Annotated in this window: 57 protein-coding genes and 1 tRNA gene (1 of these 58 running past the window's edge); 30 read left to right on the top strand and 28 right to left on the bottom strand. The window is 59.7% G+C overall.

The annotated features are described in order from the left end of the window. Positions 1 to 90 precede the first annotated feature (90 nt). Both FHT82_RS13265 and FHT82_RS13260 read right to left on the bottom strand, forming a co-directional pair. On the bottom strand, positions 91 to 1,581 hold the full coding sequence (locus tag FHT82_RS13265; protein WP_183730889.1) for a glycosyltransferase family 39 protein: 1,491 nt from the start codon (positions 1,579 to 1,581) through the stop codon (positions 91 to 93). Between the two features lies 1 nt (position 1,582). Further along, positions 1,583 to 2,593 carry a glycosyltransferase family 2 protein gene (locus FHT82_RS13260; RefSeq protein ID WP_183730886.1) on the bottom strand — a complete coding sequence of 337 codons (1,011 nt, stop codon included), beginning with the start codon at positions 2,591 to 2,593 and terminating at the stop codon, positions 1,583 to 1,585. An 80-nt stretch (positions 2,594 to 2,673) separates the two neighbouring features. Between FHT82_RS13260 and FHT82_RS13255 the strand changes: the two genes are divergently transcribed. Beyond that, a complete protein-coding gene (locus FHT82_RS13255; RefSeq protein ID WP_183730884.1) occupies positions 2,674 to 3,633 on the top strand; it encodes a lysylphosphatidylglycerol synthase domain-containing protein in 960 nt (319 codons plus the stop codon). A gap of 7 nt (positions 3,634 to 3,640) precedes the next feature. Here FHT82_RS13255 and FHT82_RS13250 read toward each other — a convergent pair whose 3' ends face one another. From FHT82_RS13250 to FHT82_RS13235, 4 genes are read right to left on the bottom strand one after another with little or no spacing between them, the layout of a single operon-like run. Further along, positions 3,641 to 4,876 carry an RNA polymerase sigma factor gene (locus tag FHT82_RS13250; protein WP_183730881.1) on the bottom strand — a complete coding sequence of 412 codons (1,236 nt, stop codon included), beginning with the start codon at positions 4,874 to 4,876 and terminating at the stop codon, positions 3,641 to 3,643. Positions 4,877 to 4,886: 10 nt separating this feature from the next. After that, the gene (locus FHT82_RS13245) at positions 4,887 to 5,246 is read right to left on the bottom strand and encodes a YciI family protein (protein ID WP_183730877.1); all 360 of its coding nucleotides are present in this window, start codon (positions 5,244 to 5,246) and stop codon (positions 4,887 to 4,889) included. Positions 5,247 to 5,248: 2 nt separating this feature from the next. After that, positions 5,249 to 5,608, bottom strand: coding sequence for a YciI family protein (locus FHT82_RS13240; protein ID WP_183730874.1), 360 nt, complete (start codon positions 5,606 to 5,608; stop codon positions 5,249 to 5,251). Between the two features lie 12 nt (positions 5,609 to 5,620). Then, positions 5,621 to 5,971, bottom strand: a complete 351-nt coding sequence (locus FHT82_RS13235; protein ID WP_183730871.1) for a YciI family protein — start codon at positions 5,969 to 5,971, stop codon at positions 5,621 to 5,623. Between the two features lie 258 nt (positions 5,972 to 6,229). Here FHT82_RS13235 and FHT82_RS13230 point away from each other — a divergent pair, with 258 nt between their 5' ends. Continuing rightward, a complete protein-coding gene (locus FHT82_RS13230) occupies positions 6,230 to 6,397 on the top strand; it encodes a hypothetical protein (protein ID WP_183730868.1) in 168 nt (55 codons plus the stop codon). 46 nt (positions 6,398 to 6,443) lie between these two features. Here FHT82_RS13230 and FHT82_RS13225 read toward each other — a convergent pair whose 3' ends face one another. From FHT82_RS13225 to FHT82_RS13215, 3 genes are all read right to left on the bottom strand, one after another. After that, entirely contained in the window at positions 6,444 to 7,946 is a 1,503-nt protein-coding gene (locus tag FHT82_RS13225; RefSeq protein WP_183730865.1) for an AMP nucleosidase, read from the bottom strand. An 85-nt stretch (positions 7,947 to 8,031) separates the two neighbouring features. Beyond that, the gene (locus tag FHT82_RS13220; protein ID WP_183730862.1) at positions 8,032 to 8,211 is read right to left on the bottom strand and encodes a hypothetical protein; all 180 of its coding nucleotides are present in this window, start codon (positions 8,209 to 8,211) and stop codon (positions 8,032 to 8,034) included. A 143-nt stretch (positions 8,212 to 8,354) separates the two neighbouring features. Further along, entirely contained in the window at positions 8,355 to 8,693 is a 339-nt protein-coding gene (locus FHT82_RS13215; RefSeq protein ID WP_183730859.1) for a DUF2147 domain-containing protein, read from the bottom strand. A gap of 428 nt (positions 8,694 to 9,121) precedes the next feature. On the opposite strand from FHT82_RS13215, the gene FHT82_RS13210 reads away from it, so the two are divergent. Next, on the top strand, positions 9,122 to 9,391 hold the full coding sequence (locus FHT82_RS13210; RefSeq protein WP_183730856.1) for a sel1 repeat family protein: 270 nt from the start codon (positions 9,122 to 9,124) through the stop codon (positions 9,389 to 9,391). A 143-nt stretch (positions 9,392 to 9,534) separates the two neighbouring features. On the opposite strand, the gene FHT82_RS13205 is transcribed toward FHT82_RS13210, so the two are convergent. Further along, positions 9,535 to 10,647, bottom strand: coding sequence for a pyridoxal phosphate-dependent aminotransferase (locus FHT82_RS13205; protein ID WP_183730853.1), 1,113 nt, complete (start codon positions 10,645 to 10,647; stop codon positions 9,535 to 9,537). Positions 10,648 to 10,741: 94 nt separating this feature from the next. Continuing rightward, positions 10,742 to 11,140, bottom strand: a complete 399-nt coding sequence (locus FHT82_RS13200; RefSeq protein ID WP_183730850.1) for a PilZ domain-containing protein — start codon at positions 11,138 to 11,140, stop codon at positions 10,742 to 10,744. Positions 11,141 to 11,535: 395 nt separating this feature from the next. Here FHT82_RS13200 and FHT82_RS13195 point away from each other — a divergent pair, with 395 nt between their 5' ends. Then, positions 11,536 to 11,982 (top strand): host attachment family protein, encoded by a 447-nt coding sequence (locus FHT82_RS13195; protein WP_183730847.1) that lies wholly within the window; start codon positions 11,536 to 11,538, stop codon positions 11,980 to 11,982. A 74-nt stretch (positions 11,983 to 12,056) separates the two neighbouring features. On the opposite strand, the gene FHT82_RS13190 is transcribed toward FHT82_RS13195, so the two are convergent. Further along, a complete protein-coding gene (locus FHT82_RS13190; protein ID WP_183731035.1) occupies positions 12,057 to 12,395 on the bottom strand; it encodes a hypothetical protein in 339 nt (112 codons plus the stop codon). A 355-nt stretch (positions 12,396 to 12,750) separates the two neighbouring features. Here FHT82_RS13190 and FHT82_RS13185 point away from each other — a divergent pair, with 355 nt between their 5' ends. After that, positions 12,751 to 13,191 carry a glyoxalase superfamily protein gene (locus tag FHT82_RS13185; RefSeq protein ID WP_183730844.1) on the top strand — a complete coding sequence of 147 codons (441 nt, stop codon included), beginning with the start codon at positions 12,751 to 12,753 and terminating at the stop codon, positions 13,189 to 13,191. Between the two features lie 37 nt (positions 13,192 to 13,228). After that, positions 13,229 to 14,596, top strand: coding sequence for an MATE family efflux transporter (locus FHT82_RS13180; RefSeq protein ID WP_183730841.1), 1,368 nt, complete (start codon positions 13,229 to 13,231; stop codon positions 14,594 to 14,596). Positions 14,597 to 14,634: 38 nt separating this feature from the next. On the opposite strand, the gene FHT82_RS13175 is transcribed toward FHT82_RS13180, so the two are convergent. From FHT82_RS13175 to FHT82_RS13140, 8 genes are all read right to left on the bottom strand, one after another. Further along, positions 14,635 to 14,799: a hypothetical protein gene (locus FHT82_RS13175; protein ID WP_183730839.1), complete on the bottom strand. Its 165-nt coding sequence runs from the start codon at positions 14,797 to 14,799 to the stop codon at positions 14,635 to 14,637. 88 nt (positions 14,800 to 14,887) lie between these two features. Beyond that, positions 14,888 to 15,721: a helix-turn-helix domain-containing protein gene (locus tag FHT82_RS13170; RefSeq protein WP_183730836.1), complete on the bottom strand. Its 834-nt coding sequence runs from the start codon at positions 15,719 to 15,721 to the stop codon at positions 14,888 to 14,890. A gap of 47 nt (positions 15,722 to 15,768) precedes the next feature. After that, positions 15,769 to 15,981: a DUF1127 domain-containing protein gene (locus tag FHT82_RS13165; protein WP_246698132.1), complete on the bottom strand. Its 213-nt coding sequence runs from the start codon at positions 15,979 to 15,981 to the stop codon at positions 15,769 to 15,771. A gap of 124 nt (positions 15,982 to 16,105) precedes the next feature. Next, on the bottom strand, positions 16,106 to 16,903 hold the full coding sequence (gene iolB, locus FHT82_RS13160) for a 5-deoxy-glucuronate isomerase (protein WP_183730830.1): 798 nt from the start codon (positions 16,901 to 16,903) through the stop codon (positions 16,106 to 16,108). A 170-nt stretch (positions 16,904 to 17,073) separates the two neighbouring features. Further along, on the bottom strand, positions 17,074 to 17,991 hold the full coding sequence (gene iolE, locus FHT82_RS13155; RefSeq protein ID WP_183730827.1) for a myo-inosose-2 dehydratase: 918 nt from the start codon (positions 17,989 to 17,991) through the stop codon (positions 17,074 to 17,076). Positions 17,992 to 18,054: 63 nt separating this feature from the next. Continuing rightward, positions 18,055 to 19,905 carry a 3D-(3,5/4)-trihydroxycyclohexane-1,2-dione acylhydrolase (decyclizing) gene (gene iolD / locus FHT82_RS13150; protein WP_183730824.1) on the bottom strand — a complete coding sequence of 617 codons (1,851 nt, stop codon included), beginning with the start codon at positions 19,903 to 19,905 and terminating at the stop codon, positions 18,055 to 18,057. 24 nt (positions 19,906 to 19,929) lie between these two features. Further along, positions 19,930 to 21,861, bottom strand: a complete 1,932-nt coding sequence (gene iolC / locus FHT82_RS13145; protein ID WP_183730821.1) for a 5-dehydro-2-deoxygluconokinase — start codon at positions 21,859 to 21,861, stop codon at positions 19,930 to 19,932. A gap of 93 nt (positions 21,862 to 21,954) precedes the next feature. Continuing rightward, positions 21,955 to 22,827: a MurR/RpiR family transcriptional regulator gene (locus FHT82_RS13140; RefSeq protein WP_183730818.1), complete on the bottom strand. Its 873-nt coding sequence runs from the start codon at positions 22,825 to 22,827 to the stop codon at positions 21,955 to 21,957. 208 nt (positions 22,828 to 23,035) lie between these two features. Here FHT82_RS13140 and FHT82_RS13135 point away from each other — a divergent pair, with 208 nt between their 5' ends. The 7 genes from FHT82_RS13135 (at position 23,036) to FHT82_RS13105 (ending at position 32,568) form a co-directional block, all read left to right on the top strand. After that, entirely contained in the window at positions 23,036 to 24,151 is a 1,116-nt protein-coding gene (locus tag FHT82_RS13135; RefSeq protein WP_183730815.1) for a Gfo/Idh/MocA family oxidoreductase, read from the top strand. Positions 24,152 to 24,236: 85 nt separating this feature from the next. Next, the gene (locus FHT82_RS13130) at positions 24,237 to 25,454 is read left to right on the top strand and encodes an FAD-dependent oxidoreductase (protein WP_183730812.1); all 1,218 of its coding nucleotides are present in this window, start codon (positions 24,237 to 24,239) and stop codon (positions 25,452 to 25,454) included. Positions 25,455 to 25,594: 140 nt separating this feature from the next. Beyond that, a tRNA-Ser gene (locus FHT82_RS13125) sits at positions 25,595 to 25,684 on the top strand. Positions 25,685 to 26,102: 418 nt separating this feature from the next. Further along, a complete protein-coding gene (locus FHT82_RS13120; RefSeq protein WP_183730809.1) occupies positions 26,103 to 28,853 on the top strand; it encodes a class I SAM-dependent DNA methyltransferase in 2,751 nt (916 codons plus the stop codon). Positions 28,854 to 28,870: 17 nt separating this feature from the next. Continuing rightward, complete coding sequence (locus FHT82_RS13115; protein ID WP_183730806.1) at positions 28,871 to 29,197, top strand: BrnT family toxin; 327 nt, start codon at positions 28,871 to 28,873, stop codon at positions 29,195 to 29,197. Beyond that, a complete protein-coding gene (locus FHT82_RS13110) occupies positions 29,169 to 31,373 on the top strand; it encodes a DEAD/DEAH box helicase (RefSeq protein WP_246698119.1) in 2,205 nt (734 codons plus the stop codon). Before FHT82_RS13115 ends, FHT82_RS13110 begins: the two co-directional genes overlap by 29 nt. Beyond that, complete coding sequence (locus FHT82_RS13105; protein WP_183730803.1) at positions 31,366 to 32,568, top strand: GIY-YIG nuclease family protein; 1,203 nt, start codon at positions 31,366 to 31,368, stop codon at positions 32,566 to 32,568. The genes FHT82_RS13110 and FHT82_RS13105 overlap by 8 nt, the downstream gene beginning before the upstream one ends. Positions 32,569 to 32,597: 29 nt before the next feature. On the opposite strand, the gene FHT82_RS30340 is transcribed toward FHT82_RS13105, so the two are convergent. Beyond that, the gene (locus FHT82_RS30340; RefSeq protein WP_246698118.1) at positions 32,598 to 32,915 is read right to left on the bottom strand and encodes a hypothetical protein; all 318 of its coding nucleotides are present in this window, start codon (positions 32,913 to 32,915) and stop codon (positions 32,598 to 32,600) included. 716 nt (positions 32,916 to 33,631) lie between these two features. On the opposite strand from FHT82_RS30340, the gene FHT82_RS13095 reads away from it, so the two are divergent. Next, entirely contained in the window at positions 33,632 to 34,711 is a 1,080-nt protein-coding gene (locus tag FHT82_RS13095; RefSeq protein ID WP_183730797.1) for a porin, read from the top strand. A gap of 118 nt (positions 34,712 to 34,829) precedes the next feature. Here FHT82_RS13095 and FHT82_RS13090 read toward each other — a convergent pair whose 3' ends face one another. Together FHT82_RS13090 and FHT82_RS13085 are read right to left on the bottom strand one after the other, a co-directional pair. After that, entirely contained in the window at positions 34,830 to 35,723 is an 894-nt protein-coding gene (locus FHT82_RS13090) for an alpha/beta hydrolase (protein WP_183730794.1), read from the bottom strand. Between the two features lie 62 nt (positions 35,724 to 35,785). After that, a complete protein-coding gene (locus tag FHT82_RS13085) occupies positions 35,786 to 37,864 on the bottom strand; it encodes a lytic transglycosylase domain-containing protein (protein WP_183730791.1) in 2,079 nt (692 codons plus the stop codon). A gap of 216 nt (positions 37,865 to 38,080) precedes the next feature. Between FHT82_RS13085 and dapA the strand changes: the two genes are divergently transcribed. Next, positions 38,081 to 38,965: a 4-hydroxy-tetrahydrodipicolinate synthase gene (gene dapA / locus FHT82_RS13080; RefSeq protein ID WP_183730788.1), complete on the top strand. Its 885-nt coding sequence runs from the start codon at positions 38,081 to 38,083 to the stop codon at positions 38,963 to 38,965. Between the two features lie 151 nt (positions 38,966 to 39,116). Continuing rightward, positions 39,117 to 39,596, top strand: coding sequence for an SsrA-binding protein SmpB (gene smpB, locus FHT82_RS13075; protein ID WP_183730785.1), 480 nt, complete (start codon positions 39,117 to 39,119; stop codon positions 39,594 to 39,596). A 35-nt stretch (positions 39,597 to 39,631) separates the two neighbouring features. Here the strand turns inward: smpB and FHT82_RS13070 are convergent, their stop codons facing one another. Next, on the bottom strand, positions 39,632 to 40,213 hold the full coding sequence (locus tag FHT82_RS13070; protein ID WP_007820126.1) for an NYN domain-containing protein: 582 nt from the start codon (positions 40,211 to 40,213) through the stop codon (positions 39,632 to 39,634). Between the two features lie 297 nt (positions 40,214 to 40,510). Between FHT82_RS13070 and rpoZ the strand changes: the two genes are divergently transcribed. From rpoZ to FHT82_RS13010, 12 genes are all read left to right on the top strand, one after another. Continuing rightward, positions 40,511 to 40,915, top strand: coding sequence for a DNA-directed RNA polymerase subunit omega (gene rpoZ, locus FHT82_RS13065; protein ID WP_183730782.1), 405 nt, complete (start codon positions 40,511 to 40,513; stop codon positions 40,913 to 40,915). 159 nt (positions 40,916 to 41,074) lie between these two features. After that, positions 41,075 to 43,309: a bifunctional (p)ppGpp synthetase/guanosine-3',5'-bis(diphosphate) 3'-pyrophosphohydrolase gene (locus tag FHT82_RS13060; protein ID WP_183730779.1), complete on the top strand. Its 2,235-nt coding sequence runs from the start codon at positions 41,075 to 41,077 to the stop codon at positions 43,307 to 43,309. A 195-nt stretch (positions 43,310 to 43,504) separates the two neighbouring features. Then, positions 43,505 to 43,654, top strand: coding sequence for a DUF3563 family protein (locus FHT82_RS13055; protein WP_018115599.1), 150 nt, complete (start codon positions 43,505 to 43,507; stop codon positions 43,652 to 43,654). Positions 43,655 to 43,799: 145 nt separating this feature from the next. After that, on the top strand, positions 43,800 to 44,390 hold the full coding sequence (locus tag FHT82_RS13050) for a DUF2062 domain-containing protein (RefSeq protein WP_183730776.1): 591 nt from the start codon (positions 43,800 to 43,802) through the stop codon (positions 44,388 to 44,390). A gap of 34 nt (positions 44,391 to 44,424) precedes the next feature. Next, positions 44,425 to 44,829, top strand: coding sequence for a holo-ACP synthase (acpS, locus tag FHT82_RS13045; protein ID WP_183730773.1), 405 nt, complete (start codon positions 44,425 to 44,427; stop codon positions 44,827 to 44,829). A gap of 114 nt (positions 44,830 to 44,943) precedes the next feature. Continuing rightward, on the top strand, positions 44,944 to 45,687 hold the full coding sequence (gene lepB / locus FHT82_RS13040) for a signal peptidase I (RefSeq protein ID WP_183730771.1): 744 nt from the start codon (positions 44,944 to 44,946) through the stop codon (positions 45,685 to 45,687). After that, positions 45,684 to 46,400 (top strand): ribonuclease III, encoded by a 717-nt coding sequence (gene rnc / locus FHT82_RS13035; RefSeq protein WP_183730768.1) that lies wholly within the window; start codon positions 45,684 to 45,686, stop codon positions 46,398 to 46,400. The genes lepB and rnc overlap by 4 nt, the downstream gene beginning before the upstream one ends. 8 nt (positions 46,401 to 46,408) lie before the next feature. Next, positions 46,409 to 47,347 carry a GTPase Era gene (era, locus tag FHT82_RS13030; RefSeq protein WP_183730765.1) on the top strand — a complete coding sequence of 313 codons (939 nt, stop codon included), beginning with the start codon at positions 46,409 to 46,411 and terminating at the stop codon, positions 47,345 to 47,347. A gap of 150 nt (positions 47,348 to 47,497) precedes the next feature. Then, positions 47,498 to 48,250 (top strand): Crp/Fnr family transcriptional regulator, encoded by a 753-nt coding sequence (locus FHT82_RS13025; RefSeq protein ID WP_183730762.1) that lies wholly within the window; start codon positions 47,498 to 47,500, stop codon positions 48,248 to 48,250. A gap of 105 nt (positions 48,251 to 48,355) precedes the next feature. Further along, positions 48,356 to 48,847 carry a response regulator gene (locus FHT82_RS13020; protein WP_246698130.1) on the top strand — a complete coding sequence of 164 codons (492 nt, stop codon included), beginning with the start codon at positions 48,356 to 48,358 and terminating at the stop codon, positions 48,845 to 48,847. Between the two features lie 99 nt (positions 48,848 to 48,946). Next, on the top strand, positions 48,947 to 49,717 hold the full coding sequence (gene recO / locus FHT82_RS13015; RefSeq protein ID WP_183730759.1) for a DNA repair protein RecO: 771 nt from the start codon (positions 48,947 to 48,949) through the stop codon (positions 49,715 to 49,717). 124 nt (positions 49,718 to 49,841) lie between these two features. Next, on the top strand, positions 49,842 to 50,837 hold the full coding sequence (locus tag FHT82_RS13010; RefSeq protein ID WP_183730756.1) for an aldo/keto reductase: 996 nt from the start codon (positions 49,842 to 49,844) through the stop codon (positions 50,835 to 50,837). Between the two features lie 4 nt (positions 50,838 to 50,841). On the opposite strand, the gene FHT82_RS13005 is transcribed toward FHT82_RS13010, so the two are convergent. The 3 genes from FHT82_RS13005 to FHT82_RS12995 form a co-directional block, all read right to left on the bottom strand. Then, positions 50,842 to 51,699 carry an MOSC domain-containing protein gene (locus FHT82_RS13005; protein WP_183731026.1) on the bottom strand — a complete coding sequence of 286 codons (858 nt, stop codon included), beginning with the start codon at positions 51,697 to 51,699 and terminating at the stop codon, positions 50,842 to 50,844. Between the two features lie 9 nt (positions 51,700 to 51,708). Then, on the bottom strand, positions 51,709 to 52,353 hold the full coding sequence (locus FHT82_RS13000; protein ID WP_183730754.1) for an HD domain-containing protein: 645 nt from the start codon (positions 52,351 to 52,353) through the stop codon (positions 51,709 to 51,711). Positions 52,354 to 52,426: 73 nt separating this feature from the next. Beyond that, positions 52,427 to 54,331: an EAL domain-containing protein gene (locus FHT82_RS12995; RefSeq protein WP_183730751.1), complete on the bottom strand. Its 1,905-nt coding sequence runs from the start codon at positions 54,329 to 54,331 to the stop codon at positions 52,427 to 52,429. A gap of 468 nt (positions 54,332 to 54,799) precedes the next feature. On the opposite strand from FHT82_RS12995, the gene FHT82_RS12990 reads away from it, so the two are divergent. After that, a complete protein-coding gene (locus FHT82_RS12990) occupies positions 54,800 to 55,141 on the top strand; it encodes a hypothetical protein (RefSeq protein ID WP_183730748.1) in 342 nt (113 codons plus the stop codon). A 127-nt stretch (positions 55,142 to 55,268) separates the two neighbouring features. Beyond that, positions 55,269 to 55,784, top strand: a complete 516-nt coding sequence (locus tag FHT82_RS12985) for a superoxide dismutase family protein (RefSeq protein WP_183730745.1) — start codon at positions 55,269 to 55,271, stop codon at positions 55,782 to 55,784. 1 nt (position 55,785) lies between these two features. Here FHT82_RS12985 and FHT82_RS12980 read toward each other — a convergent pair whose 3' ends face one another. Then, positions 55,786 to 56,008 carry the 3' portion of a mechanosensitive ion channel domain-containing protein gene (locus FHT82_RS12980; RefSeq protein ID WP_183730742.1) on the bottom strand. The gene runs 698 nt beyond the window's last position, so the window shows 223 of its 921 coding nt (coding positions 699-921); the start codon falls outside the window, past its right edge; it ends in the stop codon at positions 55,786 to 55,788.

The raw sequence follows: 56,008 nt of genomic DNA, 5'->3' as shown, positions 1-56,008 counted from the left end.
CAGCAAAAGTGTGCAGCGGTTTTGCGTCCGGAATTGCGTAAAAACAAGCAGATAGAGCACTTTCGTGATTCGAAGAAAAACGAAAGTGGTCTACGGATAAGCCACCGCGTAGGCGAACTGATAGGTGTCACCCGGTCGGCCATAGATATAGGGCAGGGTGACGACATGCGTTTCCGGCTGCTTCAAGCCGGTCTGCGCCAGCACATCCCCAAAATAATCATTCGGCCAGGCCGGCGGCGTCCTGCCCTTGTCGTCGCGCCAGACGAAGACGACGGGATGTTTTGCATCCAGCTGGAACGCCGGCTTGAAGTCCGGATAGAAATAGGACTGCACCGGGGTGTCAGGCATTTGCAGCCGCATATTGCCGTCGAGATGCGGGTCGTAACCGACGATCAGCCCCGGTTCGCCGCCGATTTCCTTGCGGATCGTCTCGGCGAAGCTGCTATAGGGGATGTTCAGCCGCTGATATTTGCCGAAGAGCGGGCCGTAATAGGCGCGCATGGCGAGCACGGCCAGCACGATGCCCATGATCACGCCGCTCACCGCCAGCGATGCACGCAAGGGTGCTGCGGAGTCGACTTCGGCGCTCTCGGCTTTCATGCAGATATAGAGCGGCAGGATGAGGAAGAGTGGCGTCAGCCATCGGTCGGCGACATTGTCGACGCCTGCAAGCAGGATCATCAGCGCAATGGCGCCGATCTCTATCAGCAGGATGCGCCCGGCAATTCGTGTCCAGCGGCTGGACGCGCGCCACATTGCCCGCAGCGATTTGGCAAAGAGCGCCAGAAAGATGACGACGGAGACGCCGGCGATGCCGACCATTGCGGAGATGAAGCGGAAAAAGCCGGTCGATACCTGCGCCAGAAAGCTTTTCTCGTCACCGGTCATCTTGTGCAGCGTACGATCGACGGCAAGGTCGAAATGCTGCAGGAACCAGATTGCGTGCGGCGTGACGATGGCGATCGAAATCACGATGGTCAGTATCAGCCGCCAGTCGAGCAAGCGCTTGCGGAAATCGGTATCGATCAGCGCAGCGACGAATGCCGCGGCCGGAAGAAGCGCGAAATTATACTTCGATATGATGCCGATGCCGGTCGCAATGCCGACGATGGCATAGGAGATGGCCGAGGGTGTCTTCAGCGTGCGGAAAAAGCCGTAGAGGAACAGCGAACCGGCAAAGATCGTCGCCACCGAATGGGTCAGGTCCCGCTGCGCCTCGAAGACGATCTGCGGCATGGTGAGCAGGCCGAGCGTCGTCATCACCACCAGGCTGCTGTTCTTCAACGTCAGCCGCGCCGCCAGCCAGTAGAAGACATAGGACAGGAACAGCATGGTGCATTTGAGGAGCGACAGCGAAAACAGCGACACGCCGATGAGCGATGTTACGCCGTACTGCACCCAGTTGTAGAAGGGCGGCTGCGAATTATAGCCGAAGGCGAACCACTGCGAGAGCAATATCTGCTCCGCCTCGTCCAACTCCAGCGCATTGGGAATGCTGAGCCGCACGATCAGGTGGAGCAGAAAATAGGTTCCAAGCACCGCCAGGATCAGATTGGGCCGGCGGCTGAAAAGGCTCTTCACGTCAGCTTTCTCGGGAGAAGATCTGGCGCACGATATAATTCGGCGAGGCGTCGTCGCGATAATAGGTCCGCGCGATCATTTCCGCCAGAATGCCGGTCGTGATCATCTGCACCGATGAGAGCAGCAGCACGACGCCGACCATCAGCATCGGTCGCGTGCCGATATCGTTGCCCATGATGAACTTGTCGAAGCCGAGATAGATGAGGATCAGCGCAGCGAGGCCGCCGAGGCCGAGGCCGAGCGAGCCGAAGAAATGGCCCGGACGCGCCTTGTAGCGCATGAAGAACATCACCGACAGCAGGTCGAGGATCACGCGGAAAGTGCGTGAGATGCCGTATTTCGAGGTGCCGTGCTGGCGTGCGTGATGGGTAACGGCCATTTCGCCGATGCGCGAGCTCGGCACCACGCCGGCAACCCAGGCCGGGATGAAGCGGTGCATCTCGCCCATCAGCTTCACCTGCTTGATGATCGAGGCACGGTAGATCTTCAGGCTGCAGCCGTAGTCGTGCAGCTTGACGCCGGTGATACGGCCGATGAGGTAGTTTGCGCACCAGGAGGGAATCTTGCGCAGCAGCAGACCGTCCTGGCGGTTCTTGCGCCAGCCGACGAGCAGGTCGAGTTCACGCCGTTCCAGCTCCGAAACCATCGAGGGAATATCCTTCGGGTCGTTCTGCAGGTCGCCGTCCATGGTGGCGATCAGCCGGCCCTGCGCCGTATCGATGCCGGCCTGCATGGCGGCCGTCTGGCCGAAATTGCGCTGCAGCTCGACGATACGCAGCGTCAGCCCCTCGCGATTGACGAACTTGCGGGCATTGACGAGCGTTGCGTCCGTGCTGCCGTCGTCGACGAGGATCAGTTCCCAACGAAGCGGATAGTCTGCCATGGCCGCGGCAATGCGCTCGACGAGCGGGCCGATGCTTTCTTCCTCGTTGAAAACAGGAACGACCAGCGACAGCTCGAGCGGTTGTATCTGATCATTCGCACCGCGAATGGACTCTACCGTTGTCTGCAACTTTCATTTCTCCTAAAAGGCGCGGCAATGGAAGACCGATGAAAACCAGCCGCCGCAGCCAAACTTAGGAAGCCTGATACATGAAGACCCCGAGTGTTGAAAGCGGGCAATCCTGGTTTCTGCGCAATCGCATGACCCTTCTGACGGTCGCAATCGTCGCAGCCTATGCACTTTTCATCGAATGGTTCTGGGGCTGGTCTGTCATATTGCAGCAATGGGCTGCCGTCGGTCCACGGCCCGTCATCGGCGCGCTGATACTCCTGACCAGCACCTATTTCCTTCGTACATGGCGCATCTACGATTATTTTCCACGGGAGACGGCAGGCCGTTTCGCGGCCCTCTTCCGCGTCACCCAGATCCATAACCTTTTGAACATCATGCTGCCCTTCCGCGCCGGCGAGACCAGCTTTCCGGTGCTGATGCGCACGGAATTCGGCATTCCCCTGACGCGCGGCACCTCCGCCCTGCTGGTTATGCGGCTATTGGACCTGCATGCGCTGCTGGCCGCCGCGGGCCTCGGCGTTGCGGCCGCCGCCTCCAATGCCGCGCTCGCCTGGTTGGTCTGGGTACTCTTCCTGTTCCTGCCGGTCTTTGCTTTTGCTGCCCGCAAGCCGCTGCTGCGCCTCGGGGCGAAACTGCTGCCGCGCAAGGCGCAGACGCTGCTTCATGAAATCGAGAACGGACTGCCTTTCGATGCCGTTGCTTTTGCCCGCGCCTGGGCGATGACCATCGTCAACTGGCTGGTGAAGGTGCTCGTGCTCGCCTGGGCGCTCGGTCTGATGGGCGTGCTGCCGATGGCCGCGAGTTTCGGCGGCGCGCTCGGCGGCGAGCTTTCCTCGGTCCTGCCGGTGCATGCGCCGGGCGGCGTCGGCACCTATCCGGCCGGCATCACCGCCGGTGCCATCGCCTTCGGAGCATCGAGCGAACGGTCGGCCCTGGACGCGCTGGCGCAGGCAAGCGTCAGCGCGCATCTGCTCATCATCGTTTCCGCCCTGACAGGCACCGCCATCTCGCTGCCGCTCGGCCGCCGCAAGGCCTGACCGCGCCTCAAGACGATGCTGTAAGCTCCGAGATGCGCTTGCGCAGAAAGGCCCGTTCCGGCTCCTGCCGGCAGAGTGTCAGCGCCGTCTCGTAAGCCGCAATCGCCTCGGCCCTGCGTCCGAGCCGGCGCAGGAAATCCGCCCGCGCCGAATGGGCGAGATGATAGGACGTTAGGTCCCCCTTGCCCATGACGGCATCGACGAGGGCCAGTCCTTTCTCCGGCCCATCGGCCATGGCAATCGCCACCGCGCGGTTGAGCTCCGCAATATCAGAGGGATGGGCGGCAATCAGCAGGTCGTAGTAGAAGGCGATGCGCCGCCAGTCCGTTTCCTCGATGCTTCCGGTCTTCGCGTGTTCCGCCGCGATTGCCGCCTGAACCGTATAGATGCCGATATCAGGCGTGCGCATGGCGCTTGCAAGCAGCGACAGCCCCTCTGATATTCTTGCCCGGTCCCAGAGCGAGCGATCCTGATCGGCAAGCAGCACCAGCGCGCCGTCACCATCCTGCCGGGCAGCGCGCCGCGACTCCTGCAGCAGGAGCAATGACAGCAGGCCGGCGACATCCGGATGCGGCAGCAAGGCGGCAAGCAGCCGCGCCAGCCGGATCGCCTCTGCCGTCAGGTCGGCGCGCACGATGGCGCTGCCCGAGGATGCCGAGTAGCCCTCGTTGAAGACGAGGTAGATGACATGCAGTACCCGGTCGAGCCTTTCGGGCAGTTCGGCTCCGACGGGCACTTCATAAGGGATTTTTTCCGTCCTGATCCGGTTCTTGGCACGCACGATCCGTTGTGCGACCGTCGGCGCCGGTACGAGGAAGGCATGGGCGATCTCTTCCGTCGTCAGTCCGCAGACCTCGCGCAGCGCCATCGCCATCTGCGCATCGGCGGCAAGAGCCGGATGGCAGCAGATGAAGATCAGCCGCAGCATGTCGTCCTCGATCGGTTCCATGTCGCCGATCTCCGTTTCCGTGCCGTCAGGGTAGAGCCCGTCCTCGATATGCCGCAGCGAGGCGTTGAAGCGCGCTCGTCTCCTCAGATGGTCGATCGCCTTGAAGCGGCCGGTCGAGACGAGCCAGGCAACGGGATTGTTGGGCATGCCGTCGACCGGCCATGTCCGTGCCGCCGCCGCAAAGGCATCGTGCAGCGCTTCCTCCGCCCGGTCGAAATCGCCGAGCAGGCGGATCAGCGTCGCCAGAACCCGGCGCGAATGCTGCCGGTAGATATCCTCGATCACCTGTCTCATGGGCCGACCCTCACTGTGGCAGGGTGAGCAGTCTCACCGGCCGCAATTCGATCGCCCCGACCCGGACGCTCGGAATGCCCGCAACGACCTTGCGCGCCTCTTCGAGATCGGCCGCCTCGATGATGTAAATGCCGGCCAGATGTTCCTTGGTCTCGACATAGGGGCCGTCGGTCGAAGACAGAATGCCATCGCGCACCCTCAACACAGAGGCGCTGTCGGGGCCTTCCAATGCATCGGAATGGATCATGATGCCTTTGCGCTGAAGCTCCTCGTCATATTGGAAATGTGCCCTCACGAGTTCGTCGCCCTCGGCCTGGCTGAGTGTGCCGTCCATATCGGCGGCATTATAGATGAGGCAGACGAAGCGCATGGCTATCTCCCATCCTTGATCGAATAGCCGGGGCGGATTTCGATTGATGCATATTTGAGGATCGGGAAGGTGGAAATGATCGACTGTGCTTCCGCCATATCCCTGGCCTCGATCACGACGAAGCCGCCGAGATGTTCCTTGATCTCTGCGAAAGGACCATCCGTTGCAGCGATGGTGCCGTTGCGAACCCTGAGCGTCACAGCCTGCTCCGGCTCATAGAGCGCCAGCGCGCTCAACATATGGCCGCTGTCGCGCCAGTGGTCGTCGCTGACGATGCATTCCTGCGTGACGGCTTCCCACTCTTCTGGGGTGACCCGTTTGCTCTTTTCGGTATCGAACCAGATCTGGCCCAGAAACTTCATGACATCACCTCCTCAGCCGAATTCATGGATGGGGCGAACCTCGATCGCGCCGAGCTTTGCCAGCGGAATGCCGGCGGCAACACGGATCGCGTCGTTGAGGTCCTTGGCGTCGATCAGGATGAAGCCGCCGAGCGCTTCCTTCGTCTCGATGAAGGGGCCGTCGGTGACCGACATCTCGCCGCCGCGCACCCGGACCGTGACCGCCGATTGCGGCGACTGCAGCGCCTGGGCAATGATCATATGACCGCTGTCGGCAAGATCGCGGTCATAGGCGAGCGAATCCCGGTCGAGCTTTTTCTTTTCTTCCGTCGACATGGCCGACAGCACCGTGCCGTCGAACCAGACCTGGCAAAGATATTTCATCCCTTGTCCTCCACGCTGTGGTTTCACAGCCCTTAGAGCGCCGTGCATCCATTCGGACGCACAAAGGACGCTCTAAATCTTTGAATCTACGCATCGGGCTTTCCGAAAATCTATCTCGATTTTCGGGCCGATGCTTAGAGACGAACAGCCTAGGCGTTTTTCGACAGGGAAGAAAAATATCTTTTAAGCGGCCTGAATGTCGAAAGGCCGGGGCAGCGCTCGACAAAGCTCCATCGACAACATCGAGGAGATGGAGCAATGAGCATGCTTGAATTCGGAATAGCACATCTGATCATCACACGCGGCGCACGCGAGATGCCGCCGCTTGAGAATGCCGAGGTGATAAGGATGCTGGTCAGGACCGGGATTGCGCTGGCGGCGTTTGCAGGCCTGATCGCAGCGCTGCAGCTTGCCGCAAGCGCTTGAGAACAGTGTGTGGCCCGGCGGACAAGGCCGGGCCACGCCTGATATCTTACTGAAACGCCGTCTCGAAGAAGCTGCGCAGCTTGCGTGAATGCAGCGCTTCCGGTGGCATGGCGGCGAGTTTCTGGATTGCCCTGATGCCGATCTGCAGGTGCTGGTTCACCTGCGTGCGGTAGAAGGCGGTCGCCATGCCCGGCAGTTTCAGCTCGCCGTGCAGCGGCTTGTCGGACACGCAGAGCAGCGTTCCATAGGGCACGCGGAAGCGGAAACCATTGGCAGCGATCGTCGCCGATTCCATGTCGAGCGCGATGGCGCGGGCCTGCGACAGTCGCTTTACCGGGCCTGCTTGGTCGCGCAGTTCCCAGTTGCGGTTATCGATGGTGCCGACCGTGCCGGTGCGCATGATGCGCTTCAGCTCGAAGCCTTCGTAGCCGGTGATCTCGGCAACGGCCCCCTCGAGCGCCACCTGCACTTCGGCAAGGGCCGGGATCGGCACCCAGACCGGCAGGTCGTCGTCCAGCACATGGTCTTCGCGCATATAGGCATGCGCCAGAACATAATCGCCGAGGCGCTGGCTGTTGCGCAGTCCCGCGCAATGGCCAAGCATCAGCCAGGCATGCGGGCGAAGCACGGCCACATGGTCGGTGATCGTCTTGGCGTTGGAAGGACCGACGCCGATATTGATCATGGTGATCCCGGCATGGCCCTTCTTCTTGAGGTGATAGGCCGGCATCTGCGGCAGGCGAGAAAGCACGGCATCCGTTTCCGGAACGCTCGATCCTGCCAGCGTGACGATATTGCCGGGCTCCACGAAGGCGGTGTAGCCGTCGCCGCCCTCAGCCATCAGCTTGCGCGCCCAGGAGCAGAATTCGTCGACGTAGAACTGGTAGTTCGTAAACAGCACGAAGTTCTGGAAGTGCTCGGCACCGGTCGCCGTATAGTGCGAAAGGCGGGCGAGCGAATAGTCTATGCGCTGTGCGGTGAAAGGCGCAAGCGGCGAGGGCTCGCCCGGAGGCGGCAGGTATTCGCCGTTGGCGATCTCGTCATCCGTCGTGTTGAGGTCGGGCGTGTCGAAGAGATCGCGCAGCGGAGTATCAACGAAAGCCGTTGCCGATGCTTCCACATGCGCGCCTTCGCCGAATGCGAAATGCAGCGGGATCGGCGTCGAGGATTCCGAGACGACGACAGGCACGTTATGGCTCTTCATCAGGAGCAGCAGCTGCTCCCTAAGGTAATGCTTGAAGAGCTTCGGCCGCGTCACCGTCGTCGTATAGACGCCCGGTGCCGTCACATGGCCGTAGGAGAGGCGGGAGTCGACATGACCGAAGCTCGTCGTCTCGATACTGACTTGCGGGTAGAAAGCGCGGTAGCGGGACGTGACCGGCGCACCCTGGGCGAGCTTCGTGAAGCTGTCGATCAGGAAAGAGGTGTTGCGTTCGTAGAGTGCAGTCAAAGCTTCGACGGCTTTTGCCGGATCATCGAAGGCTTGCGGCTCGAAAGGGGGAGGGGACGAAATGTCGAAAGCGGACAGTGGATAGATTCGTTTGCTCATGAGGCATTATAGAGAGTCGTTTTTAACAAGCAAACGACGCGCAAAGGCTGAAACCCAGATATTTTCCCCAATATCTTTCCAACTCTCAGCGGATGGCGGTGCAGTAACCGCCGCGGCTTTCCAGGCACGTATAGTTCGCGCCGAAATGCGACTGCTGTGCCCCGCCGCCGCCCGTGCGCACGACCACCGCCGAAAACGAGATCGCGAAGATCGCCGCAAAGAGCGTTATGATTGTAAACCGTCTCGCCAGAATGAACACGTCCACGTCCTTACCCCGATATGCGCCCTTCATGGTGCTGTTTTGCCATGATGCGGCTGAACGGGTGCTGAGACGGCGGTTCATTTTGCGTTCAGTTTCTGAGGCCGGCTAAGGGTCTCGGAGACGGGTCCCCTCAAAGGCGAGTCCCCTCAAAGGCGAGTCCATGTCTGCGTTTTGCAGAGGACGTTCATCACGCAGCCCTTCAGCTTCAGAGAGCTGCCGGAAATGTTGCCAAAGCCGCTATAGGTCTTGTCATTGGAGGGATCGGTGATCTCACCATTGTAACTGTCGCCGGTGCCCGCCAGCATGCCGATCTTCTTGCCGGCATATTTGCCCGACTTGAGCGTGATGCAGTATCCACCGCCGCAAGGGGCAATCACTGCCGTATCGCCGGCGACCGTCTTCCACTTGCCGACGATCGGTTCTTCCGCCAGCGCAAGGCCTGCCGTAAGTGCCAGCGCACTGGCGAGAACGAGGGTACGGATCATCTTTTCCTCCATGAAGCTGATTGGCGCGAAAATAACTGACGCGAACGTAAAGGTAAATACGCTGCCGGAGCGCCTGAAATCCGGCTTTCGCCTTCAGGTTTTTCTGCTGATCGCCTGATCGATGCTGATTTCACGGTAAACAGTTCCTCAATTTCCAATTCCTAATTTTTCGTAAAAGGCGAGCGAAAATCCTTAATTCCCAGGGATTCCGATGTTTAACAAAAATCCAATTTTACCAAGCATTTGCACTTTGTTTGCGTCAAATTAATCATGCATTTTAGGCGTTTTTTGAAGGCCGTTCGGCATAGTGAACCCATCAAACGAGCGGGGCAAACCCGCCGGACCGGAGAGGCCGCAAGCCGCAGAAGATGGCGAGGCCCAAAGGTAAAACAGGGTACGTCTTAACAGGCTAAACAGGGATAGAACCGATGGCACGCTTTGAAATGCACAATGCTGAAATGGCCACCATGGGTGGCGACAACAACAGCGCCGATGTCTTCTGCGAAATGGGTCTGATGTATGCGACCGGCCGAGGCTGCAATATCGACCTCATCGCCGCTCACAAGTGGCTGAATATTGCCGCGATCAAGGGCAACGACCGCGCAGCCGAGCTGCGCGCCGATGTCGCCGCGGCGATGAGCAAGATGCAGCTTGCTGAGGCGCTGCGCGCCGCCCGCGAATGGATGACGATCCACTAAAAACCGTCCATCCGGGAACAAATCGACAAGAGCAAAATAACAACCTCAAAAGAGGGGAGCTGGCGGGGCGCCTTGGACGGGGCCGATGCCAGGAGAAGGAAACCGCGACCGGCTTGTCCTCTGCCGGCCGCGGTTTACCTGTTTCAGCTCAATGTCTTCAGGACCAACGGCAAGGCTGCTTCGAGCCGCGCCATATCGGCCTCCGGTCCAACACTCACACGGATGCAGCGGTTGAGCGGTGCCACGCCCGGCATGCGGATGAACACGCCGTGTTCCATCAGCCCGTCGACGATGGCCCGCGCATGAGGACCGTCGCGCCCGGCATCGACTGCCACGAAATTGGTGGCTGATACCAGCGGCTGCAGGCCGTTCGCCCTGGCAATATCGGCAATCCTGTCGCGCGCGGCGTGGATTTTCCCGATCACCTCGGACAGATAGGCCTGATCCTTAAGGGCTGCGAGGGCTGCGACCGTCGCCAGCCGATTCATGCCGAAATGGTTGCGGATCTTGTCGAAGGCCTGCGCCGTGCCCGGTGTGGAAATGGCATAGCCGACGCGGGCGCCGGCAAGCCCATAGGCCTTGGAGAAGGTGCGGGTGCGCACGATATTCGGCAGGTCGATGAGCGATTGGATCGACGGCAGCGCGGTGGCCGGGCCGGTTTCGCTATAGGCTTCGTCGAGGATCATCAGGCAGGTTTCCGGCAGGGCGCGGGCAAAGGCGACGATCTCTTGGGCACCCCACCAGCTTCCCATAGGATTATCGGGATTGGCGAAATAGACGAGCGGGGCATTCTCGCGCTTGACCGCGTCGAGCAGCGCGTCGAGATCCTCGCGGTCGCCGGCATAGGGAACGGTGACCAGACGGCCGCCGAAACCGTTCACATGGAAATTGAAGGTGGGATAGGCGCCGAGCGAGGTGACGACGGTGCCGCCGGGCTCGATCACCAGACGCACGATCTGTCCGAGCAATTCGTCGATGCCGCCGCCGATGGCGATGTTGGCCGGCGTCACGCCGAGATGGGCGGCGAGCGCTTCGCGCAACGCGTAGTTTTCCGGATCGTTGTATTTCCAGATATCGCCGGCCTGTTCCCGCATGGCGGCAATGACCGAGGGAGCCGGGCCGAAGCCGTTTTCATTGGCGCCGATGCGCGCTTCGACCTTCAGGCCGCGCTGGCGCTCGATGGCCTCGGGGCCGACGAAGGGGACGGTGGAGGGCAGGGCGCTGGCAAGCGGCGTGAAGCGCGAGAAGGCAGACATGCGACGGCAATTTCCCGGAATTATTGAAAAAGCCGCGCAACAATAGGCCCTCGCTTTGCCAAGGCAAGCAAGATTATTTCTCGTTCGTGACGGCTCAGACGCGGTTGCCGTTGCGGCGCGCGTCGATCGCTTCCGTATTGCCGATCATGAAGTCGGCACGCACTACCTTGCGTAGAACATCCGGATCGATGAGGTTGATGAAGCGAACGCCGATGCGTTCATGATGGCGATAGACTTCGGCACAGCCGATGCGGTAGGCAAGCCCCAGGATGTTCAGGTAATAGTGTTTGGGCAGGCCGGCCGTGGTCGACACGACGAAGGTCGCGCCGCCCTGGGAAATGTCGAGAATTTCGGCGCTGCGCATCGAAATCCCGGTCAGACAGGGGCGAACGGCGACGATACGGGCCGGTCGTTTGACGTTGAACTCCTCCCAGCGAATATCGTAGACAGCCGACTTCACCGTGGCGAGGTGCGTTGCGCGGAGCATTTCCATTTCGCATTCTCCGTCAGGCAGTTCAAAATTTGGGGCAGTTCAAATTTCGGGCTGTTCGACGGAGAGGCTCACACGAATGTTTTTCACATTCGTCAAATATAAAACTACAATTTTAACGAGTTTGAAATTTGTGCGTTAGCGGCACAGCTATTGTGCCCTCTTGGGAATAAACCTGTCGTCGCTCGAGCAAGCAATCTCACTGCGCAGTGAATCTCATAGGTGCTGTAGGCGGCGAATCCTAAAATGGCACCATAGAGAAGCGTCGTGCCGATCGACTTTGACCCTTGGATCACCCGTGACTCTCTTTCCGCGGGATCTTCCGAACTCTTTCAATTGTCCGGCGTTTTTCCTTTAGCGACGCGTCGCCTCCAATCATCAAAGCGAGGAAAACTCAAATGACAGATGTCAAAGTTCCCTGGGAATCCTGGGTTGTCGTGTGCGATGGGGCGAAAGCCCTGATCCTGCAGAATGCCGGTGACGCGCAACTGATGAATCTTCAGGTTCGCGAAACCCTGACGCAACCCAACCAGCCGACCCGCGAAATCGGTACCGACAAGCCAGGCCGATCCTATGCGCCCGATGGCCTGAGCGGCAGCGCCATGGAGGAAACCGACTGGCAGGACCAGGCGGAAGAGGAGTTCCTGAAGGAGGTGGCCGACAAGCTCGATGAGCTCGTGCATGAGAAGGAGGCGAGCCGCATCATTCTCGTAGCACCCCCGCGGGCGCTCGGCATGCTGCGTCCCAACCTGAGTGTCGATGCGCAGGCGGCGATTTCAGCCGAAGTGGTGAAGGACTATACCAATCTTCCCGTCGATCAGATCGAGCGGCATCTCGCCGCGTGATCGCCGAAAGCCATCGCTCTTCGAAACGCGGGTCGCAAGGCTCGCGTTTTCCTATGCGGATCGGAGGTCGGAAATCAGAGGCTGGTTTCGAAACTTAGCCGCAGCACATGATGCAGGAATTCGGGGTTCAGCAGCATGTTGAAGCTGATGGTCACGAACTCGCCTTCGCGCTTGACCACGGTCGAGCCGATCTCGTCATGGATGCCAAGGATCTCCAAGAAGAAATGCTGCGGCATTTCCAGGCTCGGGCTGACTTCCAGCAGCGCGCCGGCGAGCGTGATGGTACGGATCAGGCAGCGGACCTGCGTGCCGGTGCTCAAGTGGTGGCCGACGAAAATGATGTTGCCGGGCCGGTCGAGATTGAATTCCCTGTAAGCCTGTTCCGGCTTGGGATGTTCCGTGTCGAGCTGCATCTGAAAGGCCATATCAGCCTCCGCTTGTTGTATGATCAGACTTTAACGCAGGATTGCTCACATCTGCTGAACAACATCTTTAAAATTGAAACCTTGTGCAAAATTGAATGACAAAACGCATTTATCACGGGCAAGACTGTCCAGAATCTGCCCAGTTTTTCACCATTTTTGTACCGCCATTGACTTGCGGCCTGGCGTCGCGCATAGAGAAGCCGGTTCGAGGCACCGGCCGCTCGCGGATGAAGATCCATGGTGAAGCCCTCGCGATCATGGTCACAGCCCGAGTGCATGCTGACTGATGGCAATGCGAGCCCCCCTGACAGTCGAATGGCATGCCTTTTGAAAGGCTGAACCCATGACTATGACCTATCCCACGGTCGACGAACTCAAGGCCCAGGCAAAGCGCCTGCGCCAGGCCATGACCGAGCGCGGCAGCGAGATCACCCATGCCGCCGCTCTGGAATTGATCGCCCGCCAATATGGCGCCCGCGACTGGAACACGCTCTCGGCCCTCGCTGCCAAGCCCAACGATAAGCCCGCCTCGCCGATCTTCGTCGGCGCCCATATTCGCGGGCGTTATCTGAACCAGCCTTTCACCGGCAAGGTTCTGGCGCTTTCGGCCGTAGCAGGCAGCGAGTTCTACAGGATCACCATCCATTTCGACGAGCCCGTCGATGTCGTGACCTTCGAGAGCTTCTCGGCCTTCCGCCAGCGCATCCATGCCCAGATCGACGAGAACGGCGTCTCGCCGCGCAAGACCTCCAACGGTCTGCCGCATCTCGTTCTCGATATCTGATCGCCTTGTTGCTGCCCGTAACACCCGGATTCCGTCCATGACCTCACGTTCAGAAGCCAATGCCTTCCTGACCGGCCCGCTGCCATCAGTCTTTGCCCGCACGGCGCTGCCGATCATCCTCATCACCACCATCAACGGCCTCTTTGCCGTGGTGGACGCCTATTTCCTCGGCGCCTATGTCGGCGCCGGGGCACTCTCCGCCGTAACGCTCATCTTTCCCGGCCTGATGATGCTCGTCGCTCTGCAGTCGCTCGTCTCGAATGGCATGACGAGCATCCTTGCCCGCGAACTCGGTGGCGGCAATCGCGATGCCGCGCGACGCACCTTCGCTGCCGCCCACGTTCTGGCAATCGTCGTCGTGCTTGTCGTCAACGTCATCTATTGGACGGTCGGCTGGCGGATCGTCGACAATGCCGCGGCGGGCGATCTCGCCGTTGCCGGAAATGCCCGGACCTTCATCGCCATCATGGTCGGCGCAGCACCCATTGCCTTCTTCCTGTCGCTCAACATCGACGCCCTGCGCAGCGAAGGCCGGATCGGCTTCATGACCATGGTGATGCTGGCCGCGACAGCGCTGAACATTGCCGCGAACTGGTTCTTCATGGCGATCCTTGGATGGGGTGTCGCGGGTTCGGCTCTCGGCTCGGTGCTCGCACAGGCAATCTGCCTGGTCGCCGTGCTGATCTATCGCTGGCGCAACGAGCGCGCCCTGCGTCCGGCGACACGCTTCCCGCTTGCCGACTGGCGGCCGATCCTCGCACTTGGTGTGCCGATGAGCCTCGGCTTCATCGGCATCTCGCTCTGCTCGGCAGCCGTCATCTTCAACCTATCGATCTGGAGCGAAGGGGATTATGTCGCAACCGTCGGTGCCTATGGCATCATCACCCGCGTCGTGACCGTCGCCTACCTGCCGCTGCTTGGCCTCAACATCGCCTTCCAGACGATCTGCGGCAACAATTACGGTGCCGGCCTTGGAGAACGCGTCGGCCGCAGCCTGCAGATCGCCCTGATCGCCGCACTCGTCTACTGCACCGGTGTCGAGATCACGGTGGAGCTGCTGGCCACCCGCCTCGGCAATATCTTCGTCGCCGACCCCGTCGTCATCGCCGAGGTCTCGCGCATCCTGCCATGGACGGTCGGCGCCTATTTCCTGTTCGGCCAGATAATCGTGCTGTCGGGTTATTTCCAGGCGATCGGCGATGCCAGGCGTGCTGCGATCTTCGGCCTGTCGCGGGCCTATCTCTTCACGCTGCCGCTGACGTTCCTGCTGCCGCATGCCTTTGGTGAAATGGGCATCTGGATGGTGCCAGTCTTTGCCGAGGCCTGCATGTTTCTGTTGGCCTTTGCCGTCCTTACGCGGAATGCCAAGCGGCTCGGCTGGCGCTATGGATTGTTGCCCGCGTAAGCCAACAAGGCCGCGCCTGTCAGGCGCGGCCTTGGTTTTCAATCCTTGCTGGCTGCGGGTATGGATGCCGTAGCAGCCTCCGCCTCCCCGAGCGCCTGCGCGCATTCCTCGCAGCAGACCTCGACGGTCTTGCCGCCGAGCTTGACGCTGATCGCGTCAGGTCCGAGTTCACAGTCGCAGGCGGCGCATGTCGTCTTCTTCATGGGATGGTCCTCCGTTTCGGTCCCCGTCTGGGGCAGGGTCATAAGACCATCGAAGGCTCTCTCGCCGCTGTCGAATTCTTTAGCGACTTTACGCCCGAAGCCGTGTCGCGCGCTGGAACTCCGCCGGTGTCTGGCCATAGGTCTGACGGAAGGATGAGGTGAAATGGCTGTGGCTGGAAAAGCCGAGATCGAGGCCGAGCGCCGTCAGATCCTCATACTCGCCAAGAAGATCGAGCGCGCGGGCAAGCCGGAGCCGGAGCTGGTAGCGGTAAAGCGGCGTCGCCTCCACCTGCTGGAAAACCTGCGTGAGATAAACAGGCGAAACACCGACCTCGGTGGCGATTTCGGCGAGCGTCCAGCGCCGCGCAAGATCGGAAGACAGAACGAGCTTCGCCCGGTCGACAAGCTTCTGTCGACCGACGCTGGCACCCGCTGCATGCGAGGTGCGCTCGCCAAGAGACCGGCGTACGAGCGTGAGCGCCAGTGTTTCCGCCTCCAGCGTCTCGGCAACACCCCGATGCAGCCCATGGCGAAGAAGCGCAACAAGCGCCTGCGCGCGCGGATCGATGCGCCGGCGCTGGCGTTTGAAACCGAATAGCTCACCAGCCTGCACCTGATCCCTGGGTGCAAGCTCGGCAAGCAGCGTTTGGTCTATCGAGAGGTCAATGCAGGCATCGCCACCGTCGACCGGGTGGCTGATGCGATAGCCTTGCTCGACATTGAAGAACAGAACCTGATTGGCTTCCGCCACCGTGTCGGTGCGCCCGACATGGCGCATGAAGACGCCACGATAGGGATAGACAAGGCTGGTCTTATGGGCGCATTCCTCACCGCTCTTGTGGCGGCACTCGCCATTGCACACAATGTCACGGATCGTGACGGTGTTGGTCTTCAGGAGCAGTTCGGTCGAAAATTGCGACATCGGTCTTTCCGGAACTTCGAGCAGCAAGCATTGCCCGCCGCACCCTATCACAATCCTTTGTTGTTCCAGTAGTAGCTGCTGACATGCACGTCGCTTTCGATCTGGCCGCGGGAAAGGCCGATATCTTTCAGCTGATCGTCTGAAAGCTCCATCACAACGCTGCGGTTGCGCCGCTCGGCGAGCTTACGTGCCGTCCATCGGAAACCATTGATGAGACTGGCAAAGAGCCGGGATTGCCTGGTTCCCGTCCGTCGGGACATCTGGGAGTAGAGTGTAAGGCTTGAGCCGCGCATGGTGTTCCTCCATCCATTGCGTTTGAATGAGAGGATTGAACCATCTGCGCGGCTCGCCCGCTGTCAGATTATTTAGCGATCTGCGGCCATATCAGGCCTTCAGCAGCCACTCATGCTCCGGCGCATTGTAGAACTTCCAGATGCGCTTCGGCCCGGCCATGACATTGAGATAATAGAGATCATAGCCGTGCGTTGCCGCGCAGGGGTGATATCCCCTGGGCACCAGTGTCACATCGCCGTCTTCCACGACCATCGCTTCGTCGAGCGAGCGGTCATCGGTATAGACGCGCTGGAAGCCGAAGCCCTGGGGCGGGTTGAGGCGGTGGTAATAGGTCTCTTCCAGCATGCTTTCATGCGGAAGATTGTCCTGGTCATGCTTGTGCGGCGGATAGGAGGAGGTGTGGCCGCCAGGCGTAATGACCTCGACGACGAGCAGCGAGTGTGCCGAGGCATCGTCTTCCGGCATGATATTGTTGACGTGGCGCACATTCGTGCCCTTGCCGCGTGTCAGCGGGGCATGCGTGCCGGGCGGAATGGCCTTCGCCTCATAGGTTCCGCCGCCGGGTGCAGAGCAGACGGCAAGCTCCAGATCGGTCTCGGCCGTGACAGACCAGGTCGATTCCATCGGAATATAGAGAGCATACGGCGCGCCGTCGAAGGGGCTCATGCGCTCGCCGAGCGTGCCGAAATCCTTCGTGCCGGCCGAAGCCTTGCCCTTGCCGGTGACCCAGACGAGGCAGATCTCGCGTTCGCCGGTCTCGCCCGATGCCGTTTCGCCCGGCTTCAGCCGGTACATGTCGAAGCCGACATAGGTCCAGCCGGCGCTTTCGGGCGTCACATGCGTGACGCGGCCATGCGCGCCTGATGGTTTTACCTTGAGGTTTGGCATTGGTGTTTTCCTCCTAGATTGGTGGGTGCGGCCCCCTCATCCGGCTGCCGCCACCTTCTCCCCGCCGGGGAGAAGGGACATGCCGTGCCCTCTCATTCCCCCTTCTCCCCGGCGGGGAGAAGGTGCCCGGAGGGCGGATGAGGGGGCCTCTTGCTCCGACGATCGTGTAATTACCCCTTCGGGAAACCTTCCGTCTCCACCGTATAACCAGCCGCCGTCATAACCCGCATCAATTCGGCATGACCGATCTCCGCCATCTTCTGCGGCGGTGCCTTACGTGGGTCCTGCTCGGCTTCCACAACGAACCAGCCCTCATAACCATAATCCGCAAACCGCTTGACGATCGCGCCGAAATCGAGCGAGCCGTCGCCCGGCACGGTAAAGGCGCCAAGCGCCACCGCATCAAGGAAGGACTGCTTGCTGCGGTCGAGACCGTCGACAACGGCCTTGCGGATGTCCTTCACATGCACATGGTTGATGCGGGCGTGGTGATTGTCGATGGCGCGCAGCACGTCGCCGCCGGCAAAGGCCAGGTGCCCGGCATCGAGCAGCAGCGGAATGCCGGCGCCCGAATTCTTCATGAAGGCATCGAGTTCCGGTTCGGTCTCGACGACAGCCGCCATGTGGTGGTGATAGGAGAGCGGCATGCCCTGGTCGGCGCACCATTCGCCGAATTCGGTGACGCGGCGCGCATAGGCCTTCATCTCGTCATCGCCAAGCCGCGGCTTGGTCGCGAGCGGCTTGGAGCGATCGCCCTGGATGGAGCGACCGACTTCGCCATAGACGATGCAGGGCGCATTGACGGCCTTGAAGAGCTCGATCATCGGCGCGATGCGGTCCTTGTTGGCCGCAAGCTCCTCATTGACCAGCGTGCCCGAAAACCAGCCGCCGCAGAGCGTCACGTCGGCGGCGCGCAGGATGGGCAGCATTTCCTGAGGATTGCTCGGGAAGCGGCGGCCCTGTTCCATGCCGGTGAAGCCGGCTGTGCGCGACTGTCGCAGGCATTCCTCAAGGGATACATCGTCGCTGAGTTCGGGAAGATCGTCGTTCCACCACGCGATGGGCGACATGCCGAGTTTGGCCTTCATCAATGGTCTCCTTAAATAGTGCGGAGGAGCGCTGCCGCTCCTCCATAAATCATAGCAATCCGATCAGCCGACGCGCTGGGCGGCGCGTGCCTTGACATAGGCCTCATGCGCCTTGTTGACCTCGCCGCGCGGGCTGACTTCCGGCACCGCGACATCCCACCAGTGGCCGCCTTCATCCGTGGTGATCAAAGGATCGGTGTCGATGACGAAGACCGACGTGCGGTCGTTCTTCTTCGAATCGGCAATCGCCTGTTCCAGTTCGGCGATCGAAGATACCTTGACCGCAATCGCGCCCATCGCTTCGGCATGTGCCCGGAAATCGATCTCGGGCATCACCTCGTGATAGGCGTCCTTCAGGAGATTGTTGAAGTTCGCACCACCGGTTGCCATCTGCAGGCGGTTGATGCAGCCGTAGCCGCGGTTGTCGAGCAGCACGATGTTGAGCTTCAGACCAAGCATGACCGAGGTCGCAAGCTCGGAATTCATCATCATGTAGGAGCCGTCGCCGACCATGACGACGACGTCCTTTTCCGGATGCGCCATCTTGGCGCCGAGGCCGCCGGCGATCTCATAGCCCATGCAGGAGAAGCCGTATTCCATATGGTAGCTGCCGGGGACGGTTGCCGGCCACAGCTTGTGCAATTCGCCCGGCAGGCCGCCTGCCGCGCAGAGCAGCGTGGTCTTCTCGCCACCGATCGAGCGGACAACGGCGCCGATGACCTGCGCATCGGAGGGCAGGGCGGCGTTGGTGGTGCCCATCGCCTTGGCGGCAGCCTCCATCCAGGCCTTCTTTTCCTTCGCAGCCTTTTCGGCAAGGGCTGCCGGCGCCTTCCAGCCGGAAAGACCGGATGAGAGCGCCTTCAGCCCTTCGCGCGCATCGGCAACCAGCGGATGGCTGTCATGCTTCAGCGCGTCATAGGCTGCAATGTTGAGGCTGAGCAGCTTGAAGCCCTCATTCTTGAAGAGTGCCCAGGAGCCCGTCGTGAAATCCTGGCAGCGCGTCCCGACGGCAATCACCAGATCGGTTTCCTCGGCAATCGCATTGGCAGCAGACGTGCCGGTCACGCCGACCGAGCCGAGCGCCAGCGCATGACGCTCGTCGATCGCCGACTTGCCGGCCTGGGTGACGACGACGGGAACGCCGTGCGCCTCCGCGAAGGCCGCAAGCTCCTTGGTCGCCTGCGAATAGAGGACGCCGCCGCCGGCAACGATGACAGGCTTCTGCGAGGCCTTGATCAACGCAATCGCATTGGCAAGCTCATCGGCATCCGGCTGCGGACGGCGCACCGTCCAGACCTTTTCCGCAAACAGGCTCTCCGGATAATCGAAGGCTTCCGCCTGAACATCCTGGCAGAGCGACAGCGTCACAGGACCGCAATCGAGCGGATCGGTCAGCACCTGCATGGCGCGCTTCAATGCGGTGATGATCTGTTCCGGCCGGGTGATGCGGTCGAAATAGCGCGAGACCGGGCGGAAGGCGTCATTGGCCGAAACCGTGCCGTCGCCGAAATCCTCGATCTGCTGCAGCACCGGATCGGGCGCGCGATTGGCGAAGACGTCGCCGGGGAGGAAGAGGACGGGAATACGGTTGACATGCGCCACACCGGCGGCCGTCACCATGTTCAGCGCGCCGGGGCCGATCGAGGTCGTGCAGGCCATGAAACGCTGGCGGAAACTCGCCTTGGCATAGGCAATCGCCGCATGGGCCATGCCCTGTTCATTATGTGCGCGATAGGTCGGCAGCTCCTGGCGCACCTGATAGAGCGCTTCACCCATGCCGGCGACATTGCCATGGCCGAAGATCGCCCAGACGCCGCCGAAGATCGGCACTTTCTTGCCATCGACAATGGTCATCTGCTTCTTGAGGAAATGCGCGACAGCCTGCGCCATCGTCAATCTTACCGTCTTGCCCATAAGGCGCCTCCCAAATTCACTCTCTTAGTTGAGGCCGCGGGTTTTCAGCCAAGCCTCTGTCAATTGCTTGAAGCGGCCGGCCATGTCGGCAATCGCCTCCTCGTCGTTGATCTTGCCGGACAGCCAGCCGCGCGCGGCTTCGGCAAAGATCGTGCGGCCGACCGCAAAGCCCTTGACGGAGGGTGCCGCCAGCGTTGCCTCGAACCCCTTCACCAGTTCATCGGCGGGAGCCTCGAGCCCCAGCAGCACGATACCGCGGCACCATGGATCATTTTTGGCGATGACGGCATCGATCTTCTTCCAGGCGCCGGTCGATGCCTGCGGCTCCAGCTTCCACCAGTCCGGCTTGATGCCGAGCGCGTAGAGCTCTTCCAGTGCCGTCGACACCGTGTCGTCGGTCAGCGGCCCGTTCTTGCTGGAGATGATCTCCACCAGCAGCTCGCGGCCAACCTTGCGCGCGGCTTCAAAGAGCGTGCGCAGCTTCTCCTGCTGTTCCTTCTTCAACTCTGCCGGATCGTCGGGATGATAGAAGCACAGGCACTTGATGCAATGGTCGAGCGGCCATTCGACCAGCTGCGAGCCGATATCCTGGCTGAATTCGAAACGCAGCGGCTTGGAGCCCGGAAGCTCGACCGGCCGGCCGATCCAGGTGAAATTCTTCTTGGCCGCATCGAAGAAGGCATCGCGGCCGAAGCGCTCGTCGATCAGCATCCCGTAGCCCCGCCGGCCATCGGCGACGCGGGCAGCGGCTTCCACCGCCAACCGCTTGAAGGCGACGATCTGCTTGTAGTCGACGTCGAGCTCGTCGCAGACGCTTGTCAGTTGCGAACGGTGATCGATGGCGAGCGCCATCAGCAGCGGAATCTCGCCCTTGCGGGTGGAGGCCCAATGAATGTGGTTGATCGCCTCGTCCTTGCGCAGCGCGCGGTGTTTGCTGCCGTTCTTCAGGAAGAAGTCGAGTTCCGCCCAGGTCGGATATTCCGGCGAGCAGAGAAGACGGGAAACGGCAAAGGCGCCGCAGGCATTCGCCCAGGTGGCGCAGGTCTTCAGCGGCTCATCCTTCAGCCAGCCGCGCAATAAGCCGGACATGAAGGCATCGCCCGCGCCGAGCACGTTGAACACCTCGATCGGGAAGCCATCGCCGACGATGCCGTCTTCCAGATTGTCGCTGATTGGGCCGTCATAGACGATGCAGCCCATGGCGCCGCGCTTCAGAACGATCGTTGCCGGGGAAAGACGTCGAATTTCCTTTAGTGCACCGAGAACATCGTCCGCACCCGACGCAATCAGGATTTCCTCTTCCGTGCCGACGATCAGGTCGCAATCCGGCAGCGTCTCCTTCATCTTCGAAGACACACGGTCGGACTTCACATAACGCTCGAAGCCCTCGGCATGGCCGGCAAGGCCCCAGAGGTTCGGCCGATAATCGATATCGAAGATCACCTTGCGGCCGTTGGCCTTGGCGATGCGGATCGCCTTGCGCTGCGCGGCCTCCGTATTCGGCCGGGAGAAATGCGTGCCCGAGACGAGCACGGCGCGCGAGGACCTGATGAAATCCTCGTCGATATCGCCTTCGTCGAGCGCCATGTCGGCGCAGTCGGACCGGTAGAAGATCATCGGCGAGACACCTTCGGCCTCCACCGCGAGCAGCACGAGCGCCGTCAGCCGGTCCTTGTCCGTCTTGATGCCTTTGGTCTCGACGCCTTCGCGCGCCGACTGCTCGATGATGAAGCGGCCCATCTGTTCCGCGCCGACACGCGTGATCAATGCCGATTTCAGCCCGAGCCGCGCCGTACCGATGGCTATATTGGCCGGGCAGCCGCCGACGGACTTGGCAAACGAGCCGATATCCTCGAGCCGCGAGCCGATCTGCTGGCCGTAGAGATCGACGGAGGATCGGCCGATCGTGATCACGTCGAGAGACGGCTCCGGCGAGCCCGGATTCGATTGTACCATGATATCCTCCCGCTAGATTCTTACACGGTCTGGGGTGCCCGCGAATTTTGAATAATGAAACATAAGTTCCATCTCTTTGTCAATTCGGAATGTTTATTCCATTTTTGTTTCGACGGGTTTTGGATGCTGCAACTTGCGCCGCCGTTCGGCAATGGCAACCGGCAGCGCCATGGTGAGCGCCATCGAGGCCGAGAGCGAACGAAAACCGCCGAAATCAGCCTCCGCCACCTCGAACCAGTGCGTTGCGCAGGCAGCCAGGGGCGAAAAGGCCGAATCGGTGATCGCGATGACCGGCACGCCACGATCGGCAAGCTCCTGGCTCTGGCTGAGACTGTCGGCGGCATAGGGCGAGAAGCTTGCTGCGATCGCCGCATCGCGTGGCGTGGCGAACTGCACCATCTCGGGATCGACGCCATTCGGCGAGGCGACGATCTGATGGCGGATATGCAGCTTGGAAAAAGCGTAGGTCATATGTGCCGTCAGCGGATAGGAGCGCCGCTTGGCGATGAGATAGATGGTTTCGGCCGCCGCCAGAATATCGACTGCCTTGGCGAACGTGTCGGTCTGCACCGTCGCCGCGAGCCGGTTCACGGACTGGCTGGCGGCCGAGATGAAACCGGAAAGCAGCGTTGCATCCTCGTCGTCCCCACCGGACTGTTCCAGCGTGACGAGACGTTCCTCATAGCTCAGCGTCCGGTCGCGCAGTCGCTCGCGAAAAATGCTCTGAAGATCGGAAAAGCCTTCATAACCGAGGTGATGGGCAAGACGCACCAGCGTGGAGGGCTGCACCTCCGAAGCGGCGGCAATGCTTGCCGTCGTGCCAAAGGCGATTTCGTCGGGATTGCCGAGCGCAAAGGCGGCCACCTGCGCCAGCCGTTTCGGCATGTTGGCCTTGCGCTCGATAATGGTGCTGCGCAGGCTTTCGAAATCGCGCGGCACGCGCGCTCTTCGGGTGTCACTATCCATGCTGACGGCTCAGAAGATGAAACAAATATTCCATATTTCGAAGCATAAACGATTTCTGCGAAGGCGCCTAATTGTTTTTAATATCCTGAAAATCAAGGGTTTTGAACAATTTCATAAACGGCGAGATGAAATGATGCATCGCTGCCTGCTTGTCAAAATGATCCAAATATTCCAAAAATCTATGCGGATTTGAGGAGGAGACCTTGACATGAAGCCACTCGGCATCGGTTTGATCGGCACCGGTTATATGGGCAAGTGCCATGCGCTGGCATGGAATGCGGTGAAAACGGTGTTCGGCGATGTCGAGCGGCCGCGCCTCGTGCATCTTGCCGAAGCCAATGCCGAGCTTGCAGGCGCTCGCGCCGCCGAGTTCGGCTTCGAGAAGGCGACGGCCGACTGGCGGGCACTGATTGCCGACCCCGATGTGGACGTCGTCTCCGTCACCACACCCAATCAGTTCCATGCCGAAATGGCGATCGCAGCCCTCGAGGCCGGCAAGCACGTCTGGTGCGAAAAGCCGATGGCGCCCGCCTATGCCGATGCCGAGCGCATGCTTCAGGTGGCCAGGCAGTCCGGCAAGGTCGCAGTGCTCGGCTACAATTATATCCAGAACCCGATCATGCGGCATATCAAGACGCTGATCGGCGAAGGCGCGATCGGCTCCGTCAATCATATCCGCGTCGAAATGGACGAGGATTTCATGGCCGATCCCGATGTCTTCTTCTACTGGAAGAGCGAGCTGTCGGCCGGCTACGGCGCGCTCGACGATTTCGCCGTCCATCCCCTGTCGCTGCTCTGGTATCTCTTCGGCCATGTCGAGGCCGTCACCACGGATATGGTGAAGCCCTATGCCGACCGCCCTCAGAAGGAAGGCGGTCGCCGCGCTGTGGAGAATCACGATGCCGCCAATGTGCTGATGCGCCTTGGCGGCGGCATCTCCGCTGTGCTGATGGCAAACCGGGCCGCCTGGGGCCGCAAGGGCCGGATCGCGCTGCAGATCTACGGCTCGAAGGGCTCGATCCTCTACGATCAGGAGCGCATGAACGAATTCGAGCTCTATCAGGCCGAAGGGCGAGGCTCCGAACAGGGCTTCCGCAAGATACTGGCGGCGCCCGCCCATCGGCCCTATGATCGCTTCATTCCGGCCCCTGGCCATGGTCTCGGCTTCAACGATCTGAAGATCATCGAATGCCGCGAACTAATCCGGGCGATTTGCGGAGAGCCGGCGTCTATCGTGACATTCGAAGACGGTCTCAGGATAGAAAAGTCGGTTCATGCCATGGCACAGTCCTTCCATGAGCGCCGCTGGATCGAGATCGGCTGAGGTTAGACCTCGCTTCCGTTGACGGCGTTTGGGGCAGGGGATAGGCCTTGTCCCTGTTGAAGGCCGCATATTCGGGAGTGACATCGTGACGGACAGACTGGTGATCATCGGCGCGGGGCAGGCAGGCTTCGCATTGGCAGCCAAGCTGCGTGCATTGAAGGATGAGCGTCCGATCACGCTCATCGGCGCCGAAGACGTGCTTCCCTACCAGCGCCCGCCGCTGTCGAAGAAATATCTGCTCGGTGAGATGGCCTTCGATCGCCTGCTGTTCCGTCCCGAGCATTGGTACCCAGACAATAATGTCGAGATCCGTCTCTCGACCTGGGCCGAGCAGATCAACCGCGAGACCAAGCAGGTCCTGCTGCAGGATGGTTCCATCATCGACTACGGTACGCTGGCAATCGTGACGGGCTCGACGCCTCGCCGCCTGCCTGCCGCGATCGGCGGCGATCTGGAGGGGGTCTACGTCGCCCGCGACAAGCGCGATGCCGATCTTCTGGCCGGGGAAATGCGACCCGGCCGCCGTGTGCTCATCATCGGCGGCGGTTATATCGGCCTGGAGGCTGCAGCCGTTGCCCGCCATCTCGGCCTCGAAGTGACCGTCATCGAAATGGCCGAGCGGATCCTGCAGCGCGTCGCCGCCAAGGAGACCGCGGACATCATGCGCGCGATTCATAAGAGCCATGATGTGACGATTCGCGAAAAGACCGGTCTGAAGCATCTGATCGGTAGGGATGGCCGGGTGGCCGGCGCCGAACTCTCCGATGGCAGCATCATCGACGTGGATTTCGTCATCGTCGGCATCGGTGTGGTGCCGAACGATCTTCTCGCCAAGGAGGCAGGGCTCGACGTCGGCAATGGAATCATCGTCGATGAGTTCGCCCGCACATCCGATCCGTCGATCTTTGCGGCGGGCGATTGCGCGAGCCTGCCGTGGCAGGGCGGCCGCATCCGGCTCGAATCCGTCCAGAACGCCGTCGATCAGGCAGATGCCGCCGCTGCCGTTATCGCCGGAGGCAGCGAACCCTATGACCCGAAGCCCTGGTTCTGGTCCGACCAATATGATGTGAAGCTGCAGATCGCCGGCTTCAATATGGGCTATGACGACACGCTTCTGCGCCCGGGCGCCCGCGAAGGCGCAAGCTCCGTCTGGTATTTCCGTGAGGGCAGGCTGATTGCCGTCGATGCCATCAACGATGCAAAGGCCTATGTGACGGGCAAGAAGATGCTGGAATCGGGGATCAATCCGGATCGGGCGATCCTTGCTGATCCCGCGGCCGATCTGAAGCAATTGCTGGCCTGACCGGGCAACCCGCACAAGCGCCTCTGAAGCGCTTTACGTTTGAACTGTCATCATTCTATCGGTGGCCTATCTAAAGGACATGTGAAAACTTCAAAAAGAGCTTGATCGCACGGGAGAATACCCATATCAGGGCTCCCACCGGAGAGGTGGCCGAGTGGTCGAAGGCGCTCCCCTGCTAAGGGAGTATACCCGAGAGGGTATCGTGGGTTCGAATCCCATCTTCTCCGCCATCTATCTTTTGTCCGACCCGGACACATAGGTAACAGTCCGTACCTGAGACATAGGTGACAACCTCGTGCCGAACGGGTTGTCGATGGTTTGCAGGGTTCTCTGTTCGAGGTCGATATATCCGAGATCACAGCGCATGAGGCTCCGGGGTGGTTCGCCATCGATTTCGATCGTGCGGCGCATCGCACAGAACTCGTTCGCCCGGCCGGGCGACAGTTGGCCCGGCAAATATGAACAAGCACTTTCCTGGCCCCTCAACGATCGTGAAAACCGACAGCGATTCACAGGAACTGAGGCCTCTAATTTTCACGCGTGGTTTTGCCACATGACGACTCAACTTTAGTTCGCTATTCCTGCCGCTCGATAAGGCACGTCCTTTGTCGTTCGGAGACCGGAAATGCTGGAGTGGAAGGCAGGGCTATGAACGCCGTCGAAATTGAAGAAGCCGTTTCGGCACTTGCTGAGCAGCCATTCGACGCCGACGAGTTTCCGTATCTCTTTCTGCAAGCTTTCGGAAATAAGGAAGCCACTCTCAAACGCCTGCGCAAAGGGGAAACCAACAAGTCCGATCTTGGTGGTGTTCTTCAGCGTGACAACATCCATATCGCCGTCGCTAAGCCAGGTGAGGTGACGAACGTGCTCGCCGCGCTGAAGGTCAGCCCAGCGACGGTGCGCGCCAAGGCGAAGTTTGTCCTGGCGACGGATGGCGATACGTTCGAAGCCGAGGATCTGGGAACGGGCGAGACCGTCGCCTGCGCCTATGCAGACTTCCCGGACCATTTCGGCTTTTTTCTGCCGCTCGCTGGGATTACCACCGTCAAGCAGGTCCGCGACTCGTCGTTCGATATCCGCGCCACCAGTCGCCTGAACCGCCTCTATGTCGAGCTTTTGAAAGATAACCCTGAATGGGGCGCAGCAGGGCGCCGGCCGGACATGAATCACTTCATGGCACGGCTGATTTTCTGCTTTTTCGCTGAGAGCACTGACATCTTTCTAGGTGAAAAGCTGTTTACCGCTACGATTTCACAGATGAGTGCCCGGGACTCGTCCAATACGCACGAAGTCATCGGTGCTTTGTTCCACGCCATGAATACAAAGATCGCGGATCGCGGCACCGCGAAGTTACCACGTTGGGCCGACGCCTTTCCCTTCGTAAACGGCGGGCTTTTCTCCGGCAGCCTCGACGTGCCGCGTTTCAGTCGGATCGCCCGTTCCTATCTTCTCCATATCGGTGGATTGGACTGGAAGAAGATCAATCCCGACATCTTTGGATCGATGATTCAGGCAGTCGCTGAGGACGAGGAGCGCGGCGCGCTCGGAATGCACTACACGAGCGTTCCGAACATCCTGAAGGTGCTCAATCCGCTGTTCCTCGACGACTTGCGCGCGCGGCTAGCTGAGGCGGGAGACAATCCCCGCATGTTGTTGAACCTACGCAAGCGTATGTCTCGGATCAGGGTCTTCGACCCGGCCTGCGGTTCGGGAAACTTCCTTGTCATCGCCTACAAGGAAATGCGGGCGATTGAAGTGGAAATCAATCGACGCCGCAAAGAAGACGGACGCAAGAGTGATATTCCTCTCAAGAACTTCCGGGGAATTGAGCTGCGCGATTTCCCAGCCGAGATCGCGCGCCTGGCGCTCATTATCGCCGAATACCAGTGCGATGTACTCTATCGCGGTCAGAAGGATGCGCTGGCGGAGTTTCTGCCGCTCGATTCCCAGAATTGGATAGTGTGCGGCAACGCCCTGCGGTTAGATTGGCTGAGCATTTCCCCCCCGGAGGGAACGGGTGTGAAGCATCGGGCGGACGATCTGTTCCATTCGCCGCTCGATCAGGCACAGATCGACTTCGAGAATGAAGGAGGAGAAACGTACATTTGCGGCAACCCACCCTACCTGGGGTCGACTTGGCAGAGCGAAGACCAAAAATCGGACTTGCAGGCAATATTTGGGAGGCGCGCTAAGAATTGGAAATCGCTCGACTATGTGGCCGGCTGGTTTATGAAAGCCGCCGACTATGGCAAGCAATCTCCAACTACCGCAGCTTTCGTCGCCACCAACTCGATTTGTCAGGGTCAGCAGGTGCCTATCCTCTGGCCGCTGATTTTTGCAACAGGCCATGAAATTACTTTTGCTCACACCTCATTCAAATGGGCTAATCTTGCCAGCAACAAAGCGGGCGTAACTGTTATCATCGTGGGGATAGCTCAGCCAACATCCGTTGTACGAAAACTCTTCCAGCCCGGAGAGAACGGCTCCTCTATTCTTAGGGAGGTCGACTATATAAACGCTTACCTAGTGGCGGCGCCTAGAACAGAAGTTGAGCAAACACGGCGACCCATCTCGACACTGCCGCCTATGGTAAGGGGAAACATGCCATATGACGGCGGACATCTCCTTCTCACAGCCGATCAGGTGGACCGACTTGGTCTGACAGACGACCAGCACAAGCGCTTCATCCGGAAGAACTATGGGGGGGCGGAGTTCATTCGAGGCGTCGAGCGTTACTGCCTTTGGATCGCGGATGAATATTTGGAAGAAGCTCTGAGTATTCCGACGATCGCCGAACGGATCGAGGCAGTTCGAAAAATGCGGCTTAGTAGCACTGATAAGTCAGCCAACGACCTAGCGCAACGATCTCATCAAATGCGAGAGATGCTTATAGGTCAACACCATACTGTTGTCGCCGCAGCAATTTCCTCTGAGAATCGTCAGTACTTGCCCTGTGGTATTATCGACAATCGGACGACTGTTAACAATAAGAACTACGCCCTCTACGATGCTCCTCTCTGGAATATGGCATTGATTGCGTCGCGCTTGCATTGGGTCTGGATAGGCACGGTGTGCGTCCGGATGCGAACGGATTTCTCCTACTCCAACACCCTCGGCTGGAACACCTTCCCCGTTCCTACGCTAACCGATAAGATGAAGGCCGACCTCACCCGCTGCGCAGAAGATATCCTCCTTGCACGTGAGTCTCATTTCCCGGCAACCATCGCCGACCTCTATAACCCTGAAAAAATGCCTGCTGATCTGCGCGAGGCCCATGACCGTAACGACGAGGTTCTGGAACGCATCTATCTCGGCCGGCGCTTCAGAAACGACACCGAACGGCTCGAAAAGCTCTTCGAACTCTACACGAAGATGACTTCCAAAAGGAGCATCCAGTGAGGACGGTAGAGTATTATATGGAGCTTGATGATGGCAGCGGTGAGCTTGCCTTTGAATGGGACAGCGAGAAGGCTGCGTCGAACATAAAGAATCACGGTATTAGTTTCGAGGAGGCAATCACTATATTTCAGGACGACACCCTGACTGTCGAAGATGCCGCCGCCTATGGCGAGTTGAGGGAAATTAGCTTCGGCCGGCTACAAAGTGGCAGATCAGCCAGCACGGTTGTCGTTTGCGTGGTCCATACGGACCGCGACGACAGGGTTCGTATCATCAGCGCCCGAAAGGCGACTGCTCAGGAACGGAAGCATTTCGATGTCTATTACAGAAAAACGCATCACTGAGATTGCCGCCATCCCGGACGAGAAGATCGATCTTTCGGACATCCCGGAGGCCGACGAAGCCTTCTTCATGCACGCCAAAACTACGAAGCTGCGTAAGAACCTCGTGAACAAGGGATTTTCGGAGCCTGCAGTTCCGTTTCATGTGCCGGCCGTTTCTGTCTCTTATGCTCGCAATGGTTCCTCGACCAAGGCCAACGCATTGGGTATGCGGCCGATGCAAGAGCGTGCCTATGAAAAGCGGGGCGAACAATACCTGCTCATCAAGTCGCCGCCGGCCTCGGGCAAGAGCCGCGCCTTGATGTTCATCGCCCTCGACAAGCTCCACAATCAGGGGCTCAAGCAGGCGATCATCGTCGTGCCGGAAAAGTCCATCGGTTCCAGCTTCAATGATGAGCCGCTGTCCAGATTCGGTTTCTGGACAGATTGGACGGTTGCGCCGAAGTGGAACCTCTGCAACGCGCCGGGCACAGATGGGGGCAAGGTGAATTCCGTCGGCGTGTTCCTCGACGGTGCCGACAAGGTATTAGTCTGCACTCATGCCACCTTCCGTTTTGCGGTGGATAGGTTCGGCGTCGAGGCTTTCGACGACAGGCTGATTGCGGTCGACGAGTTTCATCATGTTTCCGCCAATCCCGACAATAGGCTTGGCCTGCATCTCGGCGAGTTCATCGCTCGCGACCGTGTGCATATCGTGGCGATGACCGGGTCATATTTCCGCGGCGACGCCGAGGCCGTGCTGAGCCCGCAGGACGAGTCGAAGTTCGACAGCGTCACCTATACCTATTATGAACAGCTCAATGGTTACGAGTACCTGAAGCAGCTCGATATTGGCTATTTCTTCTATAGTGGCTCGTATGCCGACGATATCCTGAAGGTACTCCGTCCAACCGAAAAGACGATCATCCACATCCCCTCCGTCAATTCGCGCGAAAGCACGAAGGACAAGATAAGGGAGGTGGAGCACATTATCGAAGCGCTCGGGTCCTGGGAGGGAGCAGACGCGTCCACCGGTTTCCAACTGGTCAAGACCTCGAATGGGCGTATTCTACGAATTGCTGACCTGGTGGACGACGATCCAACAAAGCGTGATCGAGTTTCGGCGGCGTTGAAAGACCCGACGCAGAAGAACAACCGAGATCACGTCGACATCATCATCGCGCTCGGTATGGCCAAGGAAGGGTTCGACTGGATATGGTGTGAGCACGCGCTGACGGTCGGCTATCGTTCGAGCCTCACTGAGATCGTCCAGATCATCGGTCGCGCCACTCGCGATGCGCCGGGGAAGGTGCGGGCACGCTTCACCAATCTGATCGCGGAGCCGGACGCCGCTGAGGAGGCTGTCACCGAGGCTGTCAACGACACCTTGAAGGCCATCGCCGCAAGCCTGCTCATGGAACAGGTGCTTGCGCCGCGCTTCGAGTTCAAACCCAAGAACCCGACCAATGAGGCAACGCCAGGCTTTGACTACGGCGACGGCGGTTACGACCCGAACAAGGAAAACGTCGGCTTCAACGAGGAGAACGGAAAATTCGAGATTGAGATCAAAGGCCTTGTTCCGCCAAGGAGCCAAGAGGCGCAGCGCGTCTGCCTGCAGGATCTCAACGATGTGATTGCCGCCTTCGTACAAGACAAGAGGACAATTGAGCGCGGGCTTTTTGACGCTGAACTCATTCCCGAGGAACTGACCCAGGTTCGCATGGGCAAGATCATCAAGGACAAGTATCCGGAACTGAGCGATGAAGATCAGGAGGCCGTACGCCAGCATGCCGTCGCGGCTCTCAATCTGACGCAGGCGGCCAAGCAGATCGCTGCCGGAAGTGGCGGCAGCGATTCCAGCCCGAATACCGCCTTCGTCGATGGGGTTCGCAAGTACATCATGGACGTTCGTGAACTCGACATCGATCTGATCGACAGCATCAACCCATTCGGTGAAGCCTATGCGATCCTTTCGAAAACGATGAGCGAGGAAAGCCTGAAGCAGGTTGCTGCCGCGATTGGGGCAAAGCGCGTCAGTCTTACTGTCGAAGAAGCGCGCGAACTCGCCAAGCGGGCCTTGAAGTTCAAGCAGGAACGTGGACGGCTGCCGTTGATGACCTCGCCTGATGCCTGGGAAAAACGCATGGCCGAGGGGGTGGCGTTTCTTCAGCGTATGAGGACGGAGGCTGGACGTGGCTAAAGGCTTCACCGATGAGGACGATGCACTCTTGGCGGAGCTCGGCATAGAGGCCGAGGCGAAGAGAGAGGCCAACCGAACGCCTCGTGAGGAGCGTCTTCTAGCGGGATTCGAAGAAATCCAGCGTTTCGTTGAACAGCATGGCCGCGTGCCGCAGCATGGCGGAGACCGTGATATCTTCGAGCGCCTTTATGCTGTGCGGCTTGACCGCCTCCGGGAGCTTGCGGATTGCCACGCCTTGCTGGAGCCTCTGGATCATCAAGGACTCCTGTCAGGCGCGGATGTAAAATCAACTGGCTTCTCCGAGGAAATGGATGACGACGAACTTCTGGCGGAACTGGGAGCCGGCGACGATCCGAAGGATATCACTGAACTTCGTTACGTTCGGCCATACGCCGAGAAGCAGGCGGCCGAGGAAATCGCAAATCGTCAGAAGTGTGGCGACTTTGATGTCTTCAAGCCGCTGTTCGAACAGGTGCAGCGTGATCTGCAGAGCGGTGTTCGTGCGAGCCGGCCATTCGTGAAAGATGCCGGTTTTCTGAAATCGGATATTTCGGCGGGTCAGTTTTTCGTCCTTGGCGGGCAAACTGCCTACGTCGCCGACGTTGGAGAGCTTTTCAGGGCTCCCAATGGACAGACCGATGCCCGTTTAAGGGTCATATACTCCAACGGTACGGAAAGCGACCTTCTCCTGCGCTCGCTGCAGCGTGCCCTCTATAAAGACGAGGCGGGGCGGAGAATTACCGAACCCTCAGCAGGGCCGCTGTTTTCGGACCGCAGCGATGAAGAGGATGAGGCTAGCGGCATCGTTTATGTATTGCGCAGCAAATCCGATCATCCAGCCATCGTCGCCCATCGCGACATCCTGCATAAAATCGGTGTAACCGGCGGCGACATCGCGCGTCGTCTCACCCATGCGAAACTCGACCCGACCTTCCTGATGGCCGATGTCGAGGTCGTCGCTACCTACGAGTTGTTCAACATCAATCGCACCCGGCTTGAAAACCTGATCCATCGCGTTTTCGGTGCCGCTCGACTCGATATCGAGATCAAGGATCGTTTCGGGCAGCCGGTCATTCCCCGTGAATGGTTCCTCGTGCCGCTGTTCGTCATTGACGAGGCGATTGAGAAAATCAGAGACGGATCGATCGTTGGGTATGTCTACAATCCGAAGACTGCCTCGCTCATCGCGGATTAGGACTGCGATAGGCTGGGCGAGTGTCGCCGCTAGAAGCGAAAATATAAAGTCACTCCTGGCCGCCGATGGTAATAATCCCGATAGCCGTAATACCCGGGATATCGATAGCCGTAATACCGAGGATATCTATTGTAGCACCTGCCATAATACCTGCAGGAACGGTAGGCGTACCGGTGGTTCCAGTGGCGATCCGCACGCCAATGACGATGGCTCCGGTGTCTGACCAGCTCGACATTGCCGATCTGCACTTGTTCGGCTCTCGGCACGAAAATCGGAGCCGCGTTTAGCGGCGGGGCGAAAGATGCAGCCAGGACAACGGCTGCGAGTGCTGATAATAGCTTCCTCATCGACGTATCCTCTCAGGTTTTCAGATTGCGCTGCCAGGCATGAACCTCCGATGAACGGTTTCATCGATCGAGCGGCCTGGAATCGTCGGTGAGCCGACCACAGTGGGAGTGGTGCTGATCCGGCTGGCGGATATCGTCTCCGCCGTTTTCCTTCATTAATGTCAGCGGTCTTTTCGCGCGCGGCTTCTCGTGCCCGCCGTCAATTTTCTCTGTTCGAAATTCTCCCTGTCGCATGTCGCGTTCCGGAATCGCGATGAGCGCCGAGCGAATCGCATAGGGGAATCAATCGTCTCTCGTCGGCCAAAGCTGAAATCGGTTTCGATTTTCGCATGGGCAAGCTTCGCGTTAGTCGTTAGCCGGTTACCGCAGAAAGCCGAATCTGGCGGGAAAATGGTGCCAATTTGGCACGACCGGATGCCTCTGCGTCTTATGAAATCCCAATAAACACCGGGAAAATAAGCGCTTTCTTAACAAAGCTTAAACAAATGGCGGCCCCGTTGCCCAACTTGTGGCCTTTCAGCAACAGCGTTTCGGTAAGGCCTTCGTAAACCCCTCTCGAACACAAGTTGGTGATTGCGTGACAGCTTTCGTCTTGTATTTTCACTCTCGGAAGCAAGGGCCTGACCGCCCGACTTCTTCAAACACCGGGGGTGGGGCAGGGAAACGTCGTTCAGACGTGATCCTACCTCCGATCGAAACTTGAATTGGAGGTCATTATGAACATCAAGAGCCTTCTTCTTGGCTCTGCTGCCGCTTTGGCAGTAGTTTCCGGCGCTCAGGCTGCTGACGCTATCGTTGCAGCCGAGCCGGAACCGGTTGAATACGTTCGCGTCTGCGACGCCTACGGCACCGGCTACTTCTACATCCCGGGCACGGAAACCTGCCTGAAGATCAACGGTTACATCCGTTTCCAGGTTAACGTCGGCCCGAACGCCGGCGGCGACAAGACGACCAACGACTCCAGCTGGGATGCTGTAACCCGCGGTCAGGTTCAGTTCACGGCCAAGAGCGACACCGAATACGGCCCGCTCACCGGCGTGATCGTTCTCCAGGCCAACGCTGACAACGCGTCCAGCCAGAACACGAAGCTCGACTCCGCTTACCTCGACGTCGCGGGCTTCCGCGCTGGTCTCTTCTACTCCTGGTGGGACGATGGTCTCTCCGGCGAAACGGACGACATCGGTTCCGTCGTAACGCTGCATAACTCGATCCGTTATCAGTACGAAACCGGCTCCTTCTACGCTGGCCTCAGCGTCGACGAACTGGAAGACGGCGTCTATCAGGGCACCTTTGCTACCAACGCTGCCGGCACCACCACCTTCACTCCGGACGATGGTCCGAACAACGTCGGCGTTGCCTTCGGCATCGGCGGTAAGGCTGGCGTCTTCAGCTACCAGGTCACCGGCGGCTGGGACTTCGACAACGAAGACGGCGCAATCCGCGCTATGGGTACGGCTGAACTCGGCCCGGGCACGCTCGGCCTCGCTGTTGTCTACTCCAGCGGCCCGAACTCCTACTACTCGACGGCTGAATGGGCAGTTGCTGGCGAATACGCCATCAAGGCAACGGACAAGCTGAAGATCACCCCTGGCGTTCAGTACTACGGCAACTACTTCGGCGGCAGCAAGAATGTTCCGACAGACTGGGATGGTCTCGGCGATGCCTGGAAGGCTGGTCTGACGGTTGATTACCAGATCGTCGAAAACTTCTACGCCAAGGCTTCGGTCCAGTACTTGGATCCGGAAGATGGCGACGACGTAACCACCGGTTACTTCCGTCTGCAGCGTGCGTTCTAATTCGAGTTGACTTCGGTCATAGAGAAGCCCGGCTTTTGAGCCGGGCTTTTTTGTTGATTGCCACCTTCATTGTGGCGGGTAGTGTTTTGATGTCGGCGCTAGGCGGTGTCACGAAAGCTCAGCTCAGCCTGCCGATAAATGTCCTGATCGCCTCCGGAATGTCTCCTAAATGCAGAAGTGGCGCGTGACCTTGGCCTTTCGCCGTGATCTGCACCATATTAGGATGCCGTTTCGTCATCTCGTCTGTCGTCTCCAGGGATAGCAGATTGGAATTCTCTCCCCGGATCACCAATAGCGGTGTGGAGCGCAGCTCTTCGAATTGCGGCCAAAGGTCGGGTAGGGGGCCGTTGAAATCAATCGTTTTCAACTGTTCGGCAATAGCCGGGTCATAGTCGGCAACCGGTATGCCATTTGTCTCCCTGTAAATAGCCCGTGCCATTTCCCACCAGTCGTTGGCACCGAGCGCGGGAAAGGCAGCGGCAAGATTTTCTTTGAGGATATCGACCGCGTCACTCCAGGTCCGAGGTTTGCGGCTGCGATTGAGATAGTCCCGGATAGCCATCAGCCCGGCCGGTTCGATGACTGCGCCAATATCGTTGAAGATGACGCCGGCAAGTAATCCGAGCCGCGTTGCCGCCAGCAAATGTAGGATCAGCCCGCCTCGCGATGTGCCGATGAAGATGGCGCGGTTGATGCCGAACGCCGCGCAGGCGGCGATGACATCGCCGCCTTCGACGGCGAGATTGTAATTCGCCTTGTTCTCATCCCGCTCGGACATGCCGCGCCCGCGATAATCCAGGGCAATGACGCGCTGGGGAGAGGTGGCGTCTCGCGAAAGCAGTAATGCCAGATCGTGGAAATCACGCGAGTTGCGGGTCAGGCCCGGCAGGCAGATGACCGGCAATCGACCGGTGTCTCCAGTCGCCGGTTGGTAGTCACGGACGTAGAGCGTCAGCCCGTCAGTCGACTTATAGAATCGTTCAGCAAAATCTTTCATGTTCCCGTTGGCCATGACGCCTCCATCCGCTTGCCGGAAGAAGGTTAGTGTGCTTTCGGCAGGCCTGCCAATCGGCTTCAGGTCGCGCCGCGCCCACCAATGAGGTCACGCTCGATGTCAGGTGTCTGCCCAAGGCGCGCCTTGTAGACTTCGTAGTTCTCCATCACCCGCTGCACATAATTGCGTGTTTCGGGAAAGGGGATGCGCTCGATCCAATCGACGATCTCGTCGACCGGCTTGCCGCGCGGGTCACCATAGCGGCCGATCCATTCCGGCACGCGTTTCGGCCCGGCATTATAGGCGATGAAGGTGAGGATATAGGAGCCGCCGAAGGCGTCGATCTGCTCGCCGAGGTAATGCGCGCCGAGCGTCGCATTATAGCCGGCATCGGCCGTCAGCTTGTCCTTGGAATAGGTGATCTTGTGTCGCTTGGCGACGGCTTGGGCCGTGCCCGGCAAGAGCTGAAGCAGGCCGCGGGCATTGGCGGCGGAAACGGCGGCCGGATTGAAGGCGCTTTCCTGCCGGGCGATTGCATAGGCGAGCGCCTTGCCGGAGCCGGATATATTGGCGTTGGCCGGAATGACGCCGACCGGGAAGGCAAGTGCTGCGACATCGATGCCGCGCCCATAGGCGATCTTGCCGATCTGCAGTGAAAGATGATGGTCGCCCGCCTGCTCGGCCTTGGCAGTCAGGATTGCAAGCTCGCCGGGGCTCTGGAGCTGGTCGGCCAGTGCCAGATAAAGGGCTGCGGCCCGCCAGCCATGACCTGCGGATTCCAGCCGCCCGATCGCCTGCACGGCCTCGCGCTGCTGCAGGTTCTGGCGGTCGGAAGCCGTCGGCGACGGATATGTGACATCGAGCGTCTTGCGTCCCAGCCTTTCCGCGGCAAGCTGGCCGTAGAAAGTGCCCGGAAAATTCGCGGCTTTGGCGAAAAATTCGCTGGCCTTGCCCGGTCCGCCGGCTTCGGCTGAGCGTCCGAGCCAATACCAGGCGCGCGAAACGGAGAGCGGGCCGTTGGAAACCTGCAGGATCTTGCGGAAATGCGTCTCGGCCGTCGTCGGGTCCTGCAGACCGCGCAGCGCATACCAGCCGGCATGGAATTGCGCCTCGACGACATCCGTCGGCACCGTCGCGACGGAGGCGGCAACGATCTGGTAGGCGGCCTTGAACTGTCCCTGGTCGACGAGGCCGCGGCTGACGATCCGCTGCTCGTTCCACCATTCGCCCGAGTTCATCAGTTCGGTCCGGTCGCGGGGTATTTGCTGCAGCAGCTTGGCGGCGTCGAGATACTTGTCCTGCTTGCGAAGATATTCGATGCGCGCGAAGAGAAAACCCGGATCGCTGCGCCACTTGGCATCGACCGCGTTCAGAAGCGCGCCGGCATTGCCGGCATTGTCGTCGACGGCAGCCCAGGCCTTGTAGAGCGATTGCGCCTGACCCATGTCGCCGAAGCGCTTGGCCTGCGCCACACGTCCGCGATACATGAGATAATCCATCCGCGTCTTATGATCGGCCGGAGTCAGCAGACCGGCAAATTCGGCCAGGATCTTGTCTTCGGTTGCCTTGTCGAGCGCCTGTCCGCGCCAGGTCTTGCCGATATATTTTGCCGCCTGCACAGACTTGCCGGTCGCCACAAGCGCCCGCGACAGGATCATGGCGCCCTGCGCCGTCTCGGGCGCCGTATCGCCGAAGGCATTCAACACCGCGGCAGGAGCGGGGTTTTCGTCATAGAGCGCGCGTTCGGAATTGCCGCGCAGCCGTTCGAGACCCGGCCAGCCCTTCAGCTCGTCCGAAGCACTGGCGATCTCGTAGGAGGGAACACCCTTCAGGCCGGAGGTGGCGATTGCCCAGGTCAGGATATGACGGTCGAGCGTTCCCGCCGCCATGGTATTGCGGATGGCGAGCGCCTGCTGTGGATCTTTGTTGGAGAGCGCATCGAGCCCCGCCTTCAGGTCGCTGTTGACAGGCGCGATCGCCGGATTGCGCGGAATGGCGCCGGTCGTGATCGCCTCGGGGAAGGACGCGGTTTCCGGCACGAAACCCAGCGGCTTGACGGCGGGTACGGGAGCGCCTTCGCCGGGCAGCTGCGATGCAGCGCTGCCCCAGGCCGCGGCCACCAGACCGAAGGCGGACAGGATCAGAACGGTTCTCTTCATCCGGATGACTCGCAACGAAAATACGCCCTTCCATTTGGCGGGAGGCACATTAACGAAACCTTACCAAACCAGGTAAAATTCATTCACATTTGCTATCGGATTTTGCCCTAAACCGATCTATGCGCGCTTGTCGCGGCCATATTGCCGCTCTATGGTGCGCAACTCTTATTCATGGAATGCGGCTGAAGCAAGGATATCGGCCGTGAGGAGCTTTGCATGTTCAATGGGTCCATCCCCGCTCTCGTCACTCCCTTCACCGATGCTGGCCTGATCGACGAAGACAGCTTCGCCGCTCACGTCACGTGGCAGATCGGGGAGGGCAGCAGCGGCCTCGTTCCGGTCGGCACGACCGGTGAGTCGCCGACGCTGTCGCATGCCGAGCACAAACGGGTGGTGGAACTCTGCATCGAAGTCGCGGGCAAACGCGTGCCCGTCATGGCCGGCGCCGGCTCGAACAATACGCGCGAAGCGATCGAGCTTGCCCAGCATGCCGAAAAGGTCGGTGCCGATGCCGTCCTCGTCGTCACGCCCTATTACAACAAACCGACGCAGAAGGGCCTGATCGCTCACTATTCGGCGATCGCCGAAGCCGTTGCCCTGCCGATCTACATCTACAATATCCCCGGCCGCTCGGTCATCGACATGACGCCGGAGACGATGGGCGCGCTTGCCAAGGCGCACAAGAACATCGTCGGCGTCAAGGATGCCACCGGCAAGATCGAGCGTGTCTCCGAGCAGCGCATCACCTGCGGCAAGGAGTTCCAGCAGCTTTCCGGCGAGGATGCGACGGCGCTTGGCTTCAACGCCCACGGCGGCGTCGGCTGCATTTCGGTGACGGCCAATATCGCGCCGCGCCTCTGTGCGGAGTTCCAGGCGGCGACGGCTGCCGGCAACTATGCCAAGGCGCTAGAACTGCAGGACCGGCTGATGCCGCTGCACAAGGCGGTCTTCATGGAGCCCGGCGTCTGCGGCGCGAAATACGGCCTGTCGAAGCTCGGCCGCATGGGCCGTACTGTCCGCTCGCCGCTGATGTCTTCGCTGGAGCCGGCAACGGAAGCGGCGATTGATGCCGCCATGCGTCACGCGGGCCTGCTCAACTAAAGCATGTCGCGCAAAAGTGTGAAGCGGTTTTGCGATAACGACATGCATTAAGCGTAAACCCGGCCCGTCTTCACAAAATCGAGCCGTTCTCTTACATAGATGACAGGAAATGAGGCCGCGGCATTCGCGCCTCTGGAATGGAATTATCGTCATGGCCCCCAAAGGCAGCCAGCGTATCGTGAAGAAAGTCGTCGCGGAGAACCGCAAGGCCCGCTTCAACTACGAGATCATCGATACCTATGAGGCGGGCTTGGTGCTGATGGGCACCGAGGTCAAGTCATTGCGCGAAGGCAAGGCCAATATCGCCGAATCATACGCCTCCGATGAGGATGGCGAGATCTGGCTGATCAATTCCTATCTGCCGGAATATCTGCAGGCGAACCGCTTCAACCATGAGCCGCGCCGCCGACGCAAGCTGCTCTTGTCCGCGCGTGAGATCAACCGCTTGCGTGCAGGCATCAATCGCGAAGGCATGACGCTGATCCCGATGAAGGTCTACTTCAACGATCAGGGCCGCGCCAAGCTGGAGCTGGCGCTTGCGAAGGGCAAGAAACTGCATGACAAGCGCGAATCCGAGAAAGAGCGCGATTGGAACAGGCAGAAGAGCCGTCTGTTGAAAGACAACGGCTGACCATGCCACCAGCATTCGCTATCTGCGAATAGGGTTCAGTCTTCGAAATCGCTGGCCGGCGCCACTTCGGCAGGACGGGGCGGACGTTCGGAAGGATCCCGGCCGATCTCGGCCTTCAGCGACAGGAGATCGATGAAATGATCGGCTTGGCGACGCAGGTCGTCGGCGATCATCGGCGGCTGGGTCGACATGGTCGAAATGACCGAAACCTTGCGCCCCTTGCGTTGCAGCGCTTCGACCAGATTGGTGAAATCGCCGTCGCCGGAGAAGATGACGAGATGGTCGACCGTTTCGGACTGTTCCATGGCATCGATTGCGAGTTCGATATCCATATTGCCCTTGATCTTGCGGCGCCCCATGGAGTCGGTAAACTCCTTGGCAGGCTTCGTCACGACCTTGTAGCCGTTATAATCCAGCCAGTCGATGAGTGGACGGATCGAGGAATATTCCTGGTCTTCGATTAGCGCGGTATAGTAGTAAGCGCGCAGCAGGTATCCGCGTTTCTGAAATGCTTTCAAGAGCTTGCGGTAATCGATATCAAAGCCGAGACTCTTGGATGCAGCGTAGAGGTTGGCGCCGTCAATGAATAGTGCAATTTTTTCGCGTGGGTCAAACATCGCTTACCAATCCAAAGAGAGTAATCCAAATCCATAAGCCACTTAGCCCAATAAAAACAGCGGCTTGTGGATGTGGCGTCGAGCTGTTTCATACTTTATGAATTATTCATATATGAAAGATTTAGGGCACGATTCGGGATATTCCAAGCAACCCCCGGTGGAAATGTCATATTGTGCATGGAAATTTAGACCGGCTGCGGATAAAGGCGAGGGGACTCTAACGAAAAACTTGAATTTGCCCGGTTTTAATTGTATCGGGCGTTTTAATCCTGAAAAGACGACCGCAAAGGACAGGCAATGGCCCGTGTCACAGTAGAAGATTGCATTGACAAGGTGGAGAACCGCTTCGAGCTGGTTCTGCTCGCCAGCCACCGCGCCCGGCTGATTTCCCAGGGTGCATCGATCACCATCGATCGCGACAACGACAAGAACCCGGTTGTGGCTCTGCGCGAAATCGCCGATGAGACTCTGTCGCCTGATGACCTGAAGGAAGACCTGATCCACTCGCTGCAGAAGCACGTGGAAGTGGATGAGCCCGAGCCCGATCCGGCAAGCCTGATCGCCGCCGGCGCTGCTGCCTCTGCCGACAGCGAAGAGCAGGACGATCTGCCGGAAACGATCACCTTCGACCAGATGTCGGAAGAAGAGCTTCTGGCCGGCATCGAAGGTCTCGTCCCGCCGGAAAAGAGCGACGATTACTAAGCGCATCCCTGGCCTTTGAACGGTCGGGGCTTCCTGCGCGGCAAAAGATCGATGATTACCAATCATCAATCTTGCGCCTGTAAAGCTTAGGCATAATATTGCCCATGTGTGCGCCAATCTGCGATTGGCGCGCTTTTATTTTATTGGAGTGGCTTTGGAATGATGCGGCAGTACGAGCTCGTGGAGCGGGTTCAGAAATACAAGCCCGATGCCAACGAAGCTCTGCTGAACAAAGCCTATGTCTACGCCATGCAGAAGCATGGCCAGCAGAAGCGGGCGAGCGGCGACCCTTACATTTCGCATCCGCTCGAAGTGGCCGCCATCCTGACAGACATGCATCTCGATGAATCGACGATTGCAGTCGCCCTCTTGCACGACACGATCGAGGATACGACGGCGACCCGCGCCGAAATCGACGAACTCTTCGGGGAGGATATCGGCCGCCTTGTCGAGGGCCTGACGAAGATCAAGAAGCTCGACCTCGTCACCAAGAAGGCCAAGCAGGCGGAAAACCTTCGTAAGCTCCTGCTTGCCATTTCCGATGATGTGCGCGTCCTGCTCGTCAAGCTCGCCGACCGTCTCCACAACATGCGCACCCTCGACCATATGTCGCAGGAAAAACGCGCGCGCATTTCCGAAGAGACGATGGAAATCTATGCGCCGCTTGCCGGCCGCATGGGTATGCAGGACATGCGCGAGGAGCTGGAGGAACTCTCCTTTCGGCACATGAACCCCGAGGCCTATGAGACCGTCACCAAGCGCCTCGAGGAACTGTCGAAGCGCAATGAGGGGCTGGTCAAGAAGATCGAGGCTGAACTGCGCGACCTGCTGATCGCCAGCGGGCTGACGAGCGCCTATGTGAAGGGTCGCCAGAAGAAGCCCTATTCGGTTTTCCGCAAGATGCAGTCGAAGTCGCTCTCCTTCGAACAGCTTTCCGATGTCTACGGTTTCCGCATCATCGTCGAGGATATCCCCTCCTGCTATCGCGCGCTCGGCATCGTCCATACGCGCTGGCGGGTCGTTCCCGGCCGCTTCAAGGACTATATCTCGACGCCGAAGCAGAACGATTATCGGTCGCTGCACACCACCATCGTCGGCCCGTCGATGCAGCGCATCGAGCTGCAGATCCGCACCAAGCGCATGCATGAGATCGCCGAATTCGGTATCGCCGCCCATACGCTCTACAAGGATGGTGCCACCAATGCGGACGGCGATATCCTTTCGCGGGAAAGCAACGCCTATTCCTGGTTGCGCCACACGATCGAGGCACTTGCCGAAGGCGACAGCCCGGAAGAATTCCTCGAACATACCAAGCTCGAGCTGTTTCAGGACCAGGTCTTCTGTTTCACGCCGAAGGGCAAGCTGATCGCGCTGCCGCGCGGCGCGACCCCCATCGATTTCGCCTATGCCGTCCACACCAATATCGGCGATACGACCGTCGGCGCCAAGATCAACGGCCGCATCATGCCGCTGGTGACCCGCCTCAACAATGGCGACGAGGTGGAGATCATCCGCTCCGGCGTGCAGGTGCCGCCGGCTGCCTGGGAGGAAATTGTCGTCACCGGAAAGGCGCGCGCCGCCATCCGCCGCGCGACACGCATGGCGATCCGCAAGCAATATGCCGGCCTCGGCCACCGCATCCTGGAGCGCACCTTCGAGCGCGCCGGCAAGATCTTCTCGCGCGACGCCATGAAGCCGGCCCTCCACCGCCTGGGGCAGAAGGATGTGGAAGACGCGATCGCCGCCGTCGGCCGCGGTGAGATGTCCTCGCTCGACGTGCTGCGTGCGGTCTATCCCGACCATCAGGACGAGCGCGTCACCGTCAAGCCGGCCGGCGACGAGGGCTGGTTCAATGTCCGCAGCGCCGCGGGCATGATCTTCAAGATCCCCGGCAAGACCAAGGCCGATCTCGATGGCGAGCGCGCCTCCACCGAGAGCGATCCCGATATTGTGCCGATCCGCGGGCTCTCCGGCAATGTCGGCGTCAAGTTTTCGCCGACCGGCGCGGTGCCCGGCGATCGCATCGTCGGCATCATGGAAAAGGGCAAGGGCATCACCATTTATCCCATCCAGTCGCCGGCGTTGCAGCGTTTCGATGACCAACCGGACCGCTGGATCGACGTGCGCTGGGATCTCGACGAAGCCAACAAGTCCCGCTTCACGGCCCGCATCATGGTCAATGCGTTGAACGAACCCGGCACGCTCGCCAAGGTGGCGCAGACGGTCGCAAGCCTCGACGTCAACATCCGCATGCTGAACACGATGCGGGCGGCGACCGACTTCACCGAAATGATGCTGGAAGTGGAGGTCTGGGACCTGCGTCAGCTCAACCAGCTTCTTGCCCAGCTCAAGGACCTGGAATGCATCGCGACGGTCCGGCGTCTCTATGAGTAGGATTTCATTAAATTATTGCCGCTCGCAGACTTGCGATTTGCACATTTTGTGATCATTTCATGGCCGGGCCGGCACATTGAAATGGCAAGCCATGCATCATTTGCATGGCTGTGTTCAGGTTACAGCGTTGGTAATTAACCATTGCCGCGACTATCTTCTGGTCATCAAGAAATGAAACGAAGATGAGGCAAAGCAATGTTTGAACCGATCAGAAAGTTCGCCCGCGCCCTTCGCGCTCCGACCGCTCAGGAACGTGAAATGGCATATCTCAACGGCTCGCACGACCGTATTGATCTTGAATATCGTCAGCGCCAGGTCGATCGCGGCATCTTCCGCAATCGCTGATCGCTGAGATATACTTGACGCAAGGAAGGGGGCGCTATGCATGATCCACGCCCCTTGGAATAAAAGAAGAAGAGACGGCCTGTTTGTTAAGCGGTTCCATTTGCCGCTCTTGTCAGGGTCATGTGCGCTGCACTAAATACGCGCCATGTTATTTCGCCGTCGCAAACCAGCAGGATTTAAGGAAAAGCTGCGGGAGCTTCTATGGCCCCGAAAAGGTTTTCTGCGCCCTGCACGCTATATCATGATGCGCGTTCTGCGCCTGTCAGCTTCGCCGCATGCCGTTGCGGTGGGCGTTGCCGCGGGTGTCTTCGTTTCGTGGACACCCTTTATCGGCGTGCATTTCGTCATGGCCTTCGTCATCACCTATTTCCTGTCGGGAAACATGGTGGCCGCAGCCCTCGGCTGCGCGGCTTTCGGCAATCCGCTGACCTATCCCTTCATCTGGGGCATCACCTGGGAAGTCGGTCACCTGCTGCTCAGCCGCCAGGCTCAGATGGGCGGGCAGACGATCGATCTCGCCGAACTCTTTCATAAGCTGCACTTCACCGAGCTTTGGAAACCGGTGCTGGAGCCGATGCTGATCGGCGCCATCCCGCCGGCTGCTCTCACCTCGGTTGCGCTTTATGCGCTGACATTCTACACCGTCAGGGGTTTTCAGACGCGCCGCCGTGCGCGGCTGATGGAGCGTGCGCGTCTTCGGCTCGCCGATCCCGTCACCGAGATGCCGACCGTCTGAACTCAAGCAGAATTCATCCCGAAAGGCCCCTCGCATGATCATCGGCATTGGCAGCGACCTCATCGACATCCGCCGCGTGGAGAAATCCATCGAGCGCTTCGGTGACCGCTTCACGCATCGCTGTTTCACCGAGATCGAGCGTGCCCGTTCGGACCGCCGCGCCAACCGTGCCGAATCCTATGCCAAGCGTTTCGCCGCCAAGGAGGCCTGCTCCAAGGCGCTCGGCACGGGGTTGTCGCAGGGCGTTTTCTGGAAGGATATGGGCGTGGTCAACCTGCCGAGCGGCAAGCCGACCATGCAACTGACGGGCGGTGCCGCAGCCGTTCTTCAGGCCATGCTGCCCGCCGGCCATAAGGCGGCCATTCATTTGACAATAACCGATGATTATCCCTTGGCTCAGGCTTTTGTGATCATCGAAGCGCTGCCGGATACCGTATGATGGCGACCTCTCGTCGCTTTTACCGCCGTCGTTATTGCCGCCACCGGTCGAAGTCGCTAGAGAGAACATCAGAAAGAAATGCGCCTTCATGGCGTCTTGAAGGAATAAGACTGCGTGTCCGAAAAAGTCGAAGCCAAGCCGAACGCCCTCTGGGAAAACATCAAGGTCATCATCCAGGCTCTTCTCCTGGCGATGATTATCAGGACTGTCCTGTTCCAGCCCTTTACCATTCCTTCGGGCTCGATGATGCCGACGCTGCTCGTCGGTGACTATATCTTCGTCAACAAGTTTGCCTACGGCTATTCGAAATATTCGCTGCCTTTCTCGCCCGACATCTTCAGCGGCCGCATCTTCGGCTCCGATCCGAAGCGCGGCGATATCGTCGTGTTCCGTTTCCCCCCGAATCCTGATGTCGATTATATCAAGCGCGTCGTCGGCCTGCCGGGCGACCATATCCAGGTTACCGACGGTATTCTCTACATCAACGGCAAGCCGGTTCCGAAGGTACCGGATGGTACTTTCAACTCCGACTACAAGCTCGATCCGGGTCAGGACGTACCGGTATTCCGCGAGACGCTGGATGATGGCAAGACCTATGACACGCTCGACCAGTCGCCGGTGTCGCGCGGCGACAACACCCGCGAGTTCATCGTTCCGGAAGGCCATTACTTCATGATGGGCGATAACCGCGACAACTCGCTCGACAGCCGCTTCGATGTCGGCTTCGTCCCGGCGGAAAATCTCGTCGGCCGCGCCAGCGTCATCTTCTTCTCGCTCGGCAACGACACGTCCTTCCGCGAAATCTGGAAATGGCCGACCAACATGCGTTGGGACCGCCTCTTCAAGGTTGTTGAATGAGCAAGGCGCAGACGCTCTCAGCGGCGGACCGCGCAAAGCTTGAAACCCTGATCGGGCATGAATTTGCCGAGAAGGAACGTCTGGATCGCGCGCTGACTCATGCCAGCGCGCGCACCGACAAGGGCAATTACGAGCGGCTTGAATTTCTCGGCGACAGGGTTCTTGGGCTCTGTATCGCCGATTTGCTATTCCGCACTTTCGGCGCTGCGGCGGAGGGCGAGCTTTCGGTGCGCCTGAACCAGCTTGTCAGCGCCGAAACCTGTGCGGCAGTTGCCGACGAACTCAATCTCCACCTCTATATCCGCACCGGCGCCGACGTGAAGAAACTCACCGGCAAGCGCATGATGAATGTGCGCGCCGATGTCGTCGAAAGCCTGATCGCCGCGCTCTATCTCGATGGCGGCCTGGAAGTCGCCCGTCGTTTCATCCTGCGCTATTGGGAGGGCAGGGCGGTGCGCGCCGATGGCGCCCGCCGTGACGCCAAGACCGAGCTGCAGGAATGGTCGCACGCCAAATATGGCGTCACACCCGTCTACCGGGTTGAAGATCGCAGCGGACCGGATCATGATCCGCGCTTCAAGGTGACGGTCGAAGTGGCTGGTGTGGCACCGGAAACAGGCGTAGAGCGTTCCAAGCGCGCTGCAGAACAGGTCGCCGCGACGAAAATGCTCGAGCGTGAAGGCATTTGGCAGCCGACATCTGCCGGAAACTGACGGGATCAATGACAGAAGAAAACGAAATGGCAGCCGATCGCGCTGCTGAAAGCAATCCGACGCATTCGGGCTTCGTCGCCCTGATCGGCCCCACCAATGCCGGCAAATCGACGCTGGTCAATCGTCTCGTCGGCGCCAAGGTGTCGATCGTCAGCCACAAGGTACAGACGACGCGCGCCGTCGTGCGCGGCATTGCCATCCACAACAATGCGCAGATCGTCTTCATGGACACGCCCGGCATCTTCAAGCCGCGCCGCCGTCTTGATCGCGCCATGGTGACGTCTGCCTGGGGCGGTGCCAAAGATGCCGATCTCATCATGCTGCTGATCGACAGCGAGCGTGGCCTGCGCGGCGATGCCGAAGCCATCCTCGAAAGCCTGAAGGACGTTCCGCAAAGGAAGATCCTGGTTCTCAACAAGATCGACCGGGTCAATCGCGAACTGCTTCTGGCGATCGCTGCCACAGCAAACCAGAAGGTCGATTTCGACCAGACCTTCATGATCTCGGCCGAAAACGGTTCCGGCTGCGACGACGTGATGGATTATCTGGCAAAGACCCTGCCGGAAGGCCCCTGGTATTATCCTGAAGATCAGATTTCCGACCTGCCGATGCGCCAGCTTGCCGCCGAAATCACGCGCGAGAAACTGTTCCTGCGCCTGCATCAGGAGCTTCCCTATTCCTCGCATGTCGAGACGGAGAAGTGGGAAGAACGCAAGGATGGCTCCGTGCGCATCGAACAGGTCATCTATGTCGAGCGAGACAGCCAGAAGAAGATTGCGCTCGGCAAAGGCGGCGAAACGATCAAGGCGATCTCGTCGGCGTCACGCAAGGAATTGTCGGAAATCCTCGAACAGCCCGTCCATCTCTTCCTGTTCGTCAAGGTGCGCGAGAACTGGGGCGATGATCCCGAGCGCTTTCGTGAAATGGGCCTCGAATTTCCGCGCTAGTTCGACAAGAAAATTGACAAGGGGCACTCAGCCCCTTGTTTCCGTGTAAAAATCGCTGCCTGTTCCAAGGAACAAATCGGCCTGCCTGCGCATTGATCCGCCAACGGCGCTGCACCCTGCAGCGCCGGGTTTTGCGACAGCAGGGACAAGATGGCGACGGCAAAACCTACCCATTCCTTCAAGACGCCCTGCGAGCAGTGTCCGTTGCGGTCATTGCCGCATTTTCGGGAGTTCAGCCGGGACGAGTTGGAATTCGTCTCGAAGTTCAAGAGAGGGGAACTGGCGGCCGATGCCGGCGCAACCATCCTCGTCGAAGGCGCCCACAGCGCCCACCTCTTTACCGTGCTGTCCGGCTGGGGCTTCCGCTACAAGATGCTGGAGGATGGCCGCCGACAGATCCTGAACTACGTCATGCCGGGCGACCTGATCGGCCTGCAGGGCACGATCATGGGCGAGATGCAGCATTCTGTGGAGGCCCTGTCGCCGGTATCGCTCTGCGTCTTCGAGCGCGACAAGCTGATGACCCTTTATAACCGGCACGCCTCGCTTGCCTTCGACATTACCTGGATCGCGGCGCAGGAAGAGCGTATTCTCGATGAACACCTCTTGAGCATCGGCCGCCGCACTGCGCTCGAAAGAGCCGCCTATCTGATTGCCTTCCTCTTCGAGCGCGCCAGAAAGCTTAGCCTTTTCAATGGCCGCAATCTCATTCCGATCACCCAGCAGCATATCGCCGACACACTCGGTCTTTCGATCGTTCACACCAACAAGACTTTGAAAAAGCTTGCGGCACGCAGCCTCATCCGCTGGCAGGAGCGTGGCTGCGAGGTGCAGGACGGGGAGGGTCTGATGCGGATGGCCGGCTGGGAAGGCCTGAGCGACGGGAAACGTCCTTTCATATAGCTGCTCGAGCAGATCAATGTCTTTTTTAAATGCAAAATGACGCCGGGAAAATTAGAGTCGCGTCATCTTTCCTCCGACTTTCGTTTTTATCGACCGGAGACGAAAATGTGGCTATTCAGTTATGGTGGGCAACCACCGTCAAAGGTCCAGGCGGGGCACCGACGGAATGATGTTTGCAAAGAGGCCGAAGCGCTGCAATATTTGCGCTTCACGAGGGGCATGGAGATCATGAACGCAACAACCCGTGTTCTGGTCCTGGAAGACAGTCTGATCATCGCAATGGAGGCGGAGGATATCCTGCGTCTCGTCGGTGCTGATACCATTGATATTGCCAATAGCCTCGATCAGGCGAGGGATGCAATTCAGGTTGCGGATTACGATTTCGCGCTACTCGACGTGAATCTCGGCGAGGCGCTGAGCTTCGATTTCGCGCGAGATCTGTCGCAGGCCAACATCCCCTTCGGCTTCGTCAGCGGCTATTCCGATACGCAGGATTTTCCGATCGACCTTCAGGACGTGCCGCTTCTCGTCAAACCTTTCGACGAGAACGCGATGCGCGACTTCCTTCAAAAGCTTTTCCCGTCGCCGGCCGAATAAAAGGGCTCCAGCCTTCCTGGAGCCTTTCCCGGTCAGAACGCTTCAATCTGACGGGGAAAGGTTTTAAAGTGAATCGGCAGGCTGAAGGACGGTTTTCCGATGCAATGGCAGGATCAGGCGATCATTCTTGGCGTCAAGCGCCACGGCGAGACGAGCGTCATCGCCGAGGTGATGACGCGTGATCGCGGTCGTCACCTTGGTCTCGTTCGCTCCGGCCGTTCGCGCACCATGCAGCCGGTGTTGCAGCCCGGCAACGAGGTGGAAGTCACCTGGCGCGCCCGGCTGGATGAGCATCTCGGTGAATTCCGCCTCGAGCCGGTGAAGCTGCGCGCCGCGCGGCTGATGGAGACGGCAACCGCCGTCTATGGCGTGCAGGCCATGGGCGCATTGCTGCGCCTGTTACCGGAGCGCGATCCGCATCCGCATCTCTTCGAGGCGCTGGAAGTCATTCTCGATCATCTCCACAATCCTGCCGATGCCGGCGAACTCTTCGTACGCTTCGAACTCGCCGTGTTGAACGATCTCGGCTTCGGCCTCGACCTCTCGGAATGTGCCGCGACCGGCACCCGCACCGATCTCGCCTATGTCTCGCCAAAATCCGGCCGCGCCGTCAGTCGCGGCGCCGGAGAGCCCTGGGCCGACAAGATGCTGCTTTTGCCGGCCTTTCTAAGTGTTCAGGAAAACCAGGCGGCCGATTACGAGAGCCTCACGGCGGCATTCCGTCTGACTGGATTCTTTCTGCATCGCCATGTCTATGAGCCGCGTGGCCTGGAGGCTTCGGCAGCGCGTGAGGGCTTCGTCCAAGCAGCACTCAAGGCCTTGAACCCGGCTGCACGGACGCTTTCTCGGTCGGACGAGCTCTCTGCCTGAGCGGCTTTTCATCCTTGCAAAATAGTCTTCAGTTTTGGCGGTTTACCCGCATCCCCAGCGCCCCTATCTCTCCATTCGATAAGGATTCGATCAGGAAAGGCTCTAAGTGCTCAAGGAGGAAGCCATGCTGACCAAGCCCAAAACATCGACCACCATCAAGCTCTGGAATGGGCAGGAAGTTCCCCGCCTCGGCATGGGCTGCTGGGCGATCGGCGGTCCGTTCTTTGCCGGTGATACGCCGCTCGGCTGGGGCGAGGTGGACGACAATGAATCCGTCGCCGCGATCAATCGCGCGATCGACCTTGGTATCCGCTTCTTCGATACGGCCTCGAATTACGGTGCCGGCCATTCGGAAGAGGTCCTCGGGCAGGCAATCGGCAATCGCGCCGATATCATTATCGCCACCAAATTCGGCTTTGCCACCAATCCGGAGACGAAACAGGCGACCGGCGCCTTTGCCGATCCGGCCTTCATTCGCCAGTCGGTCGAGACGTCGCTCAGCCGTCTGAAGCGGGAGCGTCTCGACCTCCTGCAATTCCACCTCAACGATTTTCCGCTGGAACAGTCCGACGAAGTCTTCGATACGCTGGAGGCCCTGCGGGCGGAGGGCAAGATCGATGCCTTCGGCTGGAGCACGGATTTTCCTGACCGCGCCGCCCGCCATGCCGGCCGGCCGGGCTTCGTCTCGATCCAGCACACGATGAATGTCTTCGAGCCCGTGCCTCAGATGATCGATGTCGTCGAAACGAACGGTCTCATCTCCATCAATCGCGGCCCGCTGGCCATGGGCCTGCTGACAGGTAAGTTCACGCCGGACAAGGCCGTCGGCGCCAAGGACGTGCGCGGTGCGGCACTCGAATGGATGGTCTATTTCAAAGATGGCCGTATCGCGCCGGAATTTGCAGCAAGGCTCGACGCCGTGCGCAGCCTGCTTACATCTGATGGACGCACGCTGACGCAGGGCGCGCTCGCCTGGCTCTGGGCGCGCTCGCCGCGCACTTTGCCCATTCCCGGTTTCCGGACCGTGGCTCAGGTCGAGGAAAATGCCGGCGCACTGGAAAAGGGTCCGTTGCCGGCAGAGGTGATGGCGGAGATCGACGCGGCGCTGGCCCGCGTCTGAGGTTTTAGGCTCGGGCGCGAACCTTGAAGGTCCAACCGTCCGGCCGCGTCTCGAGGATCTTCACCTCGTCGCCGATCGTGACCCTGCCGGTGCCGCGCGGGGTGACGTTCCAGCCGAAAAGCGGGCCGGGAACGCGCCGGTCGCCCGACATTCGGATGCGGCCCATGGCGGGCATGGGGTTCGGCACTTCGCGTGAGCCCGTCAACTGGTCCTGCGTCGTCATGATGCACCGGGCGCAGGGTTTGACGAGGTCGAAGCGGATGCCCGCAATTTCGATTGCCGCCCAGCGGTCCTCGGCCCAGGCCTCGTCTGTGTCGATGACGATATTCGGCCGGAAGCGCTCCATGCCGACGCCGCCTTCGGCATGGTCGGCAAGATCGGCATTGAGCGCCTTCAGCGATCCCGTCGTCGTCACCAGGATCTGGTAGCCATCGGTAAAAGTCACCGGCGTGCCTTCGCCCGCCCATTCGGCATTGGCCATCCGTTCTGCCTTGCCGTCGAAGAAGACGAGTTTCACTGCGCGGCCGAGCCATTCCGAAAGCGTGGCGTTGCTCTCATCGTCAGCAACGGCGGCGCTGACGGCCGATTTCCAGACGATGACATCGAGTCGCCGGTCCGGATGCGGCGGTGCTGCGGCGATCTTCTGCTTGCCCTCCATCCGCAGCCGGAAGGCTCCGGCTTCGGGCCGAACCTCGATCTGAGCAAGGGTTGGGAGCTCGCGCTGGGTGATGAAGTGGCCATCCGGGTCCGTCACCATCGCGCGCCGGTCGCCGGGCAGGCCATAGGCGTCTATGTCCGTAAAGGGCAGGGCGATGCCGCGGGCGCTCTTGAGCGGATAGACGAAGAGATCGCTGACACGCATCATAGGCTCCTATATTTCGTCCATAAATGCAGCGAGGAAGTCGCGCAGGCTCCTGTCGCGGGCTGCGGCCAGTTCGCGCCCGGTCGGGGTCTGGAAACCATCCGCCAGTTTGAACAGCTTCGTCTGGAAATGGTCAATCGCATAACGCTTGTCATCGAGCGGCCGGTTCTCAGCAGCCGGATCGAAAGGATCGTAGAGGCCGGACCCAAGCCGCGCTGCTATATAGAAGCAGCGGGCAGCACCCACCATGCCGATGGCATCCAGCCGGTCGGCATCCTGCAGGATTTTCGCCTCCAGCGTTTCCGGCGGCACATTTGCCGAAAAGCTGTGCGCCGTCACCGCATGGGCGACATCAGCGATATCCTCATCGTCCCATCCAAGCTCTTTCAATATCCGTGACGCTTTTTCCGCGGCGAGCGCCGACGCCTGGGCGCGCAGCGGCGAATTCTTCTCGACGGCGACGCAATCGTGCAGCAGCACGGCAGCCGCGAGCACCTGGCCCTTGCCGCCTTCCGCAGCATGGATGCGCATGGCATTGCGGAAGACACGCAGGATATGGGCGAGATCGTGGGACCCGTCGTCACCCTCCGTTGCATGGGGTATGAGCTCCGCAGCAAGCGCTTCATGGGGGAAGAAAGCTTCGGCCTTGAACATCGTCGTCACCGGTTTTCGAAGGGATCGTTTCCTGTCGATAACGGCTTGGCTGGCGAGTCGCAACGTGCCGAAATCAGTATCGGGGTTTGACGGGCGGCGTAACGCTGCCATTCTTCTTTGGCGGCATCGAAAGCATGTGAGCTACGTCGCCGAAGGGTTTTGGCGGGCTGATGTAATAGCCCTGGATTTCGTCGCATGCCTCGCGTTCGAGCAGCGCCATCTGCTGTGCGGTTTCCACGCCCTCTGCGGTCACGCGCATGCCGAGTGCGTCGCCGAGCAGGATGATCGCGCGCATGATCGCATGCGCTTCCTTGTTCTCGACGATGTCGTTGACGAAGGACTTGTCGATCTTGATCTTGTCGAAGGGGAAGCTCGAGAGATAGCTCAGCGACGAATAGCCGGTTCCGAAATCGTCCATGGAGATGCGGATGCCGCGCTCCTTGAGCGCATGCAGGATCGGCAATGCCTCATCGAGATTTTCCATCAGCACGCTTTCGGTGATCTCCAGTTCGAGACGCGACGGCGAGAGTTCGGCGGCGGCAAGCGCCTCGCTGACATCCTGCGGCAGGTCGCTGCTGGAAAATTGGATGGCCGAGACATTGACGGCGATCTTGATATCTTCGGGCCATTGCGCTGCATCGTTGCAGGCGCGGCGCAAAACCCAGCGGCCGATATCGACGACGAGGCCGACCTCTTCAGCCAGCGGAATGAACTCCATAGGCGAGACGCGGCCGCGCACCGGATGATTCCAGCGGATCAGCGCCTCGAAGCCGCAGATGCGATGCTGCGTCAGGTCGTAGAGCGGCTGGTAGTGAAGCTCGAATTCCTCCTTCTGCACTGCAGCGCGCAGATCGGCCTCCAGCGCATGGCGGGCCTGCATCTTCTCGTTCATCTCTCCGGTGAAGAAGCGCTCGTGCCGGCGCCCGTCCGCCTTGGCATGGGACAGGGCGACCGCCGCATTGCGCAGCAGCTTGTCGGTCTCGACAGCATCGCCAGGGGCGATCGAAATGCCCATGGAAACGCTGAGTTCCACCTGCTTGTCGCCGCGGAAGAAGGGTTCGCTGAGCTCACGGCGGATCTGGTCGGCGAGCGCGGTGATGTTCCACGGCTGCTGGCGTCGCGTCTGCAGGATTGCGAATTCGTCCGAGCCGAGACGGGCAAGGATATTCTCTGAGCCGGCCGAGGCACGGATGCGCTCTGCCACCTGCTGCAGGATCTTGTCGCCGGCTGAAACACCCAACGTATTGTTGATCGATTTGAACCGGTCGAGATTGAGATGCACGAGCGCGATCTGCTCATCCTCCTTGCGCTCGGCAAGGGCGGCATCCAGCTGCTCGCGGAAGCGAATGCGGTTCGGCAGGCCGGTCAGGGGATCGTGATGGGCGAGATAGGTGATGCGCTCGGCAGCCTTGCGGTCTTCTGTAACGTCGGCATGGATAGCGATGTTGCTGCCGTCGGCCAGGATAGTGACCACGCTCTGGATGATGCGGCCGTCATCCATCAGCCATTCGCGTCTGCGGATGCGCCCTGCCTTCGAAGAGGCTTCCTGGCCGTCCTTCTTGCCACGCGTCCTGGCATTGGTCTGCTCAGTGCCGCGCGTCTTGTGCATCAGGTCGGCAATCGTCGTGCCGGGCGTGACATCGCTTTCGGTAAAGCCGAAGAGTTGGCGGAAGCGCAGGTTGGAAAGGGTCAGCCGCTGGTCCGCATCGAACACGCTGAGGCCGAGCGGCAGGTTGTTCAGGACGATTTCGAAGAGTTTGCGCTGTTCTGCAAGCGCCTGTGTGGTGGAGCCGATCGTATTCTTCAGGTCGCGGTTTTCATTGAGCAGCGTCTCGGTGCTCTGCTCGATTACATCATATTCGCTTTGATGGCTGCGATAGGTCGCGATGACGAGCTCCATCAGATGCTCGGCATCGATCGATCCGTCCTGCTTGACGGCCTGCGTGCACTGTTGCCAGAAAAGCGTCTCAGCTTTCATGCGCACGAGTCCCCTCATGGGACGGTTGCGGTGGAAGCATGGCAAAAGGCGAAGGCGTCTTCGATTGGCAAAGCTGCCATATCGCGCCGGGCATAAAAAGACCTTTCTAAAATGAATGCGAGAATCAAATTTTTGTAAGCGGCAAGCGGCAACTTCCAGCAACCCGCATGCGGCATCTTCTACCGCCCCGATTAATAATCGGTTGCAACTGGGCGGCTCTTTATCGCTAGCCGGCAATTTGTTTGTATCTCGCAAACTACTGAAATAATGAAGAAACCCGGTTTCCCAAGGGAAAGTGAAACAGCCGCTGGAATGGGTCGTTACACTTTGTCAACTATGGTTAATCGATAGTTAACAGCTTATTGACCGAAGCTGCAAATCAGTTTAACCAACAGATCAGCCTTGATATTTTCCACCCGCGTATTGCGTGCAGACTCTCACCGGTAGAAGCGGTGAACGGAGGTTTGTATGACTGCTCTTTCATCAGTTTCAGACATCTCTTATGCATATTTGGCAACGCTCTCGCGGCTCGACGCCAATGGCGACGGTGTGCTGAGCCGCACGGAACGCGCGGCGGATGAGAAGCCCGGCATTATCAGGGAATTTCTCGAAGACGATGATGCTGGCAATATGCAGCCGAAATATCCGAGCAGCCTCGTCGCGCTGGTGATGGAATATCGCGACAACGGCTCGGCGACCGGCATGGCCGTTCCCTATGCACTGCAGCAGGTTCTCCCTGATGCCGACGATCAGGCCATGCAGATCTATCGCAATACCTACGGCGAATTCGATCTCGATATCGCCGCCTGAGCCTGGGCCGGCCCAAGCTGAACGATCCCGCCGGCCCGTGGCCGGCTTTTTCTTGCCTTTTATGCAGGCAGGAACACCTTCCCTCGTGAGGCGTTGGGACGAAGTCCCCGAAATGGAAGGAAACCCGATGAAAATCATATGCACCATCGCTGCCCTCGGCCTGCTTGCGGCGGCGCCCCAAGGCTTTGCTCAGAACAAGCAGACGGCGACGGCGAATTTTGTCGGCCCTGACGGCAAGGAGGCCGGACGCGCCACGCTGACGGCTGCCGCCAATGGCGGCGTTTTCATCGAGGCGGAAATCTCCGGCCTGCCGATCAATAAATGGGTCGCCTTCCATATCCATGAAACCGGCCGCTGCGATGCCGCAACCCATCACGAATCCGCCGGAGGGCATTTCAATCCGACCAAGGCCGAGCATGGCTTCCTCGCCGCCAAAGGCCCGCATGCCGGCGACATGCCGAACCAGTATGTCGGGCAGGACGGTATCCTGCGCGCCCAGGTCTTCGACACCATGATCTCGCTTGACGGCAAGACGGATGGCGTGCGCGGCCGCGCGCTGATGGTGCATGCCAATTCCGACGATTACCGAAGCCAGCCTTCGGGCGGCGGGGGCGACAGGATTGCCTGCGGCGTGATCAAATAGATTATGGCTGCGTCTGCGGGGACGTCTTCGGCGTCCTCTTGCGGGCCGAAACCCTGGCCTGCGCTTCCTCTGGTGGCGGTTCGGGAACGGGAGCGTTCGAAACTTCCGCCGGAGCGTCGCCAGCCTCGCCCCTCTTGTCAAAGGCAAGCTTGACGCGCTTGATCATGTCGCGGCTCAGGACCCACCAGTCGCCGGTCGATGCCCAGTAGCGCAACGTCACGCTG

It is taken from the genome of Rhizobium sp. BK275, from assembly GCF_014193555.1.
In the GTDB taxonomy this organism is placed as follows: domain Bacteria; phylum Pseudomonadota; class Alphaproteobacteria; order Rhizobiales; family Rhizobiaceae; genus Rhizobium.
Note: the sequence above shows the minus strand (reverse complement) of the source record. Positions and strands in the feature narration are given on the sequence as shown.

Coding starts and splice junctions, on each gene's coding strand:
- iolC (WP_183730821.1), bottom strand. CDS start 21,861: ATGGTACAATCGAATCCGGGCTCGCCGGAGCCGTCTCTCGACGTGATC.
- FHT82_RS13215 (WP_183730859.1), bottom strand. CDS start 8,693: ATGATCCGTACCCTCGTTCTCGCCAGTGCGCTGGCACTTACGGCAGGC.
- FHT82_RS13070 (WP_007820126.1), bottom strand. CDS start 40,213: ATGTTTGACCCACGCGAAAAAATTGCACTATTCATTGACGGCGCCAAC.
- FHT82_RS13095 (WP_183730797.1), top strand. CDS start 33,632: ATGAACATCAAGAGCCTTCTTCTTGGCTCTGCTGCCGCTTTGGCAGTA.
- FHT82_RS13170 (WP_183730836.1), bottom strand. CDS start 15,721: ATGTCGCAATTTTCGACCGAACTGCTCCTGAAGACCAACACCGTCACG.
- FHT82_RS30340 (WP_246698118.1), bottom strand. CDS start 32,915: ATGAGGAAGCTATTATCAGCACTCGCAGCCGTTGTCCTGGCTGCATCT.
- rpoZ (WP_183730782.1), top strand. CDS start 40,511: ATGGCCCGTGTCACAGTAGAAGATTGCATTGACAAGGTGGAGAACCGC.
- smpB (WP_183730785.1), top strand. CDS start 39,117: ATGGCCCCCAAAGGCAGCCAGCGTATCGTGAAGAAAGTCGTCGCGGAG.
- FHT82_RS12985 (WP_183730745.1), top strand. CDS start 55,269: ATGAAAATCATATGCACCATCGCTGCCCTCGGCCTGCTTGCGGCGGCG.
- FHT82_RS13020 (WP_246698130.1), top strand. CDS start 48,356: ATGTGGCTATTCAGTTATGGTGGGCAACCACCGTCAAAGGTCCAGGCG.
- recO (WP_183730759.1), top strand. CDS start 48,947: ATGCAATGGCAGGATCAGGCGATCATTCTTGGCGTCAAGCGCCACGGC.
- FHT82_RS13165 (WP_246698132.1), bottom strand. CDS start 15,981: ATGTCCCGACGGACGGGAACCAGGCAATCCCGGCTCTTTGCCAGTCTC.
- FHT82_RS13250 (WP_183730881.1), bottom strand. CDS start 4,876: ATGAGACAGGTGATCGAGGATATCTACCGGCAGCATTCGCGCCGGGTT.
- FHT82_RS13060 (WP_183730779.1), top strand. CDS start 41,075: ATGATGCGGCAGTACGAGCTCGTGGAGCGGGTTCAGAAATACAAGCCC.
- FHT82_RS12990 (WP_183730748.1), top strand. CDS start 54,800: ATGACTGCTCTTTCATCAGTTTCAGACATCTCTTATGCATATTTGGCA.
- FHT82_RS13240 (WP_183730874.1), bottom strand. CDS start 5,608: ATGAAGTTTCTGGGCCAGATCTGGTTCGATACCGAAAAGAGCAAACGG.
- FHT82_RS13090 (WP_183730794.1), bottom strand. CDS start 35,723: ATGGCCAACGGGAACATGAAAGATTTTGCTGAACGATTCTATAAGTCG.
- FHT82_RS12995 (WP_183730751.1), bottom strand. CDS start 54,331: ATGAAAGCTGAGACGCTTTTCTGGCAACAGTGCACGCAGGCCGTCAAG.
- FHT82_RS13175 (WP_183730839.1), bottom strand. CDS start 14,799: ATGAAGAAGACGACATGCGCCGCCTGCGACTGTGAACTCGGACCTGAC.
- FHT82_RS13120 (WP_183730809.1), top strand. CDS start 26,103: ATGAACGCCGTCGAAATTGAAGAAGCCGTTTCGGCACTTGCTGAGCAG.
- FHT82_RS13115 (WP_183730806.1), top strand. CDS start 28,871: ATGGAGCTTGATGATGGCAGCGGTGAGCTTGCCTTTGAATGGGACAGC.
- FHT82_RS13205 (WP_183730853.1), bottom strand. CDS start 10,647: ATGTCTGCCTTCTCGCGCTTCACGCCGCTTGCCAGCGCCCTGCCCTCC.
- FHT82_RS13245 (WP_183730877.1), bottom strand. CDS start 5,246: ATGCGCTTCGTCTGCCTCATCTATAATGCCGCCGATATGGACGGCACA.
- FHT82_RS13195 (WP_183730847.1), top strand. CDS start 11,536: ATGACAGATGTCAAAGTTCCCTGGGAATCCTGGGTTGTCGTGTGCGAT.
- rnc (WP_183730768.1), top strand. CDS start 45,684: ATGAGCAAGGCGCAGACGCTCTCAGCGGCGGACCGCGCAAAGCTTGAA.
- iolE (WP_183730827.1), bottom strand. CDS start 17,991: ATGAAGGCCAAACTCGGCATGTCGCCCATCGCGTGGTGGAACGACGAT.
- FHT82_RS13225 (WP_183730865.1), bottom strand. CDS start 7,946: ATGAGCAAACGAATCTATCCACTGTCCGCTTTCGACATTTCGTCCCCT.
- FHT82_RS13010 (WP_183730756.1), top strand. CDS start 49,842: ATGCTGACCAAGCCCAAAACATCGACCACCATCAAGCTCTGGAATGGG.
- era (WP_183730765.1), top strand. CDS start 46,409: ATGACAGAAGAAAACGAAATGGCAGCCGATCGCGCTGCTGAAAGCAAT.
- dapA (WP_183730788.1), top strand. CDS start 38,081: ATGTTCAATGGGTCCATCCCCGCTCTCGTCACTCCCTTCACCGATGCT.
- FHT82_RS13110 (WP_246698119.1), top strand. CDS start 29,169: ATGTCTATTACAGAAAAACGCATCACTGAGATTGCCGCCATCCCGGAC.
- FHT82_RS13185 (WP_183730844.1), top strand. CDS start 12,751: ATGACTATGACCTATCCCACGGTCGACGAACTCAAGGCCCAGGCAAAG.
- FHT82_RS13210 (WP_183730856.1), top strand. CDS start 9,122: ATGGCACGCTTTGAAATGCACAATGCTGAAATGGCCACCATGGGTGGC.
- FHT82_RS13140 (WP_183730818.1), bottom strand. CDS start 22,827: ATGGATAGTGACACCCGAAGAGCGCGCGTGCCGCGCGATTTCGAAAGC.
- iolB (WP_183730830.1), bottom strand. CDS start 16,903: ATGCCAAACCTCAAGGTAAAACCATCAGGCGCGCATGGCCGCGTCACG.
- iolD (WP_183730824.1), bottom strand. CDS start 19,905: ATGGGCAAGACGGTAAGATTGACGATGGCGCAGGCTGTCGCGCATTTC.
- FHT82_RS13005 (WP_183731026.1), bottom strand. CDS start 51,699: ATGCGTGTCAGCGATCTCTTCGTCTATCCGCTCAAGAGCGCCCGCGGC.
- FHT82_RS13255 (WP_183730884.1), top strand. CDS start 2,674: ATGAAGACCCCGAGTGTTGAAAGCGGGCAATCCTGGTTTCTGCGCAAT.
- FHT82_RS13235 (WP_183730871.1), bottom strand. CDS start 5,971: ATGAAATATCTTTGCCAGGTCTGGTTCGACGGCACGGTGCTGTCGGCC.
- FHT82_RS13000 (WP_183730754.1), bottom strand. CDS start 52,353: ATGTTCAAGGCCGAAGCTTTCTTCCCCCATGAAGCGCTTGCTGCGGAG.
- FHT82_RS13085 (WP_183730791.1), bottom strand. CDS start 37,864: ATGAAGAGAACCGTTCTGATCCTGTCCGCCTTCGGTCTGGTGGCCGCG.
- FHT82_RS13190 (WP_183731035.1), bottom strand. CDS start 12,395: ATGCAGCTCGACACGGAACATCCCAAGCCGGAACAGGCTTACAGGGAA.
- FHT82_RS13135 (WP_183730815.1), top strand. CDS start 23,036: ATGAAGCCACTCGGCATCGGTTTGATCGGCACCGGTTATATGGGCAAG.
- FHT82_RS13050 (WP_183730776.1), top strand. CDS start 43,800: ATGTTATTTCGCCGTCGCAAACCAGCAGGATTTAAGGAAAAGCTGCGG.
- FHT82_RS13025 (WP_183730762.1), top strand. CDS start 47,498: ATGGCGACGGCAAAACCTACCCATTCCTTCAAGACGCCCTGCGAGCAG.
- acpS (WP_183730773.1), top strand. CDS start 44,425: ATGATCATCGGCATTGGCAGCGACCTCATCGACATCCGCCGCGTGGAG.
- FHT82_RS13055 (WP_018115599.1), top strand. CDS start 43,505: ATGTTTGAACCGATCAGAAAGTTCGCCCGCGCCCTTCGCGCTCCGACC.
- FHT82_RS13180 (WP_183730841.1), top strand. CDS start 13,229: ATGACCTCACGTTCAGAAGCCAATGCCTTCCTGACCGGCCCGCTGCCA.
- FHT82_RS13200 (WP_183730850.1), bottom strand. CDS start 11,140: ATGGAAATGCTCCGCGCAACGCACCTCGCCACGGTGAAGTCGGCTGTC.
- FHT82_RS13230 (WP_183730868.1), top strand. CDS start 6,230: ATGAGCATGCTTGAATTCGGAATAGCACATCTGATCATCACACGCGGC.